General features: G+C 58.5%; 37 protein-coding genes, 1 tRNA gene and 1 pseudogene. 27 read left to right on the top strand and 12 right to left on the bottom strand.

Annotated features, from left to right (window positions below; all coding sequences use genetic code 11):
- The first annotated feature begins 178 nt into the window (after window positions 1-178).
- The 3 genes from N5C91_RS30695 to N5C91_RS30685 are packed head-to-tail and all read left to right on the top strand — an operon-like array spanning window position 179 to window position 3,735.
- On the top strand, window positions 179-835 hold the full coding sequence (locus N5C91_RS30695; protein ID WP_236172999.1) for a paraquat-inducible protein A: 657 nt from the start codon (window positions 179-181) through the stop codon (window positions 833-835).
- On the top strand, window positions 822-1,442 hold the full coding sequence (locus N5C91_RS30690) for a paraquat-inducible protein A (RefSeq protein ID WP_236199293.1): 621 nt from the start codon (window positions 822-824) through the stop codon (window positions 1,440-1,442). Before N5C91_RS30695 ends, N5C91_RS30690 begins: the two co-directional genes overlap by 14 nt.
- On the top strand, window positions 1,435-3,735 hold the full coding sequence (locus N5C91_RS30685; RefSeq protein WP_236199294.1) for an MlaD family protein: 2,301 nt from the start codon (window positions 1,435-1,437) through the stop codon (window positions 3,733-3,735). Before N5C91_RS30690 ends, N5C91_RS30685 begins: the two co-directional genes overlap by 8 nt.
- Window positions 3,736-4,008: 273 nt before the next feature.
- Here the strand turns inward: N5C91_RS30685 and mksF are convergent, their stop codons facing one another.
- Genes mksF through mksB form a run of 3 tightly spaced genes read right to left on the bottom strand, consistent with a single transcriptional unit; the run spans window position 4,009 to window position 8,856 of the window.
- Window positions 4,009-6,843, bottom strand: a complete 2,835-nt coding sequence (gene mksF, locus N5C91_RS30680; protein ID WP_236199295.1) for an Mks condensin complex protein MksF — start codon at window positions 6,841-6,843, stop codon at window positions 4,009-4,011.
- Window positions 6,840-7,589 carry an Mks condensin complex protein MksE gene (mksE, locus tag N5C91_RS30675; RefSeq protein WP_236199296.1) on the bottom strand — a complete coding sequence of 250 codons (750 nt, stop codon included), beginning with the start codon at window positions 7,587-7,589 and terminating at the stop codon, window positions 6,840-6,842. The genes mksF and mksE overlap by 4 nt, the downstream gene beginning before the upstream one ends.
- Window positions 7,579-8,856, bottom strand: a complete 1,278-nt coding sequence (mksB, locus tag N5C91_RS30670) for an Mks condensin complex protein MksB (RefSeq protein WP_024766610.1) — start codon at window positions 8,854-8,856, stop codon at window positions 7,579-7,581. The genes mksE and mksB overlap by 11 nt, the downstream gene beginning before the upstream one ends.
- Before the next feature lie 218 nt (window positions 8,857-9,074).
- Between mksB and N5C91_RS30665 the strand changes: the two genes are divergently transcribed.
- The 12 genes and pseudogenes from N5C91_RS30665 to N5C91_RS30610 all read left to right on the top strand — a co-directional run.
- Entirely contained in the window at window positions 9,075-9,680 is a 606-nt protein-coding gene (locus N5C91_RS30665) for a hypothetical protein (protein WP_192292447.1), read from the top strand.
- A gap of 236 nt (window positions 9,681-9,916) precedes the next feature.
- The gene (locus N5C91_RS30660; RefSeq protein WP_236199297.1) at window positions 9,917-10,999 is read left to right on the top strand and encodes a hypothetical protein; all 1,083 of its coding nucleotides are present in this window, start codon (window positions 9,917-9,919) and stop codon (window positions 10,997-10,999) included.
- Window position 11,000: 1 nt separating this feature from the next.
- A complete protein-coding gene (locus tag N5C91_RS30655) occupies window positions 11,001-12,569 on the top strand; it encodes a hypothetical protein (RefSeq protein WP_236172993.1) in 1,569 nt (522 codons plus the stop codon).
- Window positions 12,570-12,587: 18 nt separating this feature from the next.
- Window positions 12,588-13,103 (top strand): DUF6160 family protein, encoded by a 516-nt coding sequence (locus N5C91_RS30650; protein ID WP_279834180.1) that lies wholly within the window; start codon window positions 12,588-12,590, stop codon window positions 13,101-13,103.
- A gap of 114 nt (window positions 13,104-13,217) precedes the next feature.
- Window positions 13,218-14,045, top strand: a complete 828-nt coding sequence (locus N5C91_RS30645) for an energy transducer TonB (protein ID WP_279834179.1) — start codon at window positions 13,218-13,220, stop codon at window positions 14,043-14,045.
- Window positions 14,042-14,494 carry a ribosomal protein S18-alanine N-acetyltransferase gene (gene rimI, locus N5C91_RS30640; RefSeq protein WP_024766615.1) on the top strand — a complete coding sequence of 151 codons (453 nt, stop codon included), beginning with the start codon at window positions 14,042-14,044 and terminating at the stop codon, window positions 14,492-14,494. Before N5C91_RS30645 ends, rimI begins: the two co-directional genes overlap by 4 nt.
- 356 nt (window positions 14,495-14,850) lie before the next feature.
- The gene (locus N5C91_RS30635) at window positions 14,851-16,320 is read left to right on the top strand and encodes a flavin monoamine oxidase family protein (RefSeq protein WP_279834186.1); all 1,470 of its coding nucleotides are present in this window, start codon (window positions 14,851-14,853) and stop codon (window positions 16,318-16,320) included.
- Window positions 16,295-17,539 carry a C69 family dipeptidase gene (locus tag N5C91_RS30630; RefSeq protein ID WP_279834176.1) on the top strand — a complete coding sequence of 415 codons (1,245 nt, stop codon included), beginning with the start codon at window positions 16,295-16,297 and terminating at the stop codon, window positions 17,537-17,539. The genes N5C91_RS30635 and N5C91_RS30630 overlap by 26 nt, the downstream gene beginning before the upstream one ends.
- Window positions 17,540-17,602: 63 nt before the next feature.
- Complete coding sequence (can, locus tag N5C91_RS30625; RefSeq protein ID WP_236172988.1) at window positions 17,603-18,247, top strand: carbonate dehydratase; 645 nt, start codon at window positions 17,603-17,605, stop codon at window positions 18,245-18,247.
- A complete protein-coding gene (locus tag N5C91_RS30620) occupies window positions 18,244-19,245 on the top strand; it encodes an isocitrate/isopropylmalate dehydrogenase family protein (RefSeq protein ID WP_279834174.1) in 1,002 nt (333 codons plus the stop codon). Before can ends, N5C91_RS30620 begins: the two co-directional genes overlap by 4 nt.
- 86 nt (window positions 19,246-19,331) lie before the next feature.
- On the top strand, window positions 19,332-20,024 hold the full coding sequence (locus N5C91_RS30615) for an SOS response-associated peptidase (protein ID WP_279834173.1): 693 nt from the start codon (window positions 19,332-19,334) through the stop codon (window positions 20,022-20,024).
- Window positions 20,025-20,073: 49 nt separating this feature from the next.
- A pseudogene (locus N5C91_RS30610) lies at window positions 20,074-20,802 on the top strand (tyrosine-type recombinase/integrase); the annotation flags it as partial.
- Between the two features lie 34 nt (window positions 20,803-20,836).
- Here the strand turns inward: N5C91_RS30610 and N5C91_RS30605 are convergent.
- Complete coding sequence (locus N5C91_RS30605; protein ID WP_279834172.1) at window positions 20,837-21,220, bottom strand: hypothetical protein; 384 nt, start codon at window positions 21,218-21,220, stop codon at window positions 20,837-20,839.
- Between the two features lie 21 nt (window positions 21,221-21,241).
- The gene (locus N5C91_RS30600; RefSeq protein WP_279834171.1) at window positions 21,242-21,724 is read right to left on the bottom strand and encodes a hypothetical protein; all 483 of its coding nucleotides are present in this window, start codon (window positions 21,722-21,724) and stop codon (window positions 21,242-21,244) included.
- 176 nt (window positions 21,725-21,900) lie between these two features.
- On the opposite strand from N5C91_RS30600, the gene N5C91_RS30595 reads away from it, so the two are divergent.
- From N5C91_RS30595 to N5C91_RS30585, 3 genes are read left to right on the top strand one after another with little or no spacing between them, the layout of a single operon-like run.
- Entirely contained in the window at window positions 21,901-22,146 is a 246-nt protein-coding gene (locus N5C91_RS30595) for an Arc family DNA-binding protein (RefSeq protein WP_138527003.1), read from the top strand.
- On the top strand, window positions 22,143-22,562 hold the full coding sequence (locus N5C91_RS30590; RefSeq protein WP_279834169.1) for a type II toxin-antitoxin system VapC family toxin: 420 nt from the start codon (window positions 22,143-22,145) through the stop codon (window positions 22,560-22,562). The genes N5C91_RS30595 and N5C91_RS30590 overlap by 4 nt, the downstream gene beginning before the upstream one ends.
- A 29-nt stretch (window positions 22,563-22,591) precedes the next feature.
- On the top strand, window positions 22,592-22,774 hold the full coding sequence (locus N5C91_RS30585) for a hypothetical protein (RefSeq protein WP_279834168.1): 183 nt from the start codon (window positions 22,592-22,594) through the stop codon (window positions 22,772-22,774).
- An 83-nt stretch (window positions 22,775-22,857) separates the two neighbouring features.
- On the opposite strand, the gene N5C91_RS30580 is transcribed toward N5C91_RS30585, so the two are convergent.
- The 4 genes from N5C91_RS30580 to N5C91_RS30565 form a co-directional block, all read right to left on the bottom strand.
- Window positions 22,858-22,934 (bottom strand) — tRNA-Met (locus N5C91_RS30580).
- Between the two features lie 418 nt (window positions 22,935-23,352).
- Window positions 23,353-24,321, bottom strand: a complete 969-nt coding sequence (locus N5C91_RS30575; RefSeq protein WP_279834167.1) for a DUF932 domain-containing protein — start codon at window positions 24,319-24,321, stop codon at window positions 23,353-23,355.
- A gap of 112 nt (window positions 24,322-24,433) precedes the next feature.
- Window positions 24,434-24,757, bottom strand: a complete 324-nt coding sequence (locus N5C91_RS30570) for a hypothetical protein (protein WP_279834166.1) — start codon at window positions 24,755-24,757, stop codon at window positions 24,434-24,436.
- Window positions 24,758-24,946: 189 nt separating this feature from the next.
- Window positions 24,947-25,795, bottom strand: coding sequence for a hypothetical protein (locus tag N5C91_RS30565; protein WP_279834165.1), 849 nt, complete (start codon window positions 25,793-25,795; stop codon window positions 24,947-24,949).
- A 323-nt stretch (window positions 25,796-26,118) separates the two neighbouring features.
- Between N5C91_RS30565 and N5C91_RS30560 the strand changes: the two genes are divergently transcribed.
- From N5C91_RS30560 to N5C91_RS30550, 3 genes are all read left to right on the top strand, one after another.
- Window positions 26,119-26,319 (top strand): AlpA family transcriptional regulator, encoded by a 201-nt coding sequence (locus tag N5C91_RS30560; RefSeq protein WP_181126733.1) that lies wholly within the window; start codon window positions 26,119-26,121, stop codon window positions 26,317-26,319.
- Between the two features lie 474 nt (window positions 26,320-26,793).
- Window positions 26,794-27,450, top strand: a complete 657-nt coding sequence (locus tag N5C91_RS30555) for an inovirus Gp2 family protein (RefSeq protein WP_279834163.1) — start codon at window positions 26,794-26,796, stop codon at window positions 27,448-27,450.
- A 408-nt stretch (window positions 27,451-27,858) separates the two neighbouring features.
- Window positions 27,859-28,245: a nuclear transport factor 2 family protein gene (locus N5C91_RS30550; RefSeq protein WP_279834162.1), complete on the top strand. Its 387-nt coding sequence runs from the start codon at window positions 27,859-27,861 to the stop codon at window positions 28,243-28,245.
- Window positions 28,246-28,601: 356 nt separating this feature from the next.
- Here the strand turns inward: N5C91_RS30550 and N5C91_RS30545 are convergent, their stop codons facing one another.
- Window positions 28,602-29,591 (bottom strand): GlxA family transcriptional regulator, encoded by a 990-nt coding sequence (locus N5C91_RS30545; RefSeq protein WP_279834160.1) that lies wholly within the window; start codon window positions 29,589-29,591, stop codon window positions 28,602-28,604.
- A 355-nt stretch (window positions 29,592-29,946) separates the two neighbouring features.
- On the opposite strand from N5C91_RS30545, the gene N5C91_RS30540 reads away from it, so the two are divergent.
- The 4 genes from N5C91_RS30540 (at window position 29,947) to N5C91_RS30525 (ending at window position 37,428) form a co-directional block, all read left to right on the top strand.
- Window positions 29,947-31,221, top strand: a complete 1,275-nt coding sequence (locus tag N5C91_RS30540) for an MFS transporter (protein WP_279834158.1) — start codon at window positions 29,947-29,949, stop codon at window positions 31,219-31,221.
- A gap of 159 nt (window positions 31,222-31,380) precedes the next feature.
- Entirely contained in the window at window positions 31,381-32,550 is a 1,170-nt protein-coding gene (locus N5C91_RS30535) for an efflux RND transporter periplasmic adaptor subunit (protein WP_279834157.1), read from the top strand.
- A gap of 166 nt (window positions 32,551-32,716) precedes the next feature.
- Window positions 32,717-35,902 carry a multidrug efflux RND transporter permease subunit gene (locus N5C91_RS30530; RefSeq protein WP_112899197.1) on the top strand — a complete coding sequence of 1,062 codons (3,186 nt, stop codon included), beginning with the start codon at window positions 32,717-32,719 and terminating at the stop codon, window positions 35,900-35,902.
- The gene (locus tag N5C91_RS30525) at window positions 35,899-37,428 is read left to right on the top strand and encodes an efflux transporter outer membrane subunit (protein WP_279834156.1); all 1,530 of its coding nucleotides are present in this window, start codon (window positions 35,899-35,901) and stop codon (window positions 37,426-37,428) included. The genes N5C91_RS30530 and N5C91_RS30525 overlap by 4 nt, the downstream gene beginning before the upstream one ends.
- Window positions 37,429-37,726: 298 nt before the next feature.
- On the opposite strand, the gene N5C91_RS30520 is transcribed toward N5C91_RS30525, so the two are convergent.
- Window positions 37,727-38,227: an N-acetyltransferase gene (locus N5C91_RS30520; protein ID WP_279834155.1), complete on the bottom strand. Its 501-nt coding sequence runs from the start codon at window positions 38,225-38,227 to the stop codon at window positions 37,727-37,729.
- 647 nt (window positions 38,228-38,874) lie between these two features.
- Here N5C91_RS30520 and N5C91_RS30515 point away from each other — a divergent pair.
- Window positions 38,875-39,606: an SDR family NAD(P)-dependent oxidoreductase gene (locus N5C91_RS30515; protein ID WP_279834153.1), complete on the top strand. Its 732-nt coding sequence runs from the start codon at window positions 38,875-38,877 to the stop codon at window positions 39,604-39,606.
- A 157-nt stretch (window positions 39,607-39,763) separates the two neighbouring features.
- Window positions 39,764-40,402 carry a putative natural product biosynthesis protein gene (locus tag N5C91_RS30510; protein ID WP_279834151.1) on the top strand — a complete coding sequence of 213 codons (639 nt, stop codon included), beginning with the start codon at window positions 39,764-39,766 and terminating at the stop codon, window positions 40,400-40,402.
- On the opposite strand, the gene N5C91_RS30505 is transcribed toward N5C91_RS30510, so the two are convergent.
- Window positions 40,399-41,254 (bottom strand): IS5 family transposase gene (locus tag N5C91_RS30505; protein ID WP_279834149.1). Its coding sequence is split into 2 segments (ribosomal slippage): window positions 40,399-40,914 and window positions 40,916-41,254, totalling 855 coding nucleotides; the frame shifts between segments, so codons are not numbered across the junction. The two genes, N5C91_RS30510 and N5C91_RS30505, sit on opposite strands and share 4 nt — an antisense overlap.
- Window positions 41,255-41,471: the final 217 nt, after the last annotated feature.

Genomic DNA, 41,471 nt, shown 5'->3' with positions numbered 1-41,471 from the left:
TTGCGCGGCAATAAAGTCCGGCAATTCTGAAGTTGCCGTATGCAGCCCAGGTATACGACAGGCATCGTGGAGAGCTGCGTCCCAGGCAGCTTTCTCCATGAAATTCGAGGCATTGATCGGGCACCGGAGACGCGGTTGCGTCGTCTACAATAGCTTCAAATTTTCCCTGAGTTCCTACATGCCCGACATTGAAGGAGATGCCTTGCGGGATCTGCCTCTGGAAGAGCTGATGGCTTGCCACGAGTGCGACCTGCTGATGCGTCGCGAGCCCGTTCCTCTCGGGCACCGTTCCGTATGCCCTCGCTGTGGATACGAGCTGGAAATCCACCGTCCGCACATGGTCCGTCGCGCACTGGCATTGGTGCTGACGGCCTTGATCCTGTACATCCCGGCCAACTTCCTGCCGATCATGCACATCACCATCCTGGGCCAGACCAGCATGGACACCGTCTGGAGCGGCGTCGTCGGTCTGTATCACTCGAACATGGCCGGCGTCGCCGCCCTGGTGTTCCTGTGCAGCATGGTGATCCCCCTGGCGAAGCTGCTTTGCCAGTTGTTCGTGCTGTTATCCATCCGCTACAAGGCGTTGCGTGAGCACGGCATGCTGCTGTTGCGCGGTTATCAGCACCTGCGTGAGTGGGGGATGCTCGAGGTTTATCTGATGGGCATTCTGGTTTCCATCGTCAAACTGATCGGCATGGCGGAGTTGCACGTCAGCATTGGCCTGGCCTGCTTCGTGGGCCTGCTGTTCACCCAGGTCTGGCTGGAGGTCACCATGTCCCACCATCAGGTCTGGGGCGAGCTTTCGGGGGAGTTCGACGATGCGAGCCATTGATGCGGGAATCGTGGTTTGTGGCGAATGCCACCAACTCAATCGCCGCGAAGAGGACGATGAAACCCATTGTCGCCGCTGCGGCGCAGTAGTGCATGAGCGCCGGCCCAACAGCATCATTCGGACCTGGGCGCTGCTCATCACTGCAGCAATCCTCTACATTCCCGCGAACCTGCTGCCGATCATGACGGTCAACTTCCTCGGCAACGGCATGCCGGCGACGATCATGGAAGGGGTGGTCGAGTTGATCAATGCGGACATGCTGCCCATCGCTGCCGTGGTGTTCATCGCCAGTATTCTGGTACCGACCTTCAAGCTCATCGGTATCGCCTTGCTGCTGTATTCGGTGCAGCGGCGACAGCCGCTTTCCGCCCTGCAACGCAACGTGATGTACCGCTTCATCGAGTGGATTGGCCGCTGGTCGATGCTCGACATCTTCGTCATCGCGATCCTGGTGACGTTGGTAAATTTCGGCAACCTGGCCAGTATCGAGGCGAACCTCGGCGCGGCCGCCTTTGCCTGTGTGGTGGTGCTCACCATGCTGGCTGCAGTGACTTTCGATCCCCGGCTGATCTGGGATAACACGGACGCGGAAAACGACGATGAGTGATCTCCCTACCCCCAAGATGCGCAAGACCACCAACTGGTCGGCAATCTGGATCCTGCCGCTGATCGCACTGGCGATCGGAGCCTGGCTGGCCTGGCGTGCCTACGACCAGGCGGGGATCATGATCAACATCCAGTTCGAGAGCGGTGAGGGTATCCAGGCCAACAAGACCGAGGTGATCTTCAAGGGCATCGGTGTCGGCAAGGTGGTCGACCTGCATGTCAACAAGCCGACCCTGGGCGTGACGGCGACCGTGGAGATGCGTAAGGAAGCAGCTGAGTACCTCAGCAAGGGCACGCGTTTCTGGCTGGTCAAACCGCGCGTTTCGATCGCTGGTGTCACCGGGCTGGAAACGCTGGTGTCGGGTAACTACATCGCCATCGATCCGGTAAAGGGGGAGCAGGAAAAGGACTTCGTCGCACTGAAGGAACCGCCACCGCTTTCCGATAGCCTGCCAGGTCTGCACCTGACCCTGAAGGCCGACCGCCTGGGCTCCCTGGAGCAGGGCAGCCCGATCTATTACCGGCAGATCCAGGTCGGGCAGGTGAAGAGCTATCAGTTGGCGGCGGACCAGAAGACCATCGAGGTCAAGGTTCACATCGAGCCGGCCTACGCCAACCTGGTGCGCAAGCACACGCGTTTCTGGAATGCCAGCGGCATCACCCTGTCCGGTAGCCTGAGCGGCCTCAAGCTGCGCACCGAGTCGCTTGCGAGCATCGCTGCCGGCGGTATCGCCTTCGCCACGCCGGAGAACTATCCGGACAGCCCGCCCACCGACCCGACCAAACCCTTCCGTCTGTATGAGGATTTCGATGCGGCCCAGGCCGGCCTCAGCGTCAAGGTGAAGGTCAGCGACGTCAGCGGCCTCACTCCCGGCAGCACTCCAGTGATGTACAACGGCGTGCAGGTCGGCACGGTGAAGAGCATCGATATGGACAAGGACTTCAACGGCGCCACTGCCACCCTGTCCATGGACCCGCGTACCGAGGAGTTCCTCAACAGCAAGACCGAGTTCTGGATGGTCAAGCCGAGTATTTCGCTGGCCGGTATCACCGGACTGGAAGCGCTGGTGAAGGGCAACTACCTCAACGTGCGCTTTGCCAGTGGCGGCGACCCGACCCGCGATTTTGTCATCCGGCCCAAAGCGCCGCCGCTGAATCTCGACTCACCGGGTCTGCATCTGGTGCTGACCACCGATCAACTGGGTTCGCTGGAAGTGGGTACTCCGATCCTCTACCGCCAGATGAAGGTGGGCAGTGTGCAGAGCTACCAGCTCTCCCGTCGTGACCCATCGCGGCTGATCATCGGCGCTCATATCGAGCCGGAGTACGCCAAGCTGGTGAACACCTCGTCGCGGTTCTGGAATATCAGCGGCGTCACCATCAGCGGTGGTCTGGACGGCATCAAGCTGAAGAGCGAGTCGCTGCAGACGCTGATCGCTGGCGGTATCGCCTTCGATACGCCCGACCCGAAGGCACCGCCGGTGACCAAGGTGCGCCGATTCGCCCTGTTCGATAGTGAAGAAGATGCGCATCTCAAGGGCCAACTGATCGACCTGCGTGCCGACTCGGCCGATGGCCTCAAGGAAGGTACGGTGCTGCGTTACAAGGGCCTCGAGGTCGGCCGTGTCGAGCAGGTCGAGTTGAGCAAGGACCTGCAGACAGTGCAGTTGAAGGCACGCCTGACTCGTGCGGCGGATCGTATCGCCCGCCAGGGTACGCGCTTCTGGGTGGTGGGGCCGCAAGTCGGGCTGGCCGGTGTCAGCAACCTGGGCACTATTGTCAGTGGGCAGTACATCGAGGTTCTGCCAGCTGCCAAGGCGGGGCAGGCGCAATCGAGTTTCAACCTGCTCGACGGCGAACCCAATCGACTGCTGGACGCTGACGGCCTGCGCCTGACGCTGAGTGCTGCCCGGCGCGGCTCGCTGAAGGCTGGTGTCCCTGTGACCTACCGCGAAGTACAGGTCGGCAAGGTGACCTCCTTTGAACTGGGCGAGACCGGTGACCGCGTGCTGATCCACATCCTCATCGAGCCGCGCTATGCGCCGCTGGTGCATACCGGCAGCCGCTTCTGGAACACCAGTGGCTTTGGCGTGGATGCCGGCCTGTTCAAGGGGGTGAAGGTGCGCACCGAATCGATGGAGACGATCCTTGCTGGTGGAGTGGCCTTTGCGACGCCGAACAACACCGACATGGGGCCACCGGCCAAGCCGGGGCAGACGTTCGCTCTGTTCGACGAGGCCAACGACGAGTGGCTGGACTGGGCGCCGAAGATTCCGCTGGGCAAGGCGAACTGAGCTAAGCCGCACAGAAAAGGGTCGCAGCAGCGGCCCTTTTCATTCCCTGGGGTTGGCGGAAGCGCGAGCAGCGTTTGCAGGATGGCGTGGAGCGCAGCGATACCCATCAGCATCGTCGTTCGGGGCGGCATGGCTATCGCAGGCCCCACCCATCCTGCGAAATGGGCTTCGGTGTCATGCGGTTCGCGAGCAAGCTCGCTTCTACAAGGGGGGCTCAGCTGGAAAGGAAAAAGCCCCGCATCGCGGGGCTTTTTCGTTAACGCTGCGAGAGCATCACGCCGGCTCGGCGCTGGCTTCCACGTCGTTGTGCGCAGCCTTTTCAGTGTCCCGGCGACGGATGTACTTCCAGTCTGCCTCGTCGATGTAGATGCCGTTGGGGCCGCTGCCGCCTTCCAGGTCGATGGCCACCTGCGCCGAGACCTGCGGCTTCACGCTCGCCAGGATCGGCACGAAGCCCAGCTGCAGGCTGGTCTCCAGCAGCGCCGACTGGTTGCGTTCGTCGATATCTGCCGCCTCGTCGAGGTAGTAGGGCAGACGCACGCGGCCGGCCTGCTCGCGGTCCATCAGGTGCAGCAACAGGTACATGTTGGTCAGCGCCTTGATGGTCATGGTGGTGCCGTTGGATGCCGCACCGTCGATGTCGGTGTGCATGATCGGCTGGCCGCCCATCTTGGTGATCTCGAACGCCAGCTCGAACAGGTCCTTCAGGCCCAGCTGGTTGTTGTTCGCTGCCACCAGGCGCGACAGGTAGTCCTTGGCTTCCTCGTTCTTCGCATCCTGCTCGGCGCTCTGGGTCAGGTCGAAGACGGAGAGGTTCTCGCCCTCTTCGTACTGGCCGGCGCTGTGGATGATCTGGTCGATGTGCTTGAGCGCGTCCTTGTTCGGCGCCAGCACGATGCGGAAGCTCTGCAGGTTCGACACCTGGCGTTTGTTGATCTCGCGGTTGAACAGCGCCAGCTGGTGTTCCAGGTTGTCGTAGTCGCTGCGGATGTTGCGCAGGGTCCGGGCGATGTCGGTGACGGCAGCACGGCGCGCCTTGGCCAGGGTCATGGCTTCGTCGGTGCGGTGCGCGTAGGCGTTGATCAGCAGTTGCAGGCGACGCTCGGGATCATCCTCGCTGTCGAACTTGGCCACGCCCTTGAGGCGCACCTGGGCGTACAGCGCTTCGATCTGGCCGTCCACGCGCTGCAGCGATTGCCAGGTGTCCTGGTAGTCGTTGAGCAACGGCAGCAGGTTATCCATGGAGTCGTCGACCGGGTCCATGAACGGGATGCCGAAGGGCAGGTTGGCCGGCAGCAACTGGCGGCGGCGCAGGGCGTCGTCGAGGGTGCGCTGCTTGGCTTCCATGTCGGCGAGCTGGCGACCGATCAGCTGCAGCTTGGCGGAGAGCTGTTGGACGCGTTCGGTGAAGGCGTCGGCGGAGCGCTTGAGTTCGTCCTGGGTGGCTTCCAACTGGGCGAGCTGCTCCAGCTTGGCGGGCTCTTCGGCGTTCAATGTCTGGCTGCGGCGGAAGTCTTCCAGCGCCTTTTGCGCATCGAGCACGTCCTGGTACAGCTTGTCCGCCTGGGCCTTGCTGGCATTGCGGTCGGCGGCGACGGCCTGCTGGGTCTTGAGCTGCTTGAGCTCCTTCTCCAGGCGTTCCTTCTGGTCGCGCAGCGCGGCGCGGTCGGCCAGCGCCTGCAGAGCCGGCGGCTCGATGGTGGAGATGTCGATGGAGAGGCCGGGCACTTCGAAGCGCTCGCCCTTGAAGGCATCGAGGATCTTCTCGACGCTGCCGACCCACTGTCCGGCTTCGTCGAGGTCCACACCCTTTTCGCCCAGCGGCAGGCTGAACAGCGCGCCGTTGAACAGGCGCATCAGACGCTCGACGTCCTGCTGGGAGAATTCTTCGCGCAGGCGGGCGTAGCTGTTGTTGTCGGCATGTTCGAGCTGCTGGCGAACGCCCTTCAGGCGTTTTTCCAGGTCACGCATGCGTTCTTCCAGGTCTTCGCTGGAGAACTGCCGGGAGTGCGCCAGGGCGCCGGCCAGTTCGTCGTGGGCGTCCTTGGCGGCGAGCAGTTGCTGCTCCAGTACCTTGACGTCGTCGACCAGTGCGAAGCGATTCTTCAGCACGGCGAGTTCGCCCATCCAGCGCTGGATCTCGCTGATCTCGCGCTCCAGGCGCATCAGCTCGGCGGTGCTGCCGCGCTGCTCGTTCTGCAGGCCGTCCTGCTCGCGCTTGTAGTGCTCGGCCTGGATGACCAGCTCTTCCTTGCGCGCCCCGGAGTAGTCTTCCCAGGTACCCAGCAGGTTATCCAGCAGCGGCGAGAGGCGGTGCATCTTGCCGCGCAGCAGTTCGCGCTGCTGCACGCCGTTGGCCAGGGCCTCGACCAGCGGGCCGGCGGCGACCAGGGCCTGGTAGTCACCCTCCATGCGACGTACGTCGCGGAAGGCTTCTTCGCAGGCGGCGATGTAGTCGACGCTGCCCGAACGCAGGCTGTGCTCGAAGGCATCGAGGAACAGCTGCTTGAGCTTGGCGGCGGTGATCTCGCGCATGTGCAGCAGGTTGATGAACAGCGAGCGGAAGGTCTTCAGGCTCTGTTCGCTGGTGCTGCGCAGCGGGATCAGGGTCAGGTCCAGCGGGATCGAGGTGTGGCCGCCAACCAGCAGGCGGCGCAGTTCGTCCGGCTTCAGCTCGTAGGACTTGATGCCTTCGCGCTCGAGGTTGGCGTACAGCTCGCGCAGGCGCAGGCAGGTGCCGTTCTTCTGGTAATGCTCCAGGTCCAGCTCGCCCTGGTAGGCGAAGAACTGGTGGCCGAAGCCGCCGCCCGGACCGCGGCCGCCGACGCCAATCACATGGCGGCCGTTGGGCAGGTCAAGTTCGATGAGGATGTAGCTGGTGTCGGTGGCGAAGTAGAACTTGCGCGAGGCTTCCAGGCTGTACTTGCCGAAGCTCATGTCGGACATGCGCGCGAGGATCGGGAACTGCAGCGCGTTGATCGACGCCGACTTGCCGAGGTTGTTCGCGCCGTACACCGACAGCGGCTGCTCCAGCGGGAAGATGCCGAGGCTGTAGCCGGCGGTGTTGAGCAGGGCGAAGCGGCGGATGCCGTAGCGTTCCTGGGTCATGCCTGGGCCTCCTGTTCTTCGGCGATGGCGCGGGCGAGGGCGTCTTCTTCGCTCTCTTCTGCCGCGACGGCAGCGGGTTCGTCGATCACCACGATGGCGTCTTCGCTGTCTTCCAGCGGTTCGCTGGCGTAGGACTCGAGGATCACTACCGGCTCATCGTCTTCTTCCATCAGCGCGGGCGCGGTGAACTGCATTTCGCTGGCGTGCAGGTTGCTGGCCAGGTCGCGGTCCTGCTGGACCGACAGGCAGACGTCGAGGAAGCGGTGGATCGGCGGCAGGAAGCGGTACACGCCATTGTCCTCGGCGGCGAAGCCGAGCTGGGTGAGGCGGCGCATGACCTTCTCTTCCAGTTCTTCCTGGGTGGTCACTTCGGCCTGCAGGAACAGGTCGCGGTACTTCTCCAGCAGCGGCGGCAACTCGTCGCGGCCGATGCTGCCGCCGTCGAGCACGGCCAGCGGGTCGCGGCCCTGGTCAGCGAGGTGCTCGACCAGTATGAAGGTGAACAGTGCCAGGCGCTGGGCAGTCTTGTTCACCTGGGCGCCGGTCTGCTCGGGGACGAAGTAGTAGAAGCCGCGGGTATCGCAGACCAGTTCGTAGCCCAGGCTGCGGAACAGCGCGCGGTAGGCGTCCTGCTGGTTGGACAGCTGGCTGTACAGCTCCGGGTCGCGGCGGCTGATGTGGAAGCCCTTGAAGAGCTCGCGGAAGATCGGCGCGAGCTGGGTCATTTCGGTGAGATTAATCTGCATGCGATTCGCTCTTGCTGTCCTTGCCAGCGGTCGGGCCGGCGATCAGGGCGAAGGAGCACAGGCTGACGCTGTGCTGGAGAGTGTCGTATTGGGCTCGCTCGAGGCGGTCGCGCTGGAAGCGGGCATCGCGTGACAGGCGCGAGAACCAGTAGAGCAGTTCGTCGGTGGCGCCTTCGGGCTCCTGCTCCAGCAGCCATTGCATGAGGTCCGGCAGGGGCAGGGCGGCCTGGCAGCGGTCGAGCATTTCCCGCGCGGTGCGTGGCGAGCGCTGCGGGCCGTCGCTCTTGCGATTGCCGCTGGCCTTGGGGAAATGCGCAGGCTTGGGCTGGAAGTTGGCGAGGGCGAAGACGTAGCTCTCGACCTGCGATGCGGTGCCGAGGAAGTTGCTCTGCGGCCGGGTGAACATCGGCATGGCGGCCTGCGGCACGGCGTCGATGCCCTTGCGACGGATGACCGACAGCGCCAGGGCGGCGCCGCGGGTGATCGCGTTGTGCCGGCGCGCTTCCTCGCGCAGCGGCAGCAGCAGTTCGCGGGCGCGGCGCAGGGTGAGCTGGGCGGTGGTCTGCATTTCCAGGATGCGCGCGTGGGTGCGCAGCAACTGGTCGTCGTCGACCAATTGGCCGAGACGCGCCTGTTCGCTGAGCAGGCGCAGCAGCACCTGTTCCACGCGGTGCACACCCTGTTCGAAGGCGCCGTCGGCGGAAACCAGCTGGATCATCGGCTCGACGTATTCGTCCCAGGTCGCCAGGACTTCCGCGTAGCGCTGGCGCAGCGGAATCTGCCGGTCCTGGGTCTTCGCCCGATCGGCCACGGCGACCAGCGCCTGCTCGTCGTTGGCGAGTTTCTTCAGCACGTCGCGTACGCGCATGTCGAGCAGGCGCAGCTGTCGGGCCAGGTCGTTGCCGTCGCGGGCCTCGAAAGCTTCGCGGATGTAGCCGGCGAGGCGTTCCAGGTGGCGCAGGTAGGCTTCGATCTCCAGGCACAGGCCCAGGCGGTGTTCCTGGCGCAGGTAGGCGAGGAAGTCGTGGATCTGCGCGTTCAGCTCGAAGCGGTTGGGGCTCTTGGCCACCGGGACGAGGATATCCAGGCGCACCCACTGGTCGAGCAGGGCGGTGATGTCCACCGGGGTGCTGTCGGGCAACTGGCTGGTGAGCTGGATGCGCAGCTCCACCAGGCTCAGGGTGCCGGCGTCGAAGCGCTCGCACAGCGGTTCGAGCAGCACCCAGTGTTCAGCGAGGGCGCGTAGTACGCGTCGTGGGTCGATCATCGGCTTGGTTGGGCCCGGAATGAACAAAGGGAGCGATTGTACTGCAAAGGTCTACCCCTGGCCGACAGGGTGACGAAACGCGTCAGATTGCGACGGCACGAGCAGCGTCCGTGTGACGCATCTCACGGAAAATCAGGGCTAAATGGCTGAATTTTCTGGCAAGTTTTTTGCCAAAGTCTTTATTCAGAGACCTAGAAATCAGAGTCTGATCAGCGCAGATGACCTACGACGCCGCACTCGCCAAAGCCCGTTGGGCCGAACTGGAACGCCAGAACGACCTCGACTGGGACCTGGATGCGATCACCGATCGCAACGAAGCCATTGCTTTCCTGCAACGCTTCGAGAATCGCTTGTGCATCTATTCGTCGTATGTCGAGAAGCTGTACAGCAATTACAGCTTCGTGATTCCGGAGAGCCAGGAGGGCGGCATTACCATCCTGCCGGACGAGCAGGCCTGGTTCGACACCTTCCATGACATCCCCGGCGATGCGGTGGAGCCCACCGGCATCCACATCCTGCCCGGCGAGACCATGGGCTACAGCGGGCTGTACCTGAAGATTCCCGGCGAGCACCGACTGGTCGCCTCGCGGGAGTTGCCCTTCCAGGATGGCCTGAAGCTGCTGATCAACCGTTACCGCATGCGCGGGGACATCTTCCTGCCGGTGCTGGTGAAGGGCGACTTGCGCGAGTACGAGGCACGCATGCCGTCGCTGCACCTGCACCGCCTGAACATCGCCAAGCTGCAGGCTCATTCGCGGCTCAACCTCGATGCCATCAAGGGAGCGATCGCCGAGCACCTGATCGGCCTTTTCCGTCATCAGTGAGCCTTTCGCTGCGACAGGCTGTCACCCGGGTGTGACGATGGGTAACAACCCGGCCCGGACATTCCTTTCCTCTTCTATCGTTTGCAGCGATTTACTCGACTATGGGTCGGCCCGCCGTGGCGGGTGAGTTCCTATAGTGGCATCACGGCGCCGAGTCTCGCCCTGTTCCACGAGCCGATACGCCCGACGAATAACAACAGGCACCCGCCAAAAGGGGGCCAGGAAAGGAGAGTGCCATGCGTCAGTCCTCCGGTCCGCTCATGCGTGCCCTTGCCTTGCTCTGCGGCGGCCTGCTGGCCTTTTCCGCCCAGGCGCGCATGCAGTCGATGGACGATGAAGAGCTGTCCGCCATCTCCGGTCAGGGTGCGATGCTCACCGTCGACGCCTCCACCTACCAGAACTACCAGTACACCCGGCTGAACTTCGGCGCCGACGTCAGCCTGCTGACCAATATCGACCAGTTGAGCCTGGGCAACTACAGCCGCACGGGCTCGACCACCGTCTCCGGCCAGCCGGCGGATATCCTGATCAACAACTTCGCCCTGGGCCGGGTGGACAACGCCAACTCCCCCGATGCCAAGGTGGTGCCGTTCCAGATCCGTGACCCCTACGTCGAGTTCGCCTTCCAGACCAACAACGGGGTGCGTCAACTGGTGGGCGCACGGGTCGGCTTCGGCAAGGCGCAAGGCGATCTTTCCGGCGACATCCTGTCGATCACCGGCAACCTGCAGGGGCAGATCTACGGCCCGGCCTCCATTGCCTACGACTACTACACCCGCAATGGTTGCCCGAACATCATCAACTGCCTTGCCCTGGCGGTAGCCGGCGACACCCCGGTATACGCCGACGTGGTGCTGCTCAAGCGCGGTACCGGCGAGGCCACCATCAACGGCCAGCCGATCAACCGCGCCGAGCAGATCGGCATTGCCAAGGGCGACTCGCTGCATTCGGATGCCGGCGGCCTGATCGCCTCGTTGATCCCGACCCTGTCGACCACCAGCAACTGCCAGGCGCTGGGCCTGACCACCTGCTTCGACCTGACCAACTACAAGACCATCTACATCGGCAAGCCGGGCTCCACCGATATCAACACCGGCGCCCAGGGCATCTTCTTCTCCCTGCAGAACCAGAACGTGCCCTGGCAGGACCTGGCCAACGCCGGCAACTTCGTCAACACCCAGTCCGGCGCCTTCGCCAACTTCCCGAAGGTCGGCAGCGGCGCGGACGCCGTCTACCCGATCCTGATCAACCTCTACGACGCCCTGCGCGGCCTGCCCCGGCAGTCCACCTGCATGGGTGCGCAAGCGGCGGGTTGCTGAGATGAGCTGGCGCGCGGCGCTACTCGCCTGCCTGGCCGGTTGCCTGGTGAGCCTGCCGGCACTGGGCATGAAGGCCCTGGATGACGACCAACTGGAAGAAGTCAGCGGGGCGGGACTGGGCTTCTTCATCGATGGCTTCAGCTACGACCAGGCGAGCGCTACCTCGAAGATCACCGGGGTGAAGAACAGTGCCAACCAGGACGTGCAGGTGGACATTACTGGCGCCTACATCAAGGGCGCTGGCAGCCAGCGCGGTACCCTGGATACCAAGGCCTACCTGGGTACGCCGATGCACGCCTTCACCCTCGGCCCGGTGAAGTACAAGGCGGGGCTGAACATTCCCGCCAGCCAGGAAGCGCTGCAACTGATGACGCCGACCTGGACCGACCCGATCAACGATACCCACAAGTTCGGCCTGTGGTCGTACTACCAGGGCTGCCTGTATGGCGACGCCGGTTGCACCAACCCGGCCCAGGCGACGAACAAGATCAACGCCGAACTGAGCGCACTGAAGACCCAGCGCGACACGCTGCTGACCACCTACTCGAACAACATGGTGACGCTCAAGAGTGGCATCGATGCCGACATGGTGGTGGTCAACCAGCGCGAGGCGCAGGTGGACACGGCGCAAGCCACGCAGAAGACCAACTACAACAGCATGAACACCCGCTATAACGCCGCTCCCACGCAGGTCTGCGGACTGTGGTGCGTGGACCGTCCGGCGCTGGGGACCAAATACGATTGCGGCATCCTCGCCGCCTGTAACAACAACACCGCGGTGAAGAACTACAACGCCTCGGTGGATACCTACAACACCAGCACCGGCGACCTCACCACCGCGCAGCAGAACCTCAGCGCCGCCTGGTCGGTCAGCCGCAACGGCGTGACCTTGAGCCAGCGCGCCAGCGACTACGACAAGTTCGTCCAGCTCTGCGGTGCGCAAGGCGGCAGCGCCACCACCTGCGTCAGCGGCACCATCACCCGCACCGAGAAGAATGTGTCCACGGTGCAATTGGTGGCCGGCGCCATGCAGAACTCTTCCGGCACCCGCATCCAGGGCCTGGATATCGGCATCGCCACCAAGTTCACCCTGCCCAGCACTGCGTACAACAGCAACGGCAGTGCTGGCGCCACCACCACTCGCACCGATTTCTTCTCCATCGCCCTGGAGAACTTTACCCTCAACGGCTCGTACCTCAACCTGTGGGGCGACGCCGCTGGCCTGAAGGCCTCCATGAGCCTGCAGATGTATGCCGACAAGTTGATCATCGCCGGCTGCGAGAATTGCGCCGACAGCAACAAGGTGGTGGCCAAGAACGTCTACTTCGACCTCAACCTGGGCGACGCCAACTACCAGCCGGCGACGCTCTCGGTGGCCAGCAACGGCGACCTGATGCTCAGCGCGCCGGGCGTCACCTGGGCCAATCACGAGGCCTTCTACCAGAACGTGCAGAAGAGCAATATCAGCATCGGCAACCTGAACATCAGCGGCACCGACGTTGGTTCCCAGGCCATTCGCGGCCTGCGTATCGATTACCTGAACGTCCGTACCGTTAACCTGCCGCGCTAGCGCATGAGGAGACTCGCCGTGAAAATCGCACGCCTCTCGAGCCGACTCCTGGTCCCTCTGTTCCTGCTGGCCGCTGGCGTCGCCCACGCTGAGATGCGCGGCCTGGACGACAGCGAAATGGCCGACGTCAGCGGCCAGGATGGTGTCAGCCTGAGCGTCAACTTCAACCTTGCCGCCAACACCGCCGATACCCGCTGCACTGGCGGCTGTGGTGCGCGGTTGGCGATCCAGCCGCTCAATAGCACCGGCTACATCGTGCTGGACAACATCAAGGGCACCTTCAGCTTCGACGGCATGTCCATCGATATGGTGACCATCAACAACGGCTTCAACGGCGACGGCGCGCTGTTCAACCGCCAGGCCATGAAGATCGGCCTGACCAATGCCAGCGCCAGCAACCTGCAGTTCACCCTGGGCGGTGCCAACCAGGGCAAGGTTTCCGGCAGTGGCCTGCAACAGACCAACCTGCTCACCTACCAGGCCACCGGCGCGGTCAAGCTCACCGGCAACATCTACGTCTTCGGTACTCCATAAGCGAAACGGCGGGCTCTCCGCCCGCTGGCCTTTCCCCCCGGCGCGTTTCACGCGACAATCCCGCCTCGTCGTGTCGGCCTGCCCGCGCAGGTACCACCCACAGGTAAACGCCCCTTGATCGAAGAAGCCCGTCGCCGCGCCTACCTTGGCGCCATGCAGGTCGCCAGCTGGCTGCCGCGCGTGGTGCTGCCGTTCGCCGCTCCTTCGCGCCCGGAGCTGCTGGAGCCCCCCGCGCCCATCGTCGCCCAGCCCTCGGTTGCGGCACCTGTCGCCGTGGCCCGCGAGGCCGCCGCTGCAGTCGCTGCGCCGGCGCCGGTCGCGGCCGGCGAGCCCGGCTCGATCGCCGCGCGCCTGCTGCCCAAGGTCGCAGCCCCGGCCAAGCCGGCTGTTGCAGTCAAGGCCGAAGAGCCGACCGAGGCGGAGGCCGAACCGGCTGTCCGCGCACCGATTGCGCCGCCGCCGCGCTTTGCCCTGCAATTGCTGCGCGCCGGCGAATGCACCCTCCTGGTCGAACTGCCCACTGGCGAGCCGCTGGCCAGCCGTGATCCGGCCTATCTGTTGCTCAAGGACCTGCTGCGCGCTGCCGGCCTGCCGGACAGCCCGCAACTGATGGGCGAGCCGGTACGCTGGCCGCTGTTCTCCCGCGGCAACATGGACCAGGGCCCGCAGGCCGCCCGCGAGTTCGTCCAGGGCTTCGTTGCTGCGCGGCTGGAGGAGGGCGCTCCATGTGCCTGCCTGTGGCTGGTCGGCATGCCTGCCGTGCGTTTTGCCGGCGAGGGCGACGAAGAATCCCTGCTGCGCGAGCTGCAGGTCGAAGGCCTGGGCGTAGCCTGGGCGCTGCCGGGCCTGGAGCGCCTGGCCGAAGAACCCACTTTGAAAGCCGACCTCTGGCGCGCCATGCGCCGCGTACGGCAACGCTGGATGAGTCAGATACCTGCATGAGTGATGCCGTTTCTTTCCGCCCGATGACCGAGGCGGACCTCGATGCCGTACTCAAGATCGAATACGCCGCCTTCAGCCACCCCTGGACGCGCGGCACCTTCGCCGACGGCCTGAAAAGCTACGAATGCTGGGTAATGTTCGAAGGCAGCCAGCAGGTCGGCCACGGCGTGATCCAGTTGATCCTCGATGAGGCGCATCTGCTCAACATCACCGTCAAGCCGGAAAGCCAGGGCCGTGGGCTTGGGCTGGCGCTGCTGGAGCACTTGATGAAGCGCGCCCACGAGCGAGGCGGGGTGGAGTGCTTCCTCGAAGTCCGCGCCTCCAACGGGCCCGCCTATCGCCTCTACGAGCGCTACGGCTTCAACGAAATCGGCCGCCGCCGAGATTACTACCCCGCCGTCGGTGGGCGGGAAGACGCGCTGGTGATGGCCTGCACGCTGGTCGACTGAGCACCCACCACGCGTGCTTCTTCGCACTGACCAGGAAGTAGGATGGTGTGGAGCGAAGCGATACCCATCAATCGGTGCGTCTGCGACATGGGTATCGCTCCGCTCCACCCATCCTGCGAGAACTTCCCCTGCCCCCCCGCGACCCCACACGCCGGAATCCAGGCGTGCGTGGGAGCAGACTCTGTCAGCGATCGCTTCCCAGCCGCGCCATCCTCGCCCACTTTTGTAGGAGCGAGCTTGCTCGCGAACCTTCGCCCTCACCAGTTCGTCGCCCTCTCCCAACGCCCTTCACCAACCCCTCCTCGCGATAGCCCACCCTAGAGCCCTCTACACGCCACCCCCCGCAAAGCCCGGAAATTTCTCATCATTCGAGTTTTTCCTACGCCCATTCCTGTCTTACCCTTACCCCCAATAACAACAAGAAAAAGGTCGCAAACATGAATCGCAGCGATGTGATCGTGGTGGGCGCCGGTATATCGGGGCTGACCGCGGCCTGGCGTCTGGCGCAAGCAGGGCGGCGGGTCAAAGTGATCGAGGCCAACAAGCGGGTCGGAGGGCGAACGCTCAATCATCGTTTCGCCAGCGGCGAAGTGGTCGAGGTGGGCGGGCAGTGGGTCGGCCCGACCCAGGAGCGCATTCTCTCCCTGCTGGCAGAACTTGGCCTGGCGACTTACCCGCAATGGAACCAGGGCGACAACCTCACTTTTTTCGGTGGGCGGCTCAGACCGTATCGCGGCACCATCCCGAAGTTTCCTCCCCACGTCCTCCTTGATGTCCTTCAGGCTCACGTCCGTCTGGACCGCATGGCGCGGGAAATCCCCCTGGGCGACCCCAGCCTGCACCCCAAGGCGCCGCAGTGGGACAGCCTGACCTTCGCCGAATGGCTGCGGCGCAACGTGCGCACCTCCACCGGGCGCAAGGTCTTCGAACTGATGTGCGGTGCTGTGTTCGCCGCCAGCCCCCATGACCTTTCGTTCCTCCATGTCCTCTTCTATATCCACGGCGGCACCAATCTCGACACCGTGCTCGGGGTTGACGGTGGGGCCCAGCAGGACCGCATCCTGGGTGGCTCGCAGCGCATCAGCGAAGCCCTGGCCGAGCGCCTGGGCGACGTCCACCTCGGCGAGCCGGTGCGCGCCGTGCGCCAGGACGGCAGCACTGTCGAGCTGATGACCGACCGCGGCACGCACCAGGCCAGCCACGTCATCTTCGCCATTCCGCCGACCCAACTACTGCGTATTACCCAGGAGCCCTTGCTGCCCAGCTGGCGCGACCAGTTGCTGCAGCGTCTGCCCCAGGGAGCGGTGATCAAGTGCATGGCGCTCTACGACAAGCCCTTCTGGCGCGACCGGAACCTCTCCGGCCAGGCCACCAGTGAAACCGGCCCGGTGCGCCTGACCTTCGACAACAGCGTCCCCGACTCCGGGCGTGGCGTGCTGCTGGGCTTCATCGAAGGCGATGAGGCGCGTCAGTGGAACGCCCGGCCCAGCGGCGACCGCCGTGGCCAGGTGCTGGACTGTTTCGCCCGCTACTTCGGCGAGCAGGCGCTGCAGCCGGTGGACTATGTGGACAAATCCTGGGCCGAGGAACCCTTCGCCCGAGGCTGCTATGCCGCGCTGTTCCCGCCGGGACTGTGGAGCAGCGGCGCAGCGCGCCTACGCGAACCCTACGGGCGTTTGCACTTCGCCGGCACAGAAACGGCGACGCGCTGGATGGGCTATTTCGACGGGGCCGTGGAGGCCGGGGAGCGCGCAGCGCGGGAAGTGCTCGGCGCGCGGGAAGATCACGGGGAGGAAGACTATGTGCGACACCTTGGTATTGCGTAGCGGCGGGGCCACCTGGTTCGCCAAGAACAGCGACCGTGAACCCGCCGAAGCGCAACGCCTGATCCGCCTGCCCGCCGTCAGCGGCGACAGTGCGGCCACGGTGCGCACCAGCTACCTGCAGATCCCCCAGAGCGCCAACCGCCATGGCGTCATCCTCAGCCAGCCGGCCTGGCTGTGGGGCGCCGAGATGGGCGTCAACGACAAGGGCGTGGCCATCGGCAATGAAGCCGTGTTCACCCGGCTGACCCAGCGCGACGGCGAAGCCCTGCTCGGCATGGACCTGCTGCGCCTGGGGCTGGAGCGCGGCGGCAGTGCCCGCGAGGCCCTGGCCGTCATCACCGAGCTGCTGGAGCGCCACGGCCAGGGCGGCCCGGCCGGTTACCGCAACAAGCGCATGCGCTACGACAACAGCTATCTGATTGCCGATCGCGACGAAGCCTGGGTACTGGAAACCGCCGGGCGCCTGTGGGCGGCGAAGAAGGTCGAGCGCTGGGCCATCTCCAACGCCCTGAGCCTTGGCCACGAATACGACCTGGCCAGCGCCAACCTGGAAACCCAGGCGCGCCGCTTCGGCTGCTGGAACGGTCGCGGCGACTTTCACTTTGCCCGCGCCTTCGATGGTCGCGTGCTGCCCTGGGTGGCTGGCGCCCATCAGCGCCGGCAGCTCAACGAAGACTTCCTCGCCCACTGCCCGACCCAGGTCGACTGGCTGGCGCTGGTCGTCGCCCTGCGCAGCCACGGCCACCGCGGGCATCGCTTCAACCTGCACGACAATCGGCAGATCTGCCTGCATGCCGGCAGCTTCTGGCGTCCTTTGCAGACCACCGGGAGCCTCATCGCCCGGCTCGACGGGGCGTCCCCGCGCTTGGCCGCCACCGCCACCTCCTCGCCATGCCTGTCGATGTTCCAGCCGCTGGGCTTCGAGGAGCGCGCCGGGGAAGGCTTGCTCAGCCGCGAAACCGACGCGGTGGAAGACTCGCTCTGGTGGCGCTTTGAAACCGTGCACCAGCGCGCCCTGGCCGATCCCGGCTTCGCCGACGCCCTGCGCGCCGGCCACGGCTGGCTGGAAACCGAGTTGCTCAGCGCCCTGGATCGGCGCACGCTGGATTGGCCACGCCTCGCCGCGGAAGGCCAGGCCTGGCACGACGCCTGGCACCAACTGGCGCAGCAGCAGGCGCCACGGCTGCCGCGCTGGTGGCGAATGAACGCTGTGCGCTGATGCGGCTTGTCAGCCACGCCCGTGCTGCGTAAGGTGCCGCCAGCCAATGATGAGGAGCCGGACATGAGCGATCTGCAGGAACTGTTCGACAACAATGCCCGCTGGGCCGAAGCCATCAAGCAGGAAGACCCCGAGTTCTTCGCCAAACTGGCCCGCCAGCAGACGCCCGAATACCTGTGGATCGGTTGTTCCGATGCACGCGTGCCGTCCAACCAGATCGTCGGCCTGCTGCCCGGCGACCTGTTCGTCCACCGCAACGTCGCCAACGTCGTGCTGCACACCGACCTCAACTGCCTGTCGGTCATCCAGTTCGCCGTCGATGTGCTCAAGGTGAAGCACATCCTGGTCACCGGTCATTATGGCTGCGGAGGTGTACGCGCCGCGCTGCACCATAGCCAACTCGGCCTGATCGACGGCTGGCTGCGCACCATCCGCGACCTCGCCTACGAGTACCGCGACCATCTTGCCCAGTTCGAAAAGGAAGAAGAGCGCGTCGATCGTCTCTGCGAGCTCAACGTCATCCAGCAGGTGGCCAACGTCAGCCACACCAGCATCGTCCAGAACGCCTGGCATCGTGGTCAGAAGCTTTCCGTGCACGGTTGCATCTACGGCATCAAGGACGGTATCTGGAAGGACCTCAGTGTGACCGTCAGCGGCCTCGACCAGTTGCCTCCGCAGTACCGCCTGCGCCCGCTCGGCCAGTCTTGAGCCGACGCCTGTGCGTCATTCCCGGTGACGGTATCGGTCGCGAGGTCGTGCCCGTCGCCGTGGAAGTCCTGCGACGCCTGCTGCCTGGCCTGCAGGTAGAAGAAGCCGAAGCCGGCTGGGACTGCTTCCAGCACCACGGCACCTCCGTTCCCGAGTCCACCTACGAACGCCTGCGCACTTGCGGCGCCGGGTTGTTCGGTGCCGTCTCCTCGCCCAGCCACAAGGTCGAAGGCTACCGCAGCGCCATCCTCAGCCTGCGCCAGACGCTGGAACTGAACCTCAATCTACGCCCCGTGCGCTCGCGCCCGGTGGTCTCGCCGCGCGCCGGGATCGACTTGCTGGTGCTGCGGGAGAACAGCGAAGGCCTCTACAGCGGCCGCGAACACTGGGAGGCCGAGGGCGTCGCCGTCGCCGAAAGAGTGATCAGCCGCGCCGCCTGCGAACGTCTCGGCGCAGGTGCCGCCGAACTGACCCGTCTGCGCCACGCCCGGCGCATCACACTCGTACACAAGGCCAACGTCCTGCCGCTCACCTGCGGCCTGTTCCGCGACACCTGCCGCGACCTGCTCGCCGAAGACGGCTGGAGCGATGTGCTCGACGAACGCCTGGTCGACGTGGCCGCCCTGCAACTGGTCGAGCACCCGGAGGCCTTCGACCTCATTGTCACCACCAACCTCTTCGGCGACATCCTCTCCGACCTCGCCAGCCACTGGGGCGGCGGCCTGGGCCTCGCACCCTCGCTCAATCTCGGCGCCAACATCGCCCTCGCCGAGCCCGTCCACGGCAGCGCCCCGGACATCGCCGGCAGCGGCCGCGCCAACCCGCTCGCGGCCATTCTCAGTGCCGGCATGCTGCTGCGGCATTACTGGCAGTTGCCGGAGTTGGCCGATCGCATCGATGACGCGGTGGATGCTTTCCTGCGGGAGGAGGGGGGTGTGGACTTCGGTAGGGAGACCACCCAGGTGATAGGGCAGGGCGTATTGCAGCGGCTGGAATGACTGGCCGACCTCGCCGGTCGCCATGATGTCCGCCGGCTACCGCCGGGAACTACGCTGAAAGCACCACTCTCCCCAAGGTGCCCGGCATGTGCGGACGCTACGTCAGCCCCGAAGAGGCCGCCATCGAACGCTACTGGCACATCGGCGCGCGCACACCACCGCGCTGGTTGGAGGCCTGCTACAACGTCGCTCCGACCATGACCGTGCCGATCCTGCGCCACGACCAAAGCGGCCAGCTCGAACTGTTGCCTGCGCGCTGGGGCCTGATCCCCACCTGGTGGAAGGACTCCACTCCGCCACGCTTCTCCTTCAATGCCCGCAGCGAAGAGGCCGCCGGCAAACCCCTCTGGCGACAGGCCCTGCGCAACGCACGCTGCCTGATGCCCGCCCTGGGCTGGTACGAGTGGAATGAGAGGGAAACCCTGCACAACGCTGCTGGCCGCCAGGTCCACCAGCCGTACTTCATCCATTGCCTGACCGACCCGGTCATTGCCATCGCTGGGCTTTGGTCACTGTGGATAAAACCCAACGACGAGCCCGTCCTGTCTTGCGCACTGCTGACGCGATCCGTTGGGCCCAGCATCGAACATATCCATCACCGCATGCCCGTGGTGCTGGCGCCGGAGAGTTTCGAGGAGTGGCTATCCACTTCCACACCCAGCGAAGCACTGCAGGAGCTGATCCATCATGCGCGGGAGGACTTTACGGGTTATCGAGTGTCGTTACGAGTGAATGACGCGCGGAACGATTCCGTGGAGCTGATCGACGATGCTGATTGAGCAGCGCTGGACTGATACCTGGGGAAAAGCGAAATTGGTCGTGCCGTGCCTCGGCGCTCCATAGGCTATCGATTTCGATTGGCTCGCCTGGGCACGCCCTCGGTAACGCCGTCTGACTGAGGTGAAGCCGGAGACGGTCAACCACGAACAGCGCTACCTGTCGGCCCTCTTCTCCGAGCTGATCCGCCTCGGCTCCTGGCACAAGGCAAACCCGCTGGCCAATGTCCGGCAGATCAAGACCGATCAGGTCGAACTGACATTCCTCACCCTGGATCAGGTCGCCCAGCTCCTCGAGGAGTGCAAGGCCAGCATGAACAACCACACATACCCGGTCGCTCTCCTGTGTCTCGCTACAGGTGCCCGCTGGGAAGAGGCCGAGAGCATCGCCCGTGGGGCCGTGCATGGGGGTAAGGTCCACTACCACCGGACCAAGAACCGTCAGAGTCGCTCAGTGCCGATCCCGGCTGAGCTGGAGCAACTGATGTTCAAGGTGGGCATGCCGGGAACTGGCCGCCTGTTCATGTCGTGCCGCGCCGCCTTCCGTTGCGCCTACGAGCGCTGTGGATTCCAAACGCCGGGGCAACTGACCCACATCCTCCGCCACACCTTCGCGAGCCATTACATGATGGGAGGAGGGGACATCCTCACGCTTCAGCGGATCCTGGGGCATTCGTCGATCACGATGACGATGAGGTATGCGCACCTGTCGCCAGAGCATTTGGAGTCGGCGCTGCGGTTATCGCCTTTAACCCAGGCAGGCCTTTTAAACGAGCAGTGAGCATTCTTGCCTTGTCGCAGTAAGGTAGGGGAACTTATTCGTCGCAGTCATCAACACAGTCAAGCGTTACTCTTTTACCTTGTGAGAATAAAACAGCGTCGTCTAAGGATTTTGCTATGAAAAAGCTGTGAGTTAGCTCAGCACCGTCTGCGGGAGGGCTTTGGTCAATATCATCCTCTATAGAGTTGTAAATTGATCGAGTCTTACGGACGCCTGTGCACCGCTGCCTTGCAGGCTTACCGTCCAGGCTGCAATTTCCAGCAGCTTCAATTAGGAGGATTTTCTTGGATATTTTTTCTTTCAATTCAGGCTCGGACATTGCCTCGAAAAGGTAAAAGTCTTCGAAGACTGGAAACTCAGTTTGAACTTCTTCGAGAAGCTCGATTGTCGAGACAATACTGGCAACATACCAAGTCATAATGCGCCCCCTGTCTGAGTATTAGTGCTCCGAAAGTTGTATAACTAAGAACTGCTCATTGCACGTGATGAAAATACAGTCGCTCTCGTGTCCGTCAACTCTTAGTTTCGAAGAGTAAATATGGCCCAGCGGATCGGACATCCAGGAGATGTATTCGACGATGTACCAAGTCGCGAGGCCGATAGCGTCCAGGTCAGGTTCAGCACCATCTGGCCTAGCCATCGCCTGCTGCAAGAATGTGGAAAACGTTTCCTCCAGAAAGTGGAAGCCGTGATTCTGGGGTGAGAAGTCATGGATTGAGATTGACACCGGCTCTTCGGTATCCAGCTTCTCAAGGAGTCCAACATACTCCGCGGCTATGTCGTTGCCCGGCAACCGGCAAAGCTCGGCTGAGGCTGAGTACCCAGCTGGGTCCCTACCGAACCGTGTCAGTGCGAAAAGGAATCCGTCGATCCTTCCGGCCAGGCTGCTTTCAACGTGTTTGCCTTCTGAGCTGCCCTGCATTCCATTTCACTCCCTTGGGTCTTTCGCATATCTGGCGTATCGCGAATAGGACCTGATTTGGATGAAGAAGGGAAGGAAGCAAAGGATAGCTTGGCCGGACATCTGCCTTAGCTCGCACAGCCCACTCAATTCTCGTATGCTATCAATGATTGCACTGATTGCGTCCGGAGGGCTCTATGGCCAGCATCACGATTAGAAACCTAGATGAAGACCTCAAGGCCAAGCTCCGAGTGGTAGCCGCGAATCATGGCCGCTCGATGGAAGAGGAGGTCCGAGTGATCCTCGCCCAGGCGCTCTCTCCGAAAGAAAAGCAGGGTGGTTTGGGAAGCCGTATTCATGCCCGCTTTGCGTCGGTTGGCGGAGCAGAGATTGAGTTGCCGGCACGCAAGGCCAAGGCTCGGGCTGCGGACTTTGACGAATGATTCTGCTCGACACCAATGTTTTGTCGGAGCTCATGAGAGCCAAGCCAGATCCGGCGGTGGTTGCCTGGATCGATGCTCAACCTACCCAAGATCTGCTGATCTGCTCGATCACAGTGGCAGAGATCCTCTACGGCATCGCCAGGATGCCGGAAGGTAAGCGCAGGCAAGCGCTACAGGATGTGGCCATTGCAATGTTCGAAGAGGACTTTGCCGGGAGAATCCTGCCGTTCGATGCGGACGCAGCGGTGCATTACGCAGAGCTGGCGACAGAGAGTGAGACCAAGGGAAAGATTGCCGATATGGCGGATGGTCAGATTGCAGCGATAGCCAAGTTGCATGGCGTACCGGTTGCAACCCGCAATGTCCGCCACTTCGAGGGCTTCGGGGTTGCGCTGATTAATCCGTGGAATGGCTGATACCAAACGCGAGCAAGGAGGCTCAATAAATGAAACTGGTCGTGCTGGTAGTGATTCTGGGGATTCCAATGCTATTGGAGGCGATATCGACCTACACCGCCTATCAGAGATTGATGGGGCGCCCGGTAGGGCGATTTCTTTCGGGGGGCGAGAGACTGGTCGTCGCCTTGGCCGCGCTGCTGGTTGCGGCTGTGATCTACACGATGCTTTAGCGTCCGTAGACGGGATGTAGTCGGTTTGTAGTCTGCCGGCCAAAACAAAAAAGGGTTAGCTTGCGCTAACCCTTTGTTTTGTATGGTGGCTACACCGGGACTTGAACCTGGGACATCAGCATTATGAATGCTGCGCTCTAACCGACTGAGCTATGTAGCCGAGTGGCGCGCATTTTCCGCAGATCGAGGGGGGGTGTCAACCCCTTTGCTTGAATATTTTTCTGTTCTATCAATCGTTTAGCCGGTCGCGCGAAATTTTCGCGATGAGCGGCGGAGTGGGGCGCGCAAATGAAAAAGCCCCGGCGGGTGTCCGGGGCTTTTCGTGTCTGGCTGGCGCTTAGACGTTAGGTGGTAAGTATTGGTTCCAAGACCAGGCTCTTTAGGCTTTGAGGTTAATTTCGTAATTAGATGTACCCGGTTTTATACCCGGTTTTGATTTCGTAGGTGTTTGTGTCGCGCACCTTGTCGTGCGGTAAGGACTGCGAATGATACTGCCCGCAAGGAGTCTAGCTTTCGGCTATCACCATTCAGGCATATACGCTCGGTCTGCCTCGCGCAGACCGAGCGTAAGCAAGTGATCAAGCGACCAATTGCAGAGCGGAATCCAGGGCGCGCTGCTTGATCTGTGCTCCCTGCCCGAACCAGGCCGAGTCTAGTCGGTACTCACTGTTGCGAGCACGACGTTCGTGGTCGACATATTCGGTTACCGCATTGAGCAGGCCCCAAGCGGTGCCGCGAGCTGAGTCCAACTGGCTGCCTCGACCACGGCCTTCGTACAGCTCCTGCACCTTGCGCAAGGCACGCTCGTTTGGCAGGGTCTTCGGCTGGGTGCCGGTCGGTGATGTTTCGCACATCACGTTCATGAAGAACCTCAAAGCCTCATGCCGCTGCACTTTACGTTCGGCCAGAGCGCGCATGCGATACATGAAGTTGTCCCATTGCGAGACGGCGATACCGAGTTGCCTCTTTACCGCCTTCGGATCGAAGCGGGTATTGTGCGGCACCTTGATCGCACGAGCAGTACCGTCCAACGCGACGGTCAGGGTGTTGTTGCACACCACGCGCACCGTGGTCGGCGTTGCCGTCGTGGCCAATGTACCGTCGCAGGACGTGGCTAGCAGCAGGTAACCGTTGACCTGGTCGTTGCCTTTGAGGGCAGCCCCTTGTCCGGTACGCGCCAGCGCCCAGAACTTACGACCGCCCTTGAGCACGCCGGCCGTTTCTAGCTCGTAGCCGGAGACCTCGGTCAGGTCGCGATAGAATTCCAAGACCTGTCGTGGTTGCACGGTGTGGTAGCGCTGGGAGACCACCGACAGCGGTGCCTTGGTGTCTGAGCGGTAGAGGACCTTCTGTTCAGGGAAGGAGTGGATGGCACCCAGATGGCCGACGGCATCCGACTTGAAATGCACAGGGCTTTCCAAGATTTGCCAGTTCATACCGGCTTCGCGCTGCCAGACTTCAATGGACTGTTTACGCGGCAGATTGTTGCCCAGGCCGTGCCAGGGAGTAGTTCCAACATAAGCCATTTGTTCGATTTGATGAGCCATGGGAGATATTCCTTTGAGCCATAGCCGGCATAAAGCGCTGTGCATTGCACAGCACCGGCAGAAATAGGGAATGGAAAGAGGGCCAGGTAAGCGGAGTGAGGGATCGCGGGCGTCAATCGTAGAGGCTGAACTCGTGCCCGCATTCCAGACACTGGTAATTGTTCAGCACTCTCTCATCGATTTGAGAGCCAATCGCTGCACCAGCTACCGCTCCGGTAGCGCCACCTACGAGCCCTCCGAAGATGGCTCCGGTAATACCGCCCAGGGCAATGCCGACAGGACCGGCAAAAGCACCGACAGTGGCGCCAGCCTCGGCACCTGCTAGTACGCTGGACACGCCACTGGCGGCGCCACCAATCGATCCGATGACGCCACCGGCCTTTTTGCCGAGATCCTTCGTTGCAACGCGTGCAGAATTACATACGGGACAGTTCATGAGAGAATTTTCCTATATCAAGCCGATTCAACCGAGGGAGAAGGCCTACTGCTAGACCTTCAAGTTAATGATATAGGTTTGAAAATTATTTGAATCTAATTTGCTGGTGGTTTCTGCTTGTGAGTGGTTGCCTTCTTAGCAGTGATAGACTTAGCTTTGATATATTTCGGTCGTTATGCCTGGTTTTAGCTAAGTACTGCGAAGCAGTTTAGAATTTTGCAGCTTTTCTGAGATGTATAAGCCTTTTTTAGCCTCTATCTCTACGAGTATTTCTAGTGCACGTGCTCGACTGATTTCGTGTTGTTCTGAAATTTTGTCTAGCATCTCGACGGTCTTGTCTGACAGGACAAAGTTATACTGTGATTTTCCCTTTAATGTGCTTCTGTATTTTCTTTGGTTCCATAGTTTTTTAATTTTTCCAATATAAAGTTCTTCTTGTTCGTAGGTGTAGTTCGCGTTGTCGAAAAAGATCAGTAGGTCTTCATATGTTTCGATGGGCGTGCGGAAGATGGAGAGGTATGTGTTCTTTTGTAGCCACTCGTAAGCGAGTGAGCATTTTTGATTGTCGTCTTTAAACCATGAGTATTTTTTGTCGTGGGCTTTGTGCTCGCGCCACCGCTGCTCCAGATTTTTGATTAGCGATGTCTTTTCGGTAAGGTCTCGTTCCCAGACGTCAAGTATTGCTATAGGGAGATCCCTTCCAGAAAGATTGAATGGGAAGTTAAGTTGGCTGTGCTTGGTTGAGTTTTGAATTTCTTTTGTTAGCCATTCCACTAGTCGACGTTCGTTCGTGATCCATTCTAGGTGTTTCTTGGGGGTGAGTTGCTCTCGTCTTCTTTGCAATAGTGGATCGACCCTCCATTTGTTTGCTTGGAGGTATCGAGCCATCTTGTCTCGCATTCCATAGTCTGGGAGTGCTTCTTTATTGAAACTTTGTTCGAAGAAAACGAGTGTGTACCAAAGCCATATGTCATGGCGCTCGCTGTACTCGGAATCGCCGAGAACCTGGCTTAACTCATCGTTGTAACGTATCGCCACTCTAGGTTCACTCTATGCAAATTGAAGGATGAGCCTAGATTTACTCTATCGTGATTATGGAGTCAACCTAGTCGTACTCTAGTAGTACAAAATTCTCTTTGATTCACGACTTTAAAGGGTATGTAGGTGTGTTTGTAGCTCTTTGCGTTGGAAAAAGGAAGGTTCTCTTGGAGGTGCCTGATCTCCCTAAAGGGCGCTGAGGGTAGGAGGCAATGGACGGATAGGGGAGAGGGAAACGTGCCGACAAGGTGTGGGGTGGGTTCGTCGTCCGTCAATTTTTACTGGCCTTGCCAATCCTCTGGACGAATACAGGAGCTACGTTCATGAGGATAATCCGCCTGAAAGAAGTTATGGATCTTACTGGTCTTTCCCGATCCACGATTTATAAGTACATCGCAGAAGGTCAGTTTCCAATTCCGGTGCCGTTAGGGGATCGATGCGTCGGCTGGCTAGAAAGCGAAGTTCACGACTGGATTCTCGCTAAGGTGGCTGAGCGTGATAAAGCTTTAGGCCTGGCTAGCTGATGATTTGCGTCGACGAGCATAGTCGCCATCATGATCCGGTTGATACCGGATCATGATGGTTTTTTGCCGGAGTTGAATGAATGAGGTATTTGCTGATATTTCTAATGGTTTGGCCGGCTTTAACGGGGGTATGGTGTCGTTTTGTTTTCGGTATGGGTAATATGCTTTTATACGTAACTATCCATCATGATGTGGGAATGGCTAATGCCTACTCGTACTACTGACTATCTGTATCTATCCAATGCCTAGCATGGTGTTGGCTATCTGAAGTGTATCTACCTTCTGGCAAACACCTTGGTGCCTAGAATCTACCCATTGCTTCACATGCTACCTAAACACTCATCTCGCTAGTGATTCTCTCTTCAGACTGGGTGGTGTGAGTGAAGTTTGGTCAGGGATGGTTGGCAGGGTGTAACTCGTAAACAAATACCACGCTTGCTGAGTATATGAGTCTTAGTAAAGAGAGTGGTTACCATGCTGCGTCATCCCGATAACACCAACCTTCACATCCACACTGGTGATCTGTTTGAAGGTCTTCCAGTCATGGTCGAGAAGGGGCCGTTTGTAACTGAGTACTTGGCTGCATTGAAACGCACCGTTGAAAACACGCTTAGCCAGTATCCGAGGCTGTTAGCCTTTAGAATCGATCTACGTCTGCCAATCGGTATCGACTTGCCTGATTATGCATACACCAACCAAGTCATCAGCAGGTTTATTGAGTCGTTCAAGGCCAAGATCGAGCACAACCGACTGAAGGCTTGTGAGCGGAATCCGTATGCTCATGGAAGTAAGGTCCGTTACGTATGGGCCAGGGAGGAGGGGAAAAGGCAACGCCCGCATTATCACGTTCTGATTCTGCTCAATCGAGATGCCTTCTACACGGTTGGTAAGCTGCAGTCTGATAACACCAACATGATCAGTCGCCTGCAGGAGGCGTGGGCTAGCGCCTTGGGGCTGCAGGTCGATCAGGTGACAGGTCTGGTCGAGATTCCTGCCAACCCAGTGTACAGAGTGGATCGCGAGGACACTGGAGGGTTGTCTGACCTGTTTCACCGTGCCAGTTATCTTTGCAAGGTCGCCTCTAAGGCGTATGGAAATGGTCAGCATGCCTTTGGATGCAGTCGGGGGTGATGTAGTTACTGCTGAGCCCCTTGGATTGTTAGGGAAACCCTGAAGAAGACTTTCCGAATCTGTTGAAATACGCCGATCCCATGTTGGCATCGATGCAGATCACGTTCGCGTGCGCCATCGCAGGATGACTAACCCTCGCTTTCGCTTAAAACGGGATACCACGGAGCCTGGAGCTCTTCATAGCTTTCAGTCGCGAGATTTTTTGGCTTAAAGTGAGGGATAAACGTCGTGTTCCTTTTCCAAACTCCTGCGTAAAGTTGGTGGCGCGAACACCATGATCGATGGTTGTAATGCTCGCTTTTGCAGGCTCGCAGCCGGGTTTGGCAATCATTTTGGTGATCGCGCTACACGTGACTCTGCGAGGCCCATAAACTCGCTCATTTCGCTAGGCAGCTACGAGGGTTCAACATGACTTCGCATATAAAACCAGTCAGCACGACTGAATACGACGATGTAATTCAGGCGGTTCAAGCTTATATTGACGGTTATCGCTCTGGGGACATCGCTGGAATTGAGAAAGCCTTCCACGAAGACTCGATAATGTGGGGCTATACTGGTGATGAGCTACTTCAAGGTCCAGCTGTTCCGGTATTTGCGAGTTTTTTCAAAGCATTGGGTGCCTCACCGAATACCCGCAGTCGGATGGATATCTTGGCTATCGCACCCACAGCCGCAGTTGTCCGAGTGGACATGGAGAATGACATCTTGGGCGCGAGCTTCCACGACTTTCTTTCGCTGCTCAAGATCGATGGTCAGTGGAAAATAATCTCTAAGATATTTCAACGGTACGCCTAAGCAAGCGACGAAGCCGCATCGAATAAATTTTGCCCCTCAGATGCAAGATCTCCTTCTAGATCGATGTTGAGGGCTTGAGCGCGCTAATCTGTAATGGATCGCAAACAGATAGAGGGCGCCTGAGATAAGTCAAAAACTTTTATTCTATATGCACGGATATAGCTAAGGTAAAAAATTGCTCTAGTTTCACACGGAGTCTACTCGCTAAATGTGATCAGCGAATATGAGAACGTGGCCGGCGTTGCCCTGTTAAAACACTCGTCATGGTCAGGCCCGTTCTCCTAGTGGTGTCTTATCGTTGAAACTATCGATTCATTAGCATATCAATGCTCGCTCGGTGGTTCTGATGGGGGCAGTTAAGATACTTCAGCCTCAACCTTAACCTCATAAGCGCTAACACCTTTCTGTGCGGCCAGCCGTCTGATGCTTTGAGGGGGGTGTCCAATAACTCTGATGAAGGCTCTGCGCATCCGCTCCGGATCCTTGAAGCCAACCGAGTGTGCTATCAGTTCGATCGGTTCCGCTCCACGTTCAACGCGCAGCCTCGCGGCCTCGACACGCAAACGCTCAACTGCTTTAGCCGGTGTTTCCCCCGTTTCCAAGAGAAAGGCTCGACCGAATTGACGCAAGCTGAGGCAAGCAATTGATGCCAAATGCTCTGTTGATAGCTGTTCGTTTAGATGCTCTCGCATGTAGGAAAGCACCTCCCTCATGCGATCCGTCGTCGGCTCCATATCGGCCATGGCCGAAAATTGTGACTGCCCTCCTGGCCGACGGTGATAAACGACCATGGCGCGGGCGACCTCATGGGAAACAGCATTTCCCAGGTCCTCCTCAATCATGGCCAGGGCCAGATCAATTCCCGCGGAGATTCCAGCAGACGTCCAGAAGCCACCATCCTTTGTAAATATATGATTGGGCTGTACCCGCACCTTCGGAAAATCGCGTTGCAATCGCGCGGTCTGCTTCCAGTGCGTAGTAGCCCTGCGACCGTCTAAAAGGCCTGTCGAAGCCAGTAGAAAAGCCCCAGTGCAAACACTCGCAACCCGCCTAGTACCTTTCGCGGCCGCATTAGCTAGGTAGTCCGACACCAGGGGAAGGTCATAGGGTTTGGATAAAGCCTTACCGCCGACCACTATCAACGTATCGTAAGGGCTAGATCTGATCTTCTGACTCCTTACTTCTAGGCCTGATGAACTCATTACAGGACCGCCCGACAACGAAACCACCGAACAGCGGTAGGGATCTGTTACCCCAATCTCGTTAGCGATCTCAAACGCCGCTAGCGGACCACTAAGATCCAGAATCTGAAATTCGGGAAAGACCAGGAAAGCGATATCACGCATGGAATTACCTTCTTAAAAAATCATAGATCCTGCTCGGATTACTTTTCCCTGCCAGCGTCCTATTGGCTAATTTTCGTACTGGTGGCCCTAATGATCCTCTAAAAATCTTATGGCGAAAAGGGCATAAACCCCTCAAAAAACGTCATAGGTCCTTATCGCTTTTCAGTCCTGCTTCGCTCTCAGTCTTCCTGGTTCTTGACACCTGCTCCCAATGCAGCCTGACGACCAAAAAGGAGGGAACTAAGTCCTTTCTCCCGCCATTCGTGACGTAGAGAATGCTCCAGTTTCTCAACAGGAGAGTCGCCATGGTTGTAAGGGCAGACAGCTCAAACCTGCATGACTGGAGGCGGTTACAATGAGCACATCACAGTTCTCGGTAGACAGTTCAGCGTCAGGAGAGTCGACAAGCCGATCGAATGTGGCGGTACTGGCAATAGCTCAGGGTTTGTTCACGGCAGCGATCGCTATCGATCTCACTTTGACTGGTTTGACGGGATATCAACTTGCACCCGATAAATCGCTTGCGACTCTGCCCTTTGCACTGATCACCGTAGCAGGTGCCACTGCGACATACTTCGCCTCTACCCTGATGCAAAAGGTAGGTAGACGGCGTGGGTTTGTGCTAGGTGCCCTCACCGGCGCGATAGGCGGATTGATTTCCGTATGGGCAGTGTTCGTGAACGCTTTCTGGCTATTTTGCATTGGGACAGCCGCCGTGGGTGTTTTCCAAGCATTCGCCCAGTATTACCGATTGGCGGCAACAGATTCGGAACCTGACAACCGCAAAGCACGCGCGATTTCGTTGGTTCTTGCGGGCGGAGTGATTGCTGCTTTTATTGGGCCTTTGTTGGCGGGTTGGAGCGCGAATTTGTTCTCAGCCCTATTCGCCGGCTCGTACTTGATGGTATGCCTGCTGGGTCTTACTTCTGCGGCATTACTTTGGCTGGGTTACCAAGATGCATTTCCAGAACCATTGGAACTGCACGACCACGCACAGTTATCACGCAAATTACTAATTATATTCAGGCAGCCTATTTCACTCGCGGCACTCTCGAATAACATTATTGGTGGCGTGGTGATGATGTTCATTATGACCGCCACACCGCTGGCCGCTGTCGCCAGCAATCACTCTATAAGTGATGGTGCCAGCATTATTCAATGGCACTTAGTGGGTATGTACGCGCCGTCATTATTCGCTGGGCGTCTGATTACCCTATTCGGATTGCCGTTGGTTTTATTTCTGGGGATGGCACTAATTGCATCTTGCGGATTGATTGCGCAGTTTTCGGATAGTTTGACCGCGTTCTATGTCGCGCTTCTTTTTTTAGGCGTCGGGTGGAATTTTATGTTTGTTGGTGGCACAACCTTATTGACTTCCTCCTACCACCCCTCCGAAAAGGCCAGGGTGCAAGGAGTGGCAGAGTTTATTCAATATACGTTCACAGCATTTTCCACTTTGGCCGCGGGTCCCATGTTGCAATTACTTGGCTGGAAGGGCATGAATAATATTATCTTCCCGCTAATCGCTGTGTCCGCGGTTATTACCTTAAGGTGGATGCGTGCCGACCGCAGAGCAAAAATCGCCAGTGGTGAACGCGCTCTAGAGAATGAAAACAGTTCGATGACCTAATTTTTCACGCATGCCATGCACTGTAGAAAGTTGTGGTGTTGCTGCAGGAACAAACCTTAGTTCCCAAGTAGCGCCATTTCATATTTCATGCGAATTAGCCATTGATATTTGGCGTTAACACAACAGTCAAGCTAGTACAGGATTAGCTTCGGAGTAATTATGAGCACTAATTCCAAACCCCACGCTAGGCTGGCAGTTTATTCGACAGGTATACTTTTTATTTTCGGAGTCATTGCCTTTGGTGTGGCCGATAACTCAGAGAAAGCTGTAGCCCAGGAGGGGGCGCTCCCAATTCAAGAGGTAGATGTCGCGGTAGTTAAAAGAGAAACCGTTACCGACTGGCAAATTTATTCTGGCCGCTTAGCAGCGGTGGAAAGAGTTGAGGTTAGGCCGCTGGTGGCAGGAACCATAACGGACGTCAACATACGTGACGGCCAATTGGTTAAAAAAGGGGATACTCTATTCGTCATCGATCCACGACCTTACCAAGCACAAGTCGAACGAGCTAAGGGGCAGGTTGCAGCAGCTCAGGCTCGAGCCGCGTACACGAAAAGCGACTGGGAAAGGGCAAAGCGCCTAATTACCGAAAATGCAATCGCAAAACGTGACTACGATGAAAAAAACAACGCAGCATTGGAAGCCAGTGCCAATCTTAAAACTGCTGAAGCCGCGCTGGATGCAGCTAAAATTGATCTCGGTCATACTCAGATTACAGCTCCAATTTCTGGTCGCGTATCGCGGGCAGAAATAACACTTGGAAACATCGTAAATGCCGGGGCAGGCTCAGGGCCTTTAACGATGCTCGTCTCTGTGAACCCTATTTATGCAGAATTCAATGCTGATGAGCAGACTTATTTGAAGTTCATCAGCAGGCTCGGCAATAAAGGTAACGTTCCAGTCGATCTAGGGTTGGCAGATGAGACAGGGTATTCGCGCCGGGGAGTCATCCAATCCGTAGACAATGAACTCGACACTACCTCTGGTACTATCCGCATGCGTGCACAATTCGACAATGCCGATGGCACCTTGGTCCCGGGTCTATATGCTCGGGTGAAAGTGGGGGGCAGTGAACCATATGCGGCCCTTCTTATTGATGACGCGGCAATTGGTACCGATCAAGACAAACGATTTGTCTTGGTCGTAGGCAAAGATGACCATATTGCTTATCGCCCGGTAACGCTGGGGAATCTTCAAGGCAATGATCGCGTTATCACCTCGGGGCTTGAAGAGGGCGAAAGGGTTGTTGTAGGTGGCGTTCAGCGAGTCCGCCCAGGGGACAAGGTTTTAGGAAAGCTAATTTCTCAAAGTGATGCTCAGGCTAGGAGATAATTTACCACGATAGCACTAACAAGACGCTATCAAATAGTGAATTCTTTTCGGTATGTATGATTTACGGTTTTGCGCATCGATTAAGATGGTCTTTGTAATTAAGCGTCCTTTTTAAATATCCAATCAGCGCTGAGAGTAAGTGGCTGCCTCACTTAAAGAGTCATTAATGAATATATCAAAGTTCTTCATTGATCGTCCGATATTTGCGGGCGTACTATCTGTGGTGGTCCTGCTAGCAGGGTTGATAGCAATTTTCAAATTACCTATTTCTGAATATCCAGAAGTCGTTCCACCCTCGGTCACAATCAGCGCGCAGTATCCCGGAGCGAACCCAAAAGTCATTGCCGAGACAGTCGCGGCGCCGCTCGAGGAAAAAATCAATGGCGTTGAGAATATGCTGTACATGCAGTCTCAGGCGAATAGTGACGGCAACCTGACTATCACCGTAACGTTCGCGTTAGGAACGGATCCAGATTTGGCCACCCAGTTGGTTCAGAATCGAGTCAACCAAGCGTTGCCCCGGCTGCCCGAAGATGTTCAACGGTTGGGTGTTACTACGCTCAAAAGTTCTTCTTCATTGGTGCTTTTTTTGCACCTGATGTCGCCGAATGGTCGGTACGACACGACCTATTTGAGGAACTACGGCGTACGAAACGTCAAAACACGCTTTGAGCGGATACCTGGCGTTGGTCGTGTCGATATGTGGGGCGCAGGTGACTACGCAATGCGTGTTTGGCTCGATCCGCAGAAGGTGGCACAGCGTAATCTCACCGCGTCGGAGATTGTCACTTCCATTCAAGAACAGAACATTCAGGTTGCTGCCGGTGCCGTGGGTGCTGCGCCTTCTTCGCCGGGTACCGCGGTACAGCTGACAATCAATGCCCAGGGTCGCTTGAAGACCGTCGACGAGTTCCGCGAGATAGTTCTCAAAACGAGCCCGAATGGCGCAGTTACCCATCTGCGGGATGTCGCCAGAGTCGAACTCTCAGCGGCTGAATACGGATTGCGTGCGCTGCTTGACAACAACCCCGCCGTCTCCCTCGCCATCTACCAGTTGCCCGGCGCTAACGCCCTGGAGATCTCTGATCAAGTCCGCGCTGCACTAAAAGATCTCAGCGCTGATTTCCCCCCAGGCCTGGATTACAGGCTGATCTACGACCCCACTCGCTTCGTGAAGTCGAGCATTAAGGCGGTTATCGAAACCCTGCTCGAAGCCATTGCACTGGTGGTCGTGGTCGTCATTGTGTTCCTCCAATCATGGCGTACAGCGATCATCCCTCTGATCGCTGTACCGGTATCCATCATCGGTACCTTTGCGCTATTGCTGGCCTTCGGGTTCTCGATCAATGCCCTGTCGCTTTTCGGAATGGTGTTAGCCATTGGTATCGTCGTGGACGATGCCATCGTTGTGGTTGAAAACGTGGAGAGGAACATAGCCAGTGGACTGACCCCTAGGGACGCCACATATAAAGCCATGCAAGAGGTCAGCGGCCCGATCATCGCTATCGCACTCACGTTGGTTGCTGTATTTGTACCATTGGCGTTTATGAGCGGACTCACGGGCCAGTTCTACAAGCAGTTCGCGATGACCATTGCGATCTCTACGGTGATCTCTGCTTTCAACTCGCTCACGCTCTCTCCAGCGCTCAGCGCACTGCTTTTGCGCAGCCACGACGCTAAACAAGACGCGTTGACGCGGGTGATGAATAAGCTACTGGGCGGTTTTTTTCGAGCCTTCAACAAGGTGTTTAATCGTGGCTCGGAGCGATACTCGAAAGGCGTAGCGGGCGTCCTTAAGCGCAAGGGCAGCATGCTGGTTGTTTATGCGGTTCTCTTGGGGCTCACGGTGGTCATGGGTAACGTTGTGCCTGCCGGGTTTATTCCCATGCAGGACAAGGAGTACTTGGTCACGATCGCCCAGCTTCCCAATGGCGCCTCTCTTGACCGCACGGAAGAGGTGATTCGCCAGATGAGCGAAATTGTCATGAAGCAGCCAGGCGCCGCTCACGCCGTCGGCTTCCCTGGCATGTCCGTTAACGGCTTCATGAACAGTTCTAGCGCAGGAATTGTCTTTGTCCCGCTCAAGCCGCTCAGCGAGCGAACATCGAAAGATGAGTCCGCGGCGGCCATCGTCGCATCCCTTAACCAAAAGTTCGCCAGTATCAAAGGAGCCTATGTCGCAGCCTTTCCACCGCCTCCAATACTCGGGCTTGGCACGCTAGGCGGCTTCAAAATGCAGCTGGAAGACCAAGGTAGCCTCGGGTACGAGGCGCTCAACAATGCCGCTCAAGCCTTCATGGCCAAGGCTGCAGTGACCCCCGAGCTTGGTGGGTCTCTGACAAACTATCAGATCAACTTCCCGCAGCTGAATGTCGAGCTAGACCGTGTGAAAGCCAAGCAGCTGGGCGTTTCTGTTACCGATGTATTCAAGACCATGCAGGTATACCTTGGCTCTTTATATGTGAACGACTTCAATAGTTTTGGCCGCGTCTATCAGGTGCGAGTGCAGGCGGATGCACCGTTTCGTCAGCGAGCAGATGACATCCTTCAACTGAAAACCAAAAACGTCCGGGGAGAAATGGTGCCCCTATCGTCTCTGGTGCGTATCACCCCAACCTACGGACCGGACATGGTGGTTCGGTACAACGGCTACACCGCGGCGGATATTAACGGCAGCCCCGCGCCGGGCTATTCGTCTGGTCAGGCCCAAGCCGCAGCAGAGCGCATTGCAGCCGAGGTGTTGCCTCAGGGCGTGAAATTCGAATGGACTGAGCTGGCCTATCAAAAGGTATTGGCAGGTAATGCGGGTATGTGGGTCTTCCCTGTCAGCGTCCTGCTCGTATTCCTCGTACTGGCCGCACTGTATGAAAGTTTGACGCTTCCTTTGGCGGTAATCCTTATTGTTCCCATGAGCGTCTTGTGCGCACTCACGGGGGTGTGGCTCACGAATGGAGACAACAACATCTTTACCCAGATCGGATTGATGGTATTGGTCGCATTGGCTTCCAAAAACGCCATCTTGATAGTCGAGTTCGCCAGAGAACTGGAGCATGACGGGTACACAGCACTGAAGGCGGCCATTGAAGCAAGCCGCTTGCGTCTCCGGCCGATTCTCATGACTTCGATCGCTTTCATCATGGGCGTTGTTCCGCTCGTGTTTTCTACTGGGGCGGGCTCAGAAATGCGCCAGGCCATGGGGATCTCGGTGTTTTTCGGCATGTTGGGCGTGACCCTGTTCGGTCTCGCACTGACACCTGTCTTCTACGTGGTCCTGCGTACGCTGGCAGGTGGCAAAGTACACGTGGCTCAAAAGGACGCGCCTCACCTGACAACGCAAGCATTGGATGCATGATCGGAGCCAAACGAATGATCCATTTACCCGAAAAGTCTATTTTTAGACTGCTAGTTTCCTCCGCGCTGCTATCCGTTCTATGCGCATGCTCTGTGGCGCCGACATACAACCGCCCCCACGTCTCGACTCCGCAGGTGTTCAAGGAAGCTTCGGCTGAACAGAAGCAAGCATCGTTGCCCAAGGATAGCGCCTGGAAAAACGCTGAACCGGCCGATGCCGAGCATCGTGGGGAATGGTGGCTCGTCTTTGGCGATCCGGTGCTGAACGACTTGGAGCGGGATGCCGCGCAGGCTAATCAGAATCTGAAGGCGGCTGCCGCACGAGTCCAGCAATCAAGAGCCTTGACCCAATCAGCCCGAGCGGGATGGTTTCCCTCCCTAGATGCGGGATTTGGTCCTACGCGTGAACGCCGGTCTCCTGCCTCACAATTGTTGTCTGACGATGCGAGTGGGTCCACGCAGACTCTTTGGCGGGCGCAGGCGACAGCCTCTTACGAGGCAGACCTGTTTGGGAAGGTGGATTCACAAGTGAGCATCGCGATCGCTAACCAAGCACAGAACGAGGCACTGTATCGTTCTGTGCTTTTAGCCCTCCAAGCTGATGTGGCTAAAAATTATTTCGAGCTGCGTGAGTACGACAATCAACTTCGACTATTTCGTCGCACGGTCACCCTGCGTGAAGACACCCTGAAATTAGTGGAGGGTCGATTCAAAGAAGGTGACGTAAGCGAACTTGACCTCTCGCGAGCACGCAACGAATTATCTACCGCGAGGGCGGACTCGGTAGGGATCGCACGGCTACGCGCGACGTCAGAACATAGTCTTGCCGTGTTATTGGGTAAGCCGCCTGCCGACTTCGACTTCCCTGACTCACCTATAGAGCCCATCGCGACCGAGGTGCCCGTCGTATTGCCATCAGCCCTACTGGAACGCCGTCCAGATATTGCTGCCGCCGAGAGAGCTATGGCCGCGGCTAACGCACAAATCGGATTGGCGAAATCAGCTTTTTTCCCGCGGCTTAACATAAACGCCGCCGCCGGCTTCGAGTCGTCATCGCTGGGGAATCTGTTCGACTGGTCGACGCGGTCTTTCCTGCTAGGGCCCTTAGCGGGAACGGCGCTGACGTTACCGATATTTGATGGTGGTCGGAGGAAAGCAGATCTTGCCTCTGCAAGGGCTCGATACGATGAGCAGCTTGCGAAGTATCGGGAGCAGGTATTGGTGGCGTTTAGAGAGGTAGAGGACAGCCTGGCAGATTTGAGGTTGCTTGAGGATCAGAAAGGTAATCAAAGCGAAGCTGTTGCAGCATCAGTACGGACAGAGCGACTTTCTAAAACGCAGTATGAAGAGGGGCAAATTAACTACCTGGAAGTCATCGATGCTCAACGCCAGGTCTTGCAAACGGAACTCCAGCTGAGCCGTCTGACGGGCACTCAGGCCATTGCAACGGTGAACCTGATTAGAGCCCTCGGTGGTGGGTGGGACCGAGCCCACACTAGCATTGCCTCCAATGACCGTAAGCGGTGATCACGCAGCCTGGACGGCTTTGAATTGCTCATAAAAAGCGGGTCAAGTTGACCCGCTTTTTATGCTTAAAACCCAACGGAGACTTCCCGGCCAGAGCCTAACTGCATTAAGCGTCCGCTCAACACACCTTACCTAATTAGTGTGTGCCGACCTGTCGTAAGATTGCACTCCAGTTGACTACGTGTTGGCATTCAATTTGACCTTCACTGTGAGCGTCCGGCGGTACTCGGCACCGATCGCCTGACTGCAGGAGTCGCGCAATCTGTTTACCTGGAACGCATACGCAAAAAACGCGGCCCTACAGTTCACGTACCATCACCAAGTCTCGATGGATATCATCGCCACATTGAAAAGTGGTTTCTCCAACTGTCAAAAATCCATTACGTTGGTAGAAGCCTATTGCGCGGGCATTCTGATCATTCACCGTGAGCCGGATACGATCTGAAATACCAGTAAGAGTCGCAGTCAAGAGTAGTTGTGCGGCACCGGTCCCATGGTGTTTTGAATCGACATAGCATCGCTTCAGCTCAGGGATGCCATCCGCAAGTGGGATGTTTAATCGATCTGGTTTGTAGTCGACCAAACTGAAACCCACGATATCTCCGGCTTTCTCCAACACTCGTAGCTTTTGGCTTGGCGTATCCAGCGCGATTTGAAAACAGTGCGCGGTCAGATTTTCGCTGATGTAGCGCTCCAGTTCTTCTGCTGGAGTATCTGCTGGGCACGCCAGTGAAAAGGTAGCCTTTGCGATTCTACTCATGCCCTCAGAATCACCCATTATCGCTGGACGCACACGCATTCATCGCTCCTTGGATTGGTAGATATTAGCGCGTACCGACGCCTGAGGAGGCAGCTACGCAAATTAAGTGTTACGAAATAAGCCTATGGAATGCAAGCCTGTCGAGAGCCCCTGGAGCGCGAATAATGACCAAACGAGGAGCCTCGGGGAGACTGCAACAGAGCTGTGAGGTTAGTTCGTATGCGTCCGCCGAAGCCAAGCTGCATGGCTAAGCAGATATGCGCCGCTGTTCCCGAAATTACGATTCTGGGCTAGGGCCCAACTCCCCGAAGCAGCATTTTTGACGGAAGAAGCCTGCAGTTTGGTGCCGCCGGAAGTGGGCCATTCCGTGACCGATAATGAGGGAAAAAAGTCGTTTCCGCCTCCGGCGGTCAGACGTAGAGTCGACATTCGAACGGTAAGATTGACCCATCCTCATCCAGGAAAGGACGCTCATCACCGCTCAGACGCTTCAACGCAAGGAAACGAGAGGCCAAAAAGTGGTTGGGATCCCAGCGGACCACCCGATACTTGCAGCGACTAAAAGCAGCTATGAGAGTTATGGCCACTCATGACGCCCTGCCAAAAAGTAACGCATTGAAGATCGTGACGTTTTAACCTAGACCGCTTAAAAACAAAGCGGAACTTTCTAATAGGTAAATACATATATGGGCGAAAAGACATTGTTATTGACCGGTGCCAGTCGTGGCATAGGCCATGCTACCGTCAAACACTTTCAAGCCGCTGGGTGGAGGATTTTTACCGCGTCTCGCCAGGACTGGGGCGCTGAATGTCCATGGGCCGAGGGCTTACTCAACCACATTCATCTGGATCTCGAAGATATTGATAGCGTCAGTGACAGCCTGGCGGCCATTAGGGAAAAATTGGGCGGACGCTTGGATGCATTGGTAAACAATGCAGGAGTTTCGCCTAAGGGGCCTGAGGGGACACGACTTGGTGTTCTGGAGTCCGACTATGCAACCTGGATCAAGGTCTTCAACGTCAATCTGTTTTCTACGGCCCTCCTTGCGCGGGGGCTGTTTGATGAATTGAAAGCTGCAAAAGGCAGCATCATCAACGTCACCTCTATTGCAGGATCCAAGGTGCACCCGTTCGCAGGTGTCGCTTATTCCACATCCAAAGCTGCGCTCTCCGCCCTGACTCGAGAAATGGCCTTTGATTTTGGCCGACATGGCGTAAGGGTCAACTCTATCGCACCTGGAGAAATCGAAACCTCAATACTGTCCGCAGGCACTGCGGAAATCGTTGAACGGCTAGTGCCGATGAACCGGCTGGGAAAACCTGAAGAAGTTGCCTCGCTCGTCTACTTCCTTTGCACCGGTGGCGCTTCTTATGTAAACGGCGCAGAAATTCACGTTAACGGTGGCCAGCATGTCTAACGTTAATGGCCGGATCTGAGAATGTTAAGCCATAGTGAGAAGGCAGTATGTCTCGCGTTATTAATAACTCCGGTTGCAGATCCAGTGCTCCCGAAGGTCTGATTTTCAGTTTTCCTGCATTCAATAAATCGCAAGCGGCGACGGCATGGAGGCTGGTATGCGCTCTGTAGTTATTCCTTCAGGCGTTTCGCGGCTGGTTAGCAAAACGTCGCGCATAAACAGTCGTGGCGACTTCCTATTGCCGTTTCCAGACTATCCCTGCAACGCACGCAGCTTTGTTCAACTGGATGCCAGATTGCTGCCTTACTGGCATACGTTGTTCGATGTGTGTCCGGGATTGCTCAAGCTAGATCCACCAGACGGCTTGAACATATTTCGCAGTTTTATGACTTGGGCGTACCGCAATCATCCGTCGCTGGACTGGACTTACTACCTGAGTGTCTGCCGTTGGTTACTCACCTCGACCTATCGGGCGCACACCCACGAAGAATACATTGATGCCTTCATGACTGCGGCAGCGGCCCGGTGGATAAATACTGACGATAGCCAAGCACGAGGACTGGTGTTGGCTTGGCAAGGCTCGCCGATGAGGGTATTTGACTGGAAAGTAGCGCCTCGTTCTATCGCTGGCGTTGACCCTGAAATAGAGGATTTCCCACCGGCACCTTGGGATTTTTCCTGGTGTCCTCTGACGGGAAAAGGGGGGGCCGGGTTTCGACGCTGGTTGCCGATCCCCGGATACGAGCGGCAGACACAGGTATCGAAGGCTGCGCGTGATGAGCAGAAGTCCTGCTAGGCTCTGTACGAAAAGAGATGTCGCAAACACCGCATGGAACAAGCCAGTGAGACCATGGCGGCATAGCTTTTCGCGAGCTTGTCGAAGCGTGTCACGATGCGGCGATTCTCTTTCAGCCAGCCAAACATGCGCTCGATGATGTTGCGCTGTCGGTATTTGGGCCGATCAAACAGTCTGGGTAGGCCAGGCTTGGGTTTGCGCTTCATTGAGCGCATCGGGATGACGGGTTGAATTCGGTACTGGTCGCAGTAACGGCGCAGCGCTTCGGCGTCGTAGCCCTTATCGGCGAGCAACCATTTGCAGCGCTTACGCGGGCGACCACGTTGGCTCGATGGAATGCTGACGTCGTCCAGCAGTGGTTGCGCGTAGCTGATGTCACTGGCTTGACCGCCAGAGAGAAGGAAGCGCAACGGTGTCCCGTTGGCGTCGCAGAGCATGTGGATTTTGGTTGTCAGGCCACCGCGACTGCGGCCTAGAGCGTGATCGGCGGGTTCGTTAGGCCCCCTTTTTCCGAGCGCCGGATGAGGCTCGGGTTGCACGTACTGCGGTTGAGTCGATCATCCAGGTCTGAAGATCGATCAAGCCTTGCTCATTCAATCTCAGGTGTAAGCGCTTGAGCATCTGATCGAACGTCCCCTGGTTTCGCCAGCCGCGAAACCGTTGATACACCGTTGACCATGGGCCGAAGCGCTCCGGCATGTCTCGCCACGCAGCGCCCGAGCAGAGTACCCAGAGCACGCCATCGAGCATCAGGCGGTCGCTCAGGCGTGGCCGCCCTCGGCCATGAGTTTCGATGAAGAGATCAGAGACCACATACCAGGCCTCGTCCGAGAGTTCGTAACGCTTTGCCATCACAGAATTCCTTTCCGTAGATGGCCGGGAACCCTACAGAATTTCAGCTTCCGAAGGGCGCCTATTGGGTTTCTCGGGATTTCGTACAGAGCCTAGTGTCCGGTGACATAACCTCTCTGAGGAAAAGACCTCTTTAACGACAGCCTAAATCCCGTTGTGGAGAATCATAACCCGGTGGACTCGACCCGCAGCTCACTGCACATCGAGAGCTGCGGGT

It is taken from the genome of Pseudomonas sp. GD03903 (assembly GCF_029840045.1).
Taxonomy (GTDB): Bacteria; Pseudomonadota; Gammaproteobacteria; order Pseudomonadales; family Pseudomonadaceae; genus Pseudomonas; species Pseudomonas pseudonitroreducens.
Note: the sequence above shows the minus strand (reverse complement) of the source record. Positions and strands in the feature narration are given on the sequence as shown.

What these genes read in the sequence shown, in the direction of transcription:
- N5C91_RS30695 (WP_236172999.1), top strand. Translation starts at nt 179, where the DNA reads ATGCCCGACATTGAAGGAGATGCCTTGCGGGATCTGCCTCTGGAAGAG.
- N5C91_RS30690 (WP_236199293.1), top strand. Translation starts at nt 822, where the DNA reads ATGCGAGCCATTGATGCGGGAATCGTGGTTTGTGGCGAATGCCACCAA.
- N5C91_RS30685 (WP_236199294.1), top strand. Translation starts at nt 1,435, where the DNA reads ATGAGTGATCTCCCTACCCCCAAGATGCGCAAGACCACCAACTGGTCG.
- mksF (WP_236199295.1), bottom strand. Translation starts at nt 6,843, where the DNA reads ATGACCCAGGAACGCTACGGCATCCGCCGCTTCGCCCTGCTCAACACC.
- mksE (WP_236199296.1), bottom strand. Translation starts at nt 7,589, where the DNA reads ATGCAGATTAATCTCACCGAAATGACCCAGCTCGCGCCGATCTTCCGC.
- mksB (WP_024766610.1), bottom strand. Translation starts at nt 8,856, where the DNA reads ATGATCGACCCACGACGCGTACTACGCGCCCTCGCTGAACACTGGGTG.
- N5C91_RS30665 (WP_192292447.1), top strand. Translation starts at nt 9,075, where the DNA reads ATGACCTACGACGCCGCACTCGCCAAAGCCCGTTGGGCCGAACTGGAA.
- N5C91_RS30660 (WP_236199297.1), top strand. Translation starts at nt 9,917, where the DNA reads ATGCGTCAGTCCTCCGGTCCGCTCATGCGTGCCCTTGCCTTGCTCTGC.
- N5C91_RS30655 (WP_236172993.1), top strand. Translation starts at nt 11,001, where the DNA reads ATGAGCTGGCGCGCGGCGCTACTCGCCTGCCTGGCCGGTTGCCTGGTG.
- rimI (WP_024766615.1), top strand. Translation starts at nt 14,042, where the DNA reads ATGAGTGATGCCGTTTCTTTCCGCCCGATGACCGAGGCGGACCTCGAT.
- N5C91_RS30630 (WP_279834176.1), top strand. Translation starts at nt 16,295, where the DNA reads ATGTGCGACACCTTGGTATTGCGTAGCGGCGGGGCCACCTGGTTCGCC.
- can (WP_236172988.1), top strand. Translation starts at nt 17,603, where the DNA reads ATGAGCGATCTGCAGGAACTGTTCGACAACAATGCCCGCTGGGCCGAA.
- N5C91_RS30615 (WP_279834173.1), top strand. Translation starts at nt 19,332, where the DNA reads ATGTGCGGACGCTACGTCAGCCCCGAAGAGGCCGCCATCGAACGCTAC.
- N5C91_RS30605 (WP_279834172.1), bottom strand. Translation starts at nt 21,220, where the DNA reads ATGACTTGGTATGTTGCCAGTATTGTCTCGACAATCGAGCTTCTCGAA.
- N5C91_RS30600 (WP_279834171.1), bottom strand. Translation starts at nt 21,724, where the DNA reads ATGCAGGGCAGCTCAGAAGGCAAACACGTTGAAAGCAGCCTGGCCGGA.
- N5C91_RS30595 (WP_138527003.1), top strand. Translation starts at nt 21,901, where the DNA reads ATGGCCAGCATCACGATTAGAAACCTAGATGAAGACCTCAAGGCCAAG.
- N5C91_RS30590 (WP_279834169.1), top strand. Translation starts at nt 22,143, where the DNA reads ATGATTCTGCTCGACACCAATGTTTTGTCGGAGCTCATGAGAGCCAAG.
- N5C91_RS30585 (WP_279834168.1), top strand. Translation starts at nt 22,592, where the DNA reads ATGAAACTGGTCGTGCTGGTAGTGATTCTGGGGATTCCAATGCTATTG.
- N5C91_RS30575 (WP_279834167.1), bottom strand. Translation starts at nt 24,321, where the DNA reads ATGGCTCATCAAATCGAACAAATGGCTTATGTTGGAACTACTCCCTGG.
- N5C91_RS30570 (WP_279834166.1), bottom strand. Translation starts at nt 24,757, where the DNA reads ATGAACTGTCCCGTATGTAATTCTGCACGCGTTGCAACGAAGGATCTC.
- N5C91_RS30560 (WP_181126733.1), top strand. Translation starts at nt 26,119, where the DNA reads ATGAGGATAATCCGCCTGAAAGAAGTTATGGATCTTACTGGTCTTTCC.
- N5C91_RS30555 (WP_279834163.1), top strand. Translation starts at nt 26,794, where the DNA reads ATGCTGCGTCATCCCGATAACACCAACCTTCACATCCACACTGGTGAT.
- N5C91_RS30550 (WP_279834162.1), top strand. Translation starts at nt 27,859, where the DNA reads ATGACTTCGCATATAAAACCAGTCAGCACGACTGAATACGACGATGTA.
- N5C91_RS30545 (WP_279834160.1), bottom strand. Translation starts at nt 29,591, where the DNA reads ATGCGTGATATCGCTTTCCTGGTCTTTCCCGAATTTCAGATTCTGGAT.
- N5C91_RS30540 (WP_279834158.1), top strand. Translation starts at nt 29,947, where the DNA reads ATGAGCACATCACAGTTCTCGGTAGACAGTTCAGCGTCAGGAGAGTCG.
- N5C91_RS30535 (WP_279834157.1), top strand. Translation starts at nt 31,381, where the DNA reads ATGAGCACTAATTCCAAACCCCACGCTAGGCTGGCAGTTTATTCGACA.
- N5C91_RS30530 (WP_112899197.1), top strand. Translation starts at nt 32,717, where the DNA reads ATGAATATATCAAAGTTCTTCATTGATCGTCCGATATTTGCGGGCGTA.
- N5C91_RS30525 (WP_279834156.1), top strand. Translation starts at nt 35,899, where the DNA reads ATGATCGGAGCCAAACGAATGATCCATTTACCCGAAAAGTCTATTTTT.
- N5C91_RS30520 (WP_279834155.1), bottom strand. Translation starts at nt 38,227, where the DNA reads ATGCGTGTGCGTCCAGCGATAATGGGTGATTCTGAGGGCATGAGTAGA.
- N5C91_RS30515 (WP_279834153.1), top strand. Translation starts at nt 38,875, where the DNA reads ATGGGCGAAAAGACATTGTTATTGACCGGTGCCAGTCGTGGCATAGGC.
- N5C91_RS30510 (WP_279834151.1), top strand. Translation starts at nt 39,764, where the DNA reads ATGCGCTCTGTAGTTATTCCTTCAGGCGTTTCGCGGCTGGTTAGCAAA.